The following is a 57,671-nucleotide window of genomic DNA, read 5'->3' as shown; positions in this document are numbered from 1 at the left end:
ATTTTCTAAAGCTGCTAAAGAGGCCGTTTTTAAATACAATCCGTTTTGTTTTTTAAACTCCTGCGGATGCCTTAATTTCCCTTCACCATACAAATACTTACCTTCTCCATAAGAAAACTTTTTAAGGTTAGATTGATTGATTAATGACGGTATTTGAAAGTACCTATTTTTAAATTGTTCAAATTGAAAATCTCTCTCAATAACAGACAAACTATCTATAGTTATTGCTGTTTGAGAAAAACTACTGAACACACTTAATAATAAAGAGAATGTTAAAAACATTCTCTTTATTGCTAAATGGTCTATTTTATTAGTTGTTGTAACCATATTTATCAGGGAAAGCAATTGCTTCAAAATCTACCGTTGAATTATTTGTATCTAGTAAAATAGTTCTACCAAAACGAGCAGTAGCTACTTCATCAATTTTTCTTCTATTACTTAAACCTGTATATGAAATTGCTCCATCAGCAGTTAAATAAGTAAAACCACCATCTATTACAGAAGGCATACGTTTATAATCTGCTGCTCCAGAATTATCTAAAATATCTACTCCATCAACTACGTTTTCAATAGAAATTTTCATTAATTTAGAAGTGGTTGTAGATCCTGGTTTTGTATAATCTACAATAGCAGAAGTATCAAAAGTTGCATCACCACTAACTAAAACAATACTTCCTGGAGTAGACAATCTAAAAAAGTTAGTACCCTCAAATATATAAGTGTTGGTCATGTTTGGTACAGCTGGGTTATCAAATTCAAAGAAAGAATTTCCAGTACGACCTTGTGCTTCTAACCAATCTATAGAATAATGCTCTAAAGTTGCATCTGTATTATCTAACTCTCCATCTGGATTTGCACTTGCTTCCTTATAATTAATAGCATTTAAAGCTATTACAATACTTTTACCAGCAGCTACAGGGTAATCTGTTCCTGTTCCTGGTATTTGACTCATTACATCTGTATACACATAATTTTCATCTGTTAATACAGAATAAACTGAAACACTTCCTGTTGTACCAGAATCTCCAAATAAATTAGCGATATACATACCATCTGCATATAAAGTTTCTGCTGAATTATTAAAGATTTCAATAAACGAATCTTTAAACAAAGTAACATAACCAGATCCAGATGTGTATATTTCTTTAATAACCAAACCTCCGTCTTGGTTCACCGCATTTACTTCTACTGTTGCTGCAACAGTTTCTTGTCTTGCAACTACAATATTATTTGCGGTACCACTTAAAGTATAATCATCTGTAGAGTGTGATATTACTACAGTATAAGTCCCAACAGAAATATCAGAAAAAATTGCCAAACCATTCGCATCAGTATTCATCGTTAAAGTAGAATTATCTATAGTCTGTGTAATTGCAACATCTATATCTGTTAAAGATATATCACTAAGACCACTTGCTAATGTTACTTGAATTTCTAAATTTCCTAAATTAGGAATATCATCATCACTTTCACAGCTAACGATCACTGATATTAAGAGAAATAATGCAATTAACTTTGTTAAACCTAGTTGTTTTAAAATTGTTTTCTTCATGTTATTGATTTATAATTATTGGGATTACTATTTAATTAATAAGGTTAAATTAAAACCTACTGATATTTTATTATTCAATGTTCTTCTACTTCCTAAAAACTCATAAGTTGGGTTGTTCCATGGTGCGTTATTAGCGTAAAAACTAAAAGAATGCCCTTGTTTAGTTTCTTTACGTATTTGTAAATTAAAATTGCTGTAAAAGGGAGTTGCTGTTGTAGTAAATGAACTTGGATCTCTTTTTAAGTCATCAAATTCTGTATCCATTCTGTTTTCTTCAGGAATTTCTATATAAGCACCATCTATATCATAATATGCAAACGGATATAAACTTGTTCTTATGTATTTAGAACTTTCCTTAAAGTTTAATTCCGCTGAAAGTGTTAACACAAACCTTAAAGAAGGTATATGTTGCACTAAAGTTAAAGTACCAAAACTCCTAATCGCTTTTGTTAAACTATTTTCATAAACACCATATCTTACAGAATTGTCGCCAACAACATAACTAGACTTATCAATATCAAAACCTGTATTTGTTACCACACTTTCTAAATAACTATACCTAAAATTAAACTGCGTATTGGTTGCCTTTATTTTCTTTGGACTTATTGTGGCTTCTACTCCATTGGTAGCAACGTAATAATTGTTGTTCATTACACTTACTGTTCTTGGTATATTGTTTACCTCTCCTGTTGGCGCTACCGTTGGCTGCACACCTATCGGCGCATCTACTACTTCATAAACAGCTTTCGGCAATAATAACAACTCGTCTGTTGTTGTAATACCTCTACGCATGTCTTTTTTAAAATAGGTGAAATTAAAATTCATAAAAGAAGGAGACCAATCAAAACCAACTTCCTTTAAATCGGAATAATTAGGTTTTAAATGCTCGTTTGTAGGCTGATAAACATAGGTTGTTACAATTGCTAAACGCTCGTCTGGATTCTCTGCATAATATTGAAAATTGATATAATCTATATAAGATCTTCCTGGATATAATTGTACCATTGCTGGAGCTTTATACGAAACTCCCCAAGCTCCTCTTGCCGTAAAATTATTATGTTTTGATGAAAAAGACATGCGAGGAGATAGCAAGTTATAACGTTCTAACATGTTATCATATCTAAGCCCTAAATTTAATTGTTGATTAGACGCCTCTCCAGATCGTTTTATAATTGTTTGATGATATGCCGAAAAAGTTTTAGAAGCCGGAATTTTCTCAAAAGTTGCAGATCTACTCCCAGCAATATCTTGTGTATGAACAATATTACCAGTTGCAACTCTACCACTACCTGTATTATCATCAAAAGAATACTGCAAACCCGTTTCAAAATTAAAGTCTAAACTCTTAAAACTTGCATTTTGAGAAGCCTCAATTCTTCCATTTAAATTAATGGGCTTTCCTTTAATATCTCTAGTTTGATTAAATGCATTCGGAGAATATGTAGTAGCATCAGTTCCGCTTTCTATAGATTCTATAATTGGGAAAGGTCCGTTAATAACATAAGTATCATAAAAAGAATGTTGATTAACAACACTACCACTAAAATTATAACTTATTTTCCCTAAAAGGGATGAATGAAAATCACCTGAAAGCGTTGCCTGATAAGAAGTACTTTTTACATCTGCTTCATTTTTAAAAACTTCTTCTGGTTCATGGTTGTTTCCATCATCGGAATGCCCTATTCGTAGAGAGGTAAAATGATTCCATTTAACATCTTTAAATACTGGTAATTTCCAACGTAACCCTAAATTAAAACTCTGATAAAATAATTTACGTTCTGTTGGTGCTCCAGAAGAATACGCGTAAGATAAATCTGTATTTAAAACGCCTAATTTATTTAATTCATATCCTTTTGCAACAGATCCCTGATAATTTGTAGATGAGACATTGGCAGAAACAATATAAGGAGATTTACCTACTTTACTTTTTACTAAAATTCCTCCAGAAGATAAATTACCATATTTTGGAGATGCAATACCAGTAATAATTTCTACAGATTCTACATTTGCTAAGGTTATACTTCTTAAATCTACACCGCCACCAACTACAGATTTTCCACCATCTAAAGTAGATGAGTTTTTGGTTTGCATATTTGCATCTGTACTAATTGCTGCACCATCTAAAATAATAGCGGTACCAAAAGAGTTTACATCAGAACTTACTGCACTTCGTAAATTAGCTTGTTTAGTAGCCGTTAAGTTTGTTTGCTCCATTTTATTACCAGGAATTAAACTTAACACATCGCCTAAGTTCATTGCCTGAACTTGTTTCATTGCCTGACTACCTATTTTATAAGTAGACGTACCTTCTCTACTTACCGTTTTTTTTGCAGTAACAACAATTTCATCTAAACCTAATAAATCTTCTTTAAGCGTAATTCTAATAGTAGACAAATCTGATTCTGAGGACAAATCAACCTCTTCTGTTTTATACCCTAAAAGGCTTACATTTAATTTAAAATTTTGATGAGGTAAAGTCATCAAAAACGTACCGTTTTTATTTGTAAAAGTTCCTAAATTTAAGTCTCTAACAATTACATTAACATCAGAAAGAGGTTGGTTATTAATATCTACAATTTTACCTCTAACCTCTATTTTTTTAGAAAAATCTCTTTTCCCGATAACAATGGTATTGTTTTTGAGCAATTCTATGTTATAAAATCTTTTAGGTAATGCTTTTATCAATAAGGTTTTTGCTTTTATTATACCTTCTTTTAAATGCATTGGAGAAACATCTTTAAACATATCTGAACGATAAATAAAAGTGTAATCTGTTTGTGCTTGAATAATGTCAAATATTTGATCTACAGTTACGGTTTTATCTTGACTTATTTTAATTTCCGCATTTTGGGAGACGACATCAATTGGAGTAAAACTAAATACTGTAGAACAAAATAATAAAAATGCTGTCCTCATAATAAAATTTTGAGTTAGCTTTTTGAGCCACTCTTGAGTAAAATTAATTTTCATAAATTTGTAAAGTATTAGTTATGCATTTAATTAATATTTCTTTAGGGATAAAGCGATGTACTTTGAGCGGTATTGACTTTATCCCTTTTTTTTATTTTAATATTATTTTGGTATCGTTTACGAGATAATTTAAATTAGAACTCCTTTTAATAGAATTTAAAGTTTCTTCAAGAGTCATTTTTTTATTTAAGACACCATTAAACTTAATGGTTTCTAATTCCTTATTTTCAAAAACAATATCAATATCATACCACCTAGATAAGACTTTCATAATCTCTTTTAAAGTTTTATTTTTAAAAGAAAAAGCGCCTAACCTCCATGCTGTTTCATTATAAATATTTACCGTTTTTACAGTAATTTTCCCTGTTGATTTACCAATAACAGATTGTTGCCCTACTTTTAAATTCTCTTTAAAAGCAAAATTACTAACAGCTACCTTACCTTCAGCTAATGTGGTATATACACTTGCTTCATCTTTATAAGCCTTTATATTAAATTCTGTTCCAAATACTTCTACTTCTTGCAAATTAGAAATAACTTTAAAAGTTGCTCCATGATGGTTTTTACTTGATGAAACATCAAAATAAGCTTCACCATACACCAATTCTATTTGCCTAGATTCTCCTTTTTTAAATGATGTAGGATATTTTAATTTCGTTTCAGAATTCAACCAAACATGTGTTCCATCTGCTAACGTAATTTGAAATTCTCCTCCTCTTGCAGTTGTTAAATAATTGTAAGCAATTTTAGACTCTGTCTTATTTGCTTCCACTTTATCATCAAGATTAATTATTGTTTCTTGCTCTTTTTGATATATAATTTCTTCACCATTACTAGCTACAGTATTATTATTAAAAACTTTCCCCTCTTCTAAAACAATATTAGAGCCATCATCTAGTGTTAAAGTTGCTTTATCAACACTAGACTCTACAACAGTTACAAAAGAGTTTAAAACCTCTACAGGTTGCTCTTTATTATAAAAAACATATACGTATGAAAACATAAATACAATAACTGCAGCCGCTGCATATCGAGACCAAACAGGTAGAATTCTAAATTTCGATTTCTTTTCAGTATCAATAGAATGCCTTATTTTTTTATAAGCAGTATCTAAATCTGGTTTATTCATTACAGTATCTATATCATAAGAAGCTTTTATGTATTGATCAAATGTTTCTTGATTATTTTCCTTTTTCAGCCACAACCTAAGAGTTTCTAACTCTTGGTCTGTAATTGTATTGGCGATGTATTTTATTATTGTTTTCTTCAACAGAAAGGCTGTTTTATTAAATTTATATTAACAATACGTTGATTTAACACTATACCCTTAGTTAAATTTTAATTATGTTTGTTTTTTTAATAATAACAAACAAAACAATTTGAATTTATATTTAGACGATCTTACACTGGCTACTAATATTAAGGTAGGTGATGAAAAAGCATTTAAAACATTATTTGATCGTTATTATAAAAAACTTGTTGACTATGCATTGTCCTACACAAGTAATCTGCATGAGGCAGAAGACATTGTTCAACAAACGTTTATAACTCTTTGGACTAATCGAAAGAACATTAACACAACAAAATCTATTAAAAGTTATTTATACAGAATTACCCATAACAGTTATATAGACACTTATAGAAAAAAGATACATAAAGAAAGTTTTTTTGATGAAATTAAAGAACGTGCTTTAAGAGATAGAATTAATGATGATGATGAAATAATAGAGCAACGCATTTTAAAATTAAAAATCATAATTGAATCTTTACCAGAAAAGAGCAAAGAAATATTAAAACTTAATAAATTTGATGGACTTAAATACAAAGAGATAGCAAATCTATTAGGCATTTCAATAAAAACAGTAGAAGCACATATGTATACAGCTTTTAAGAAAATACGTAAAGCATTTAAGGGTGATGATTTCTTCTTATTTCTTCTATTTAAAATTATGCGTTAATTCTTAATTTTTTAAAAATATTATTCATCTACTTTTAGCACCTATTTACATTATTATACATATCTAACCATTATTACTATCCCAAAATAAAAGAGTAAATTATAAAAGCATCATTATTTAGCTTTAGTTATTTTCTGCAAATATACTTTATTATTCTTATTTAGACTTAATTTAAATAATAATCTTAAAACGATATAAATAGAAAAGACCTTGAACAAATGTCCAAGGCCTTTTCGTCTAACCAAACTTAGTATAAAAACTAACTACTACTATCTTTAAGGATCTTTCTAGACCCGTATATCAATCCTAAACTTATTAAAAACAAAACACCTATTAAATTATCTATAGGCAATCCCGGAGGAGGTGGCGGACCTGCAGGCATAGGAACAGCTTGACTATATCCTAACGCAGGAACCATAAAAATTATCACTAATAAGAAAGTAAATTTTTTAACCATATATATTGCTTCTTATCTATAAGACTCATATTGTTTATAAAAGTCACTACAAATAAAAAATAAAATAGGTATTTCTAAAAAGTTATTCGGTGAAAGGTACTTTAGTGAAGGTATTGCTTAATCATTATTCGGTGAGCAGGGATGCTCTTATCGTAGTTTTCTACTAATAATTCTAATATTTCTGGGGCATTTACTCCAATATCATTTTTTTGTAGATATCTAGATACATATAAATTATATGTGTCATTATTCTTTTCAAAAATTAAAAAATGAGTTTCGTTTAGTTCTGTGAAACTAATTTCATTTCCAGAAAAACTGTCTGATGCATCTAAAAAGAAAGGTGAAAACTCGTAATATTTAAAAACATTTTCCATAAACTACTTATTTTCAATTATACTAATTCTGCCGATAAACCTAATTGTAATAATTTAGAGCATCTTGGTTCTAAATCTTTAAGTTCTCCAGATTTAACGGTACATTTTCCTTTATAATGCACTAAAGTAGCACACTGCTCTGCTTGCTCAAATGAATGTTCACAAACAGTAACTAAAGATTCTATAACATGATCAAAAGTATTTACATCATCATTATGCAATACTATCTCATGCTGAAAAACCTCTTGTTCTAAGACATCTACCTCTTCTTGTATTTTTTCTTTTGTACTCATTTTACAAAATTACAATTTATTGTATTTTAATGCAACCCAATTATTTCTTTCTATAACAGTTTCTAATTTTAAATTGTATTTAGAAACCTCCGCATCTATAACAGGTATATCATCTTTATAAAAGCCACTTAATAAAAGCACGCCGTTATCGTTTAAACAATTGGTGTATGCTTGCATATCCATCAATAAAATATTTCTATTGATGTTGGCAATAATAACATCATATTTTTTATCAACTAAAAGCGCTGCTTCTCCTTCAAAAACTGAAATATTTTTACAATTATTTCTCTCAACATTTTCTACAGAATTTTCATAACACCAATTATCAATATCGATAGCATCAATAGGATTTGCTCCTTTCATTTCAGCAAAAATTGCTAAAATTCCGGTTCCACATCCCATATCTAACGTTTTTTTACCTTCTAAATCTAATTGCAATAAATGCTGTACCATCATGTGAGTCGTTTCATGATGCCCAGTACCAAAACTCATTTTTGGCTCAATTACAATATCATATTTTAAATTAGGGTTTTCATGAAATGGTGCTCTAATACTTACCACATCTTCCACTTGGATAGGTGAAAAATTCTTTTCCCATTCTGCATTCCAGTTAGTTTGCTCAATCTCCTTTTGGTCATATTCTATAGAAAACTCTTCAGAATTTAAAACAAAAATATCATCTAAAACAGTAGCGCTCCAATCGTCTTTTTGAATGTAAGCTATTACTCCGTTTTCATTTTCAACAAAACTCTCAAAACCAACCTCTCCTAATTCTGCAATTAAAATTTCTGTTGCTGGTTCTTTTGGTGTAACTGTAAAATTGTATTCTATATAAATATTGTCCATAAATGTCTTGTAAAAAAAATGCATCGAGATTTTAAAATCTCGATGCAAATTTATTGTAAATATCTTTAAGTACGATGCTTAAATAGCTTTAATAATTCCTGTAAAATCATCTACATTTAAAGCAGCTCCACCAATTAATCCACCATCTACATCTGGTTTAGAGAAAATTTCTTCTGCATTTGCAGGTTTTACACTTCCTCCGTATAAGATAGAAACAGCATCTGCAACTTCTTGATTGTATTTTTTAGCTACAATACTTCTAATAAAAGCATGCATTTCTTGCGCTTGTTCTGCACTTGCAGTTTCTCCTGTACCAATTGCCCAAACTGGTTCATAAGCTAAAATAATGCTTTTCCAAGCATCTGCTCCTAAATGGAATAATGCATTAGAAATTTGGCTTTCTACTACTGCAAAATGGTTTTCAGATTTTCTGTCTTCTAACAATTCTCCAAAACAAAAAATAGTTTCTAAATCATTTTCTAAAATAGCATCTACTTTTGCTGCTAATGACGCATCTGTTTCATTAAAATAAGTTCTTCTTTCTGAGTGTCCTAAAATAACCGTTTTAATTCCGATTGCTTTTAACATATCTGCAGAAATTTCTCCTGTATAAGCACCATTTTTAGCTTGGTGCATATTCTGAGCAACTACTTCAATTGCAGAACCGTATGCTACTTTTAAAGAAGCCGATAAGTTTACAAAAGTAGGAGCAACAATAACACGAGTATTTTTTAATTTCTCTTTTTTAATTGCTTTTTTTAAATCTTTGATAAGTTTTTTACTCTCTTTCTTATCATTGTTCATTTTCCAGTTACCTGCTACTATTTTTGTTCTCATAATTATTATTTTATAACCTAAAAGGCCCTTGTTAATGTTTCTATTAATTTGGATGTAAATTTAAGAAATGGAAAGACAAAAAACACTTAGAAAAGCAAATAGTTACTATAACGTTTTATATAGTTTTTTTTTAATGTGTTAAAAAGACTTTAAACCGCTATCGCTGATAGAAAAAGGGCTAATAAACATCTATTCTTATAGAAAACGAAAAGGATAAAATTCAATCAAAAATACTTACTCTTTTAAAGCTTCAATTATATCTTTATCGGAAGCATCTATTTCATTAAATAATGTTATTTGACTGTTTTCATCAACCACAACATATCTCGGAATCCAACTAAGATTTAAAAAATCAACCAAATCTCCTGTCTTCATTCCTTGTGGTAAATTGTAATGTTCTCCAATTACATCATAACGCTTTACACCTCTTTTCCACGAGTCCTTCTTTTCATCAACAGATAAAAATAAATACACCACTTCTGGAAACGCTGTTTGCAATTCTTTTACTTTCGGCATTCCGACTAAACAATCTCTACACCAAGAAGCCCAAACATCAATTAAAATCTTTTTTCCTTTATGTTGATCAATTACTTCTTTAAACGTACTTACTTCGTCGTTTAAATCGTACACTTTTTCTTGAAGCGCTTTTTCTGTAAATTCGGTTGGAGTTTCTAAACTACAACTCGCTAAAATAGATACGAGAACTAAGACTATTATTTTTTTGAACATTACTTATTTTTTGTTTTTTGTCACCTAAAGATCTCAATACTTACAATTAGACGCTTTGTTTAAAAACAAAAATACCTATTTTTGCAAAACTTATAGAAAACAAATGACAACACAAGAACTTATTGCCCAGATTAAGAAGAAAAAATCATTTTTATGCATCGGATTGGATGTGGATTTGAATAAAATTCCACAACATCTTTTAAAAGAAGAAGATCCTATTTTTGCATTTAACAAAGCAATTATCGATGCTACGCATCATTTGTGTGTTGCCTATAAACCAAATACCGCTTTTTACGAAGCATACGGAATAAAAGGTTGGCAATCTTTAGAAAAAACAATTCAGTACCTTAATAAAAACTACCCTGAAATTTACACCATTGCAGATGCAAAACGTGGCGATATTGGTAATACCTCAACCATGTATGCAAAAGCTTTTCTAGAAGATTTAGCGTTCGACTCTGTTACTGTTGCTCCTTATATGGGAAAAGATTCTGTAGAGCCGTTTTTAGCCTTTAAAAACAAGCATACTATTATGTTGGCCTTAACGTCTAATGAAGGTGCTTTTGATTTTCAAACAAAAGAAGTGAACGGAAGAGAACTATATAAAGAGGTTTTAGAAACTTCTAAAGGATGGAAAAATTCTGAAAATTTAATGTATGTTGTTGGTGCTACAAAAGCAGAATATTTTACAGAAATCAGAAAAATTGTCCCTAATTCTTTTCTTTTAGTTCCTGGTGTTGGTGCACAAGGCGGAAACTTGCAAGATGTTTGTAAATATGGTTTATCAGAAAATATTGGTTTACTAATCAATTCTTCTAGAGGAATTATTTACGCTTCTAAAGATGAAAATTTTGCACAAAATGCAGCTATAAAAGCCGAAGAATTACAACAAGAAATGGCGACTATTTTAGCACAATAAGTTCATGGAATTTCAAGATCAAATAAGGCGAATTTTAACGTTTGATAAAACACCGAAACGTATTATTTGTCTTGTCCCTAGTTTAACAGAATTATTAGTAGACTTAGGTTTAGAAACTTCAATTATTGGTGTTACTAAGTTTTGTATTCATCCCAATCATTTAAAAGAAACTAAAACGATTGTTGGTGGTACAAAAAGTATTCATATTGATAAAATAAGGGCTTTACAGCCTGATATCATTCTTTGTAATAAAGAAGAGAATACTAAAGAAGTTGTAGAGAACTGTGAAAAAATTGCACCAACGCATGTTTCGGATATTTTTACTATTGATGATAATTTAGAACTGATAAAGCAATACGGAATGTTGTTTTCCGTAGAAAATAAAGCCTCAGAAATTATTCTAAAAATCAATTCTGAATTAGCAATTTTTAATGAATTCATCAAAAATAAGGAACCTAAAAAAGTTGTTTATTTTATATGGAAAACTCCTTGGATGGCTGTTGGAAGTAATACGTTCATCAATTATTTATTAGACCTAAGTAAATTTGATAACATCTATCAGTACAAAGAGCGCTACCCTGAAATCGATTTGGATGAAATGAAACTACAGTCCGAACTAGATTTTATATTCTTATCATCAGAACCCTATCCATTTAAAAAAGAACATTTAGCAGAAGTAGAAAACTACACTAAAAATGCCAAGGCTGTTTTAGTAGATGGAGAAATGTTTTCTTGGTACGGAAGTCGGTTAATAAAAGCGTTCGAGTACTTTAAAACACTTCATTAAAAATAGCCTTTTAGAAAAAAAAATAAATTATTATTAAGCTTTAATCATAAAAAAACCACCTTAAAAAGGTGGTTTTAATATTTAATTAAGTTAAAAATAACTTGTTAATTTTGATCTGCTTCCGTTAAATTTGGATTTGCATCAATTTCTGCTTGTGGAATTTTCCAAATCCAATCATCATTTAAAGAAGGTTTTTCTTGAATGAAACCATCTCTATATAAATTATCATCAGCTCCAGAGTTCGTTAAATCAATTCCTTCATCCCAACGAATGTGATCATGGAAACTAAACCCTTCTCCGTAAAGTTCTACTCTTCTTTGCCATTTAATATGATCCATTAAAGCATCTACAGAAGTAAATACAGAAGAATCATAATCAGTATCTCTTGCTGAACCAAAAGCTTGAAGAGCTGTTTGAGCACCTGAAACATCAGATAACATTGTTTTAGCCTCTGCTTCTATTAAATACATTTCTGAAGAACGCATATAAAGAACATCATCTGGATCAATAGATCCTGGATTTTCCTGCAAAAACTTAACCGCCATATATGGGTGTGTGTTATGCGCAGAAGTCATTCCATATTTGTTTATAATTGAATCTTTAGCAGCAAAAAATTCTTCTTCGGTATCATAATTAGGATCAGTCTCAAAACTACCACCTTCTCCGTTAGATGCAGAAGAATTTGTATTTGGAGCCCAAGCTAATGCCATATTAATTCTAAAGTCTGTAGATGGAATTGCATCATAAACTTCTTTATTCATTAACTTAGGGTTTGATCTATTTTGACTTCCATTAAAAGTTGGACTAATAAAGTAGAAGAGAGATTGATAAAAGTTTGTTTCTGACTCAATAACAGTACCTCCCCAAATTACTTCAGAAAGATCTACTGTATTAAAACCAGATAACCAAGCATCTTCATCTAACAAAGGAAAACCTTCACGTGCAGCTATTGCCGCATCTGATGCATCTTGCCATTTACCTTGCGTTAAATCTATTCTTGCTTTTAAACCTTGCGCTGCATTTATAGATAAATGAGATTTATCAGCTGGACTAGAAGCACCTTCAAAGAAACTAATAGAATTTGCTATATCTGAATTTATTTGATCGTAAACAACTTGAACTGTAGATCTAGGAGCACTTGTATAAGGAGTTCCTGTAATTAACAATAAAGGAACACCTGCATCTGTCGCAGGATCACCAATTAAGTACCCTTTTGCAAATGTTGAAATTAATTGATGATACGCCCAAGCTCTATACGCATAAGCTTGACCAAGAATATTTCTTACATCTTCATCTGCTTCTGGAAAACCATTTGCTTCAATTAAATTAATTAAGTTGTTAGATGATGCTATAATATGGTAACGCATATACCAAAAATTACTTACTGTTGTAAAATTTGCATTTGTATGTGTTAACCATCTTAATTCATTTGTCATCCATCCATTTCCTGGTGATGAGTGAATCATTTGAGCACCCATTGCATCTAATGCTGGCATATAAAAACTCTGCCCACTTCTACTTGAAGTTCCTCCTGATATAGGATTTTGAGCATACATTACCCTATGCAATCCATTTAATACCAAAAACATATTGTCTACACTTGCAAAAGCATCTGCTTCTGCAATAGAATCTGTTGGTGTTGTTTCTAGAAATTCTTCTTCACAACTGGTAACAAATACTACTAATAATCCTAAAATTAATAGATTAATTTTTCGTAACATAATATAATATTTTATTTATAATTTATAATTTAATAATTTCTAGAAAGTTAAATTCAACCCTAAAGTTACTGTTCTAGAAGGGCTATAATCATATCCGCTTGATGTACCAGATAAACTATATTGAGGATTTAAACCTGTTCTTTCTGTGCTAATAAAAATATTTTCACCAGAAAGAGAAATACGTAAATTACTTAAACCTAATTTTTCTGCAACATCGTTATCAAAACTATATCCTAAGTTTACGTTTTTTAAAGAAATGTAAGATGCATCTGTTAAGAAACGAGTAGAACCAGCAATTGTTTGGTTTGGGTTTCCGTTTTCTAAACGAGGTACGTCTGTAATATCTCCTGGAGCTCTCCAAGCATTTTCTGCATCTACATGTAAAGCTCTACCAAAAGTACCTGGGTGCATTAATGAAGAATATCCACTATCTAAAATATCTCCTCCAATACCAAAAGTAAATAAGAAATCTAAAGAAAATTGTTTATATCTAAATGAGTTAGAAACAGATCCTAATAAATCTGGAATACTACTACTATCTGTAAATGCTTCTCCAGCTTCTTGATAATCGTTAGTAGTTGCTTGTGTTCCATCTGCATTTAAAACAGCTGTTCTTCCACCCCCATCTGTATCTTCAAACATGTAGTATAAAGCATCCCCATTTGCTGAATCAACTCCTGCATAATGATAGATGTAGTAATCATAAATAGATCTTCCTTCTTCCCAACGTTTAGTACCGTTATCTGCAGGACTATCAATTTTTGTAATTTCATTTTTAAAAGTACTAGCCTGAACACTTAAATCCCAATTAAAATCTTTTGTTCTTAATAAGTGACCTGTTAAACTAACCTCTATACCTTGGTTGTAAAGATCTCCTAAGTTTGTAGGGAATACATCTAATCCTTCTGAAAGAGGAATACCTAATTCATATAATAAATCTTGAGAAGATTTTTTGTAAAATTCTACAGAACCATCTAATACATTATTAAACATACTAAATTCTAAAGCAACATCCCAACTAACTTGGTTTTCCCACTCTAAATCTACATTTCCTGTATTACTCCAAATAATACCAGGTGCACCTGCGTTTGGAATAATCTCATATAATGCTTGAGAAGCGTAATAAGAACCAACTCTTTCATTACCAATTTCACCGTAAGATGCTCTTAATTTTAATTGATCTATAAAAGAAACGTTATCCATAAATTTTTCTTGATCAATTCTCCAAGAACCACCTACTGAATAAAAAGTTCCCCAACGTGCATCTTTAGCAAATCTAGAAGTACCATCTCTTCTTACAGAAGCACTTAAGTAATATTTACTATCAAAATTATAGTTTAATCTAGCAAAATAACCTTCTATTCTGTGATCTGTACTATTTCCATTTACATTATCACCTGCAGCAAAATTATCAAATTCATAAATACCTGTAGCAGTTTGAGTATTAGCAATACCTCCTAATGTAGAAAAGTTTCTATCAAAACTTTCATGACCTAAAGTAACATCTATATTATGAACATCTTTTAGAGAAGTATTATAAGTTAAAATTTGATTAAAATTCTCTACAACTCTTCTATATCTATCTTCACTATATCTACCTGATGGTGCTCCATCACCTACTGTTTCGTTTTCATAACCTTTAGTAATATTATCTTGAATATCTCTACCATAAGTTACTTTAGCTTTTAATCCTTCTGCAAGCTTAACTTCAAGATAATTTCTAAATCCATATAAGTTTAACTTATCTTGATCTTCATTTAAAATTAACTCAGCAATACCATGTCTTCCTGGATTGTAAGGTCTTGTTTGAATATTACTATCCGGATATCCTTCTCCTAAATCGTATAAAGGGTTACCTGAAGCATCATTTACAATTTTACCACTATTATCTACTAGGTAAACAGGGTAAATAGGACCTAAGTTATTAGCCCAACTAAAAGGATTTGCTGTAGAAGACCCTCCCCCACTAGTTGGTCCATGAGAATCTGTAGCTGTAATATAAACACTACCACCGGCAGAAATATTATCGGTTAGAGTAAAATCTGCATTTAATCTATTAGTTACTCTTTCATAATCACTTTCAATAACATATCCTTCTTCTTTTAAATAAGATGCAGAATAAAATATAGAATGATTTTCGCCACCAGAAGCAACATTTACAGAGTGATTTTTTCTACTACCAGTTCTTTCTAAATAATCGAACCAATCTAAAGACTCATACTTAAGTTCTGCATTAGGATTTAATTTACCGTCAGTACCAACAATTTGATCATTTGCTACATTAAATGGGTTATAACCTAATTGATTAAATATTTTTGCAGAAGCTTCAATTTCTGGATTTGCACCACTAATTGTGTTCTTGTAACCTTCCCACATTAATTCATAATAAGAACCAGCTCCTACTCTATCATAATTAGGTACAGATCTTGTAATAACACTGTATTGTGTTGATGCACTAACAGTTGTTTTATTATTTCTTCCTTTTTTAGTTGTAACAATAACTACACCATTTGCTGCTCTAGAACCATATAATGACGTTGAAGCCGCATCTTTTAAAACTGTCATAGAAGCAATATCATCTTGATTGATAGAACTTAGAGAACCATCAAACTGTATTCCATCTACAATGTATAACGGAGTTGAACTACCATTAAGGGTACCAACACCACGAATTACAATTGATGGAGAAGAACCTGGTTGACCTGATGCTGCAACAAACTGCACACCAGTCGCCTTACCTTCAATAGCTCCAATTGGAGACGTTACAGATCTAAGTGCTAAATCTTTTGCACCAACAACATTTGCAGAACCTGTAAAAGCTTCTTTAGTTGTTGTACCATATGCTACAACAATAACCTCTTCTAAAACACTACTATCTTCTTGTAAAACTACATTAATAACAGCAGAAGCACCAACTTTCTTTTGTGTGGACTTATACCCTAAGTAACTAAACACTAATACGTCACCTCTTTTACTAGCAATTTTGTAGTTTCCATCAAAATCTGTTTCTACTCCTGTATTAGTACCTTTTACTAAAACACTTACACCAGGTAAGCTCCCTGACTCATCTGAGACTGTCCCAGAAATAGTTTTCTTTTGAGCAAAAGTAACTTGCACAATCAACCCCAAAAATAGTATGAGGGATACCTTTAAAAATTTTTTCATTGTAATATCTATTTGAATTAATTATGTTCCAAAAATCTTAAAATTTTCTTAATATAAAAAATAAAGATTAACATTTATTTATTTTTTAAATAACAAACATTAATTTTATTGAATAATATTTATCATTTTCAACAAACCACTGAACATTCTTTAATAAACTATAGTGTTTTTTATTTAACAATAAGTTAATATATATGACAATATTTCTACACAAAAAGAACACAAACAACAATTTTAAAGTTAATTATTTAATAAATTAACTAATTAGATGTTATTTATATCAAAACTTTCAACTTCATTTTCCTTAATTAAAGTAACAATCAAATTAACATGTTTTTTTTTCATTTTGTTAATTTCTTCTTAAAACATCAAAAAAAGACTAACTACGTTAACACCCACAACTAAAAACCTAAAGAACAGTAACTTATAAGACAAAACTTTTTGTAAAGTTCAATTTTATAAAAATTACACAAAAAAATTACCCTCATTTTGTTTCACAAAAAAACAGACGAAATCACCTAAAAAAACCGTTTTAACACTTTTTTAGTTTTATTTTTAACATCAATTAAAACTATCTTATTTCTTATAATCATTTATTTATGTTATTTAAGAATACTTATAATTATTAATTTAACCTTTTTTAAAGAAGCAATGTATTTATAAATAAAATAATTACATTGCTATATGATAAAGCTCAAAAAAACTCCTAAAATTGCAGAACAATTAATTATTGCTTTCATTTTACTTCTAAGTACCTTAGTAATGTTAGGATGGTTTTTAAATTATCCGAAAATTTTAAGCATTATCCCTGGAAGTGCTACTATGAAATTTAACTCGGCATTGTTATTTTTTCTATCAAGTTTTTGTGTTATTAAAAGTAAAAAGAAAAAACACCCGCTTATTTTATTATTTTTTACGCTTTTAGTACTAATAATTAGCTTCTTAACATTAATTGAAAATCTATTTGACATCAATTTATTTATTGATAATCTTTTTGTAGAAGATATTTACTCCTCTAAGAACCCTGGAAGAATGTCCACTGCAACAGCTTTGTGTTTCTTTTTATTTAGTTTAAGTCTATTAGGGTTAAGGTCTGATAAAACAAAAAAAGGTAGTCAGAACATTGTTTATTTTATAATAATTATTGCATTTATTAGTACAGTCACTTTTATTCTAGACATTCCCGCAGAATATAAAACTGATTTTTACAAAACAATGGCTATTCACACTTCAATCTTGTTTTTATTAATATCTAGTTTACTTGCCTCAAAAACACCTAATTTGGGCTTCACAAGGGTTCTTATAGGAAAACAATCTGGGAGTAATTTACTACGAAAACTATTACCTTTTGTTATTTTAATTCCATTTTTATTAAGTTATTTTCTTTTAAGTCTTTTAAATAAAAATGCTATTGAAATCAATTTTGGTATTGTTTTATATACTGTAATACTAATCTCAATAAGCGTAACTTACACATCAATTATATCTATAGGGCTAAACAAGTCTGATACAGAAAGAAAGAAATTAGAAAATAATATAATTCTTAGAAATCAAGAATTAATGCAATTTAAAGAAGCTTTAGATAGAATTGCAATTGTATCTATATCTGACAATAAAGGAATCATTAAATATGTTAATAATAAATTTTGTGAAATTTCTAAATGGAGTAGAGAAGAAATCATTGGAAACACCTATGAAATAACTAGTTCTAATCACCATTCTAAAGATTTTATAGAAAAAATATCGGAAATTAATGATTCTAATAATACTTGGATTGGTGAAATAAAAAACAAGACAAAAGATGGCAAATTATATTGGACAGAAACTGCCGTTATTCCCTTAAAAGACAAGCTGGGCAATAACTTTGAATATATGGCTATCAAACAAGACATTACCGAAAGAAAAGAAAACGAAGAGTTATTAGCATCTAAATATGTTAAACAATTAGAAACAAAGAATAAAGAGTTAGAACAATTTGCTTATATAGCCTCGCACGATTTACAAGAACCATTAAGAACTATTACCAGTTTTTGTAATATTCTATATACAGAATACAATGAAAAATTAGATGAGCAGGCCAAAATTAGTTTTAGGTTTATAAGACAAGCAACTGGTAGGATGAGTTCATTAATAAAAGCTTTATTAGATTATTCTAGATTAGGTTATGAAGAAGAATTGATACTAATTGATTGTAACATAGTAATAAAAGATATTATAGAAGATTTAAACACTACCATAAAACAAACCAATACTAAAATAGAGTTTAAAAAATTACCAAAAATTAGCGGGTATAAAACAGGAGTTAGATTGTTGTTGCAAAATTTAATAACGAATGCTATAAAATTCAGAAAAAAAGATACAGATTGTATCATTAAAATTAATGCAATAAAAAAAGAAAATTTTATAGAATTCTCTGTTGAAGATAATGGTATTGGTATTGCTAAAGAATATCAAAAAAAGATTTTTGCTATTTTTCAGCGTTTACATTTAAAAAACGAATATGAAGGAACAGGGATTGGTCTTGCACATTGCCAAAAAATTGTTAATCTACACGGTGGAGAAATTTGGGTAGAATCATCTCTAAATAATGGAAGTAAATTTTATTTCACGATATTAAACGAAAAAGAAAAAAAATGAAGAAAAAATTAAAATGCATCTTATTAATTGATGATGACGAAGCAACAAACTACATTCATAAATTTGTTATCGAAAAAGCAAACTGTACTGAAAACATTGTTTGTAAACAAAGTGGCCAGCTTGCATTAGATTATTTATTATCTATAGAAAGCGAAAAACATCCTCATCCTGATATTATTTTTTTAGATATTAATATGCCCGGAATGAATGGTTGGGAATTTTTAGAACATTACAAGAAGCTAGAAAAGAACCAGCAAGCAGAAATGGTTGTTATAATGTTGACCACTTCTTTAGACCCTATTGATAGAGAAAAGGCTAAAGAAATAGGAGAAATAAGCGAATTTAAACCAAAACCGTTAACAATTGAGATGCTTAATAACGTTCTAAAAGATAATTTTCCAAATTTATTTTAATCTAGATCACCTAAATAAAGGCTTTGTAATTTTATACAAAGCCTTTAATATTTATTTTATCTATTTATTATCTTGTAGCGCAAACACTTGCTTTAATAAAGCAGAAGTACGTAAGCTTGCTTTTTCTCTAATTCCTTTTTCTTCAACTTCAATCATTGTAAACACTCCTTTTAAAGCTTGGTTTGTTACATATTTAGTTAAATCTGGATCCACCTTATTCACAAAAGGAATAGAATTATATCTACCAATTAAATTACTCCAAATTTTATCTGCTCCTACTTTAGAAAAAGAATTTTCAATTACTGGACTAAAACTAGTAGTTAAATTATCAGTAGTTTTTACTTGCAGGTAAGAAGTTGCCGCATTTTGGTCACCTAAAAGAATATTCTTTGCATCTGCAAACGTCATATCTTTTACTGCATCTACAAAAATTGGAGTCGCTGTTTTAACAGCATCTTCTGCAGCTCTGTTTAAGGCTTTAATACCTTCATCTGCCAAGTTACCTAAACCAATTTTACGCAAACCATTATCTACAGCTTGTAATTCTGCAGGCAACATAATTTTTACCAAATCATTTTTATAAAACCCGTCTGTTGCAGTTAATTTAGAAACTTGATTTTTTATTCCGTTGTCTAAAGCTGCACGCAGCCCGTTACCTATTTGCTCTTCACTTAAACCTGTATTTTGACTTACCTGATTCACTACATTTTGTAACTCTGCACACCCTGCAAACTGAAGGGCAACAACTAAAATTAAAATTTTTTTCATCATTTTTATTATATTTTATCTACTATTTAGAAACTCTTTCTACTTAAAAGTCACTTTCTTATTTAAAACTATCTGTTTTCTTATCGTACCCATAAGGACAATGTTTACAACCGCTTTTACAGCAATGACCTCTTTTTAGATGAAATTTTTCTGTAAACACCTTATAACCTTGTTCGTTTACATAAAAATCACCTTCCTCTAATGCTACTCTTTTATTATACACTTTGCAAAAATAGTTTATAATCCATAAAAAAAGCGCTCCTAAGAACGCTTTTTAATTTTTATTTATCTTTTCCTGGAGGAAATCTAGAGATAATCTCTTTTACAAACTCTTTAATTCTAGCTTCTTTTTTCTCTCTATTTTGAAGCTTTAAAGCTCCAGTTCCAATTCCTTGCCAAATCAATTCTTTTTTCTGTTTATCAATAAAATCTACAAACAATGTACCTTCTGTATATTGAGAAACACTTATGTTATTTCTACCTCCCATCATCCAAGGACTCCATCCCCAACCGTAACCATAGCCAAAATTGTTATTTTGATTTACATCTACTTTTTCTCTAGATTTTGTAAAAATACTCACCAACATATCTGGATTTTCAGATTTTGTAAATCCTTGTGCTGATAATTCTGACTCAATAGCACGTAAAATTCTTTTTTTATCTAAATCAGAAATTTCTGCTTTATCTATTCCTGGTTTGTAAAAAGCAAACGTTTTATATTGAGTAAAATCTACTTTATTATCATAATCGGTTGTAACCTTTATAGCACTACAAGATGCTAAAAGTACAGTACTAAACAAAAGTAAAAATGTTTTTTTCATGAGATTTGTTTTATATTATTAATTCGATTAAAGCACTATTAAAAGCATGACAAATAAGTATTTTCACACACTCACTATCTTTTAAATAACTTACAAGACTACCTTATTTTTTGTCTTACATCTTCTTAAAACCACATTGTTTCCTTTCAAAAAAATGCAATTTCTAAATGCTTGTACATTACTTACAATCAGCAATAAACATGCCAAAAGAATCGTAAAACTCTTATTAACAACCAAAATGAATCTTATAACAAATAGAAATACATTCATTGTAAAAAAAAATCTGCTTCTATGTTTGATTGATAATTGTAAAATCAGATTTAAAAAACTCCTTACTTCATCATATTTTGTGAAGAAGTTTACCCAAATATATTTATTTTGTAATGAATATTGTTTAATTTTAAGAAATGATTTTAATTACTAAATATTTAATTCCGAAAGGTTTTGTAGGCATCACCTTATTTCCTTTTATTCTCCTAAAAAAGAAAGATTTAAAAGATGATCAAGTTTTAATAAACCATGAAAAAATACATTTAAAACAGCAAGCTGAATTACTACTGATATTCTTCTACATTTTTTATAGTTTAGAGTGGATTTTAAAATTTTTAAGACATAAAAACGGATATCTAGCTTATAAAAACTTAAGTTTCGAACGTGAAGCATATCAAAATGAAAATAATTTTAACTACATAAAAAATCGAAAATTTTGGGCATTTATAAAATACTTTTAAAACTAATTGTAATTCTTTTTTTCTTCGGATGTTTTAATGGTTGCAAGCCAGCACCAAAGAAAATTGCAATACAAACTACTGAAGTTTCTAAGGAAAAAGATTCCACTTTGTCATTTCCAAAATATCTAAACACAAATTATGTTTTAGGGAAATTTGATTATACAGAAAACTCAGATTTTACAGTTGTTCCTAAAGAAAATTCATCAAAAAAAATATACTTAAGAAAAGAGGTTTTAGAAGCCTTTTTAGAAATGAATGCAGCAGCTTTAAAAGAAGATATTTCATTTACAATACTATCTGGAACCAGAAATTTTGATCATCAAAAACGTATTTGGGATTACAAATGGAATGATAAATATAAAAACCTACCGTCTGTTGAAAGGGCTAAAAAGATTTTAGAATTTAGTTCTATGCCTTCTACTTCTCGTCATCATTGGGGAACAGATATGGACATTAATAGTCTTACTAATTCTTATTTTACACAAGGAAAAGGACTAAAAGAATACAATTGGTTGTTACAAAATGCACATACATTTGGTTTTTATCAAGTGTACACTTCCAAAGAAAATGGAAGAACAGGTTATAGTGAAGAAAAATGGCATTGGACTTATTTACCACTCTCAGCACTCTATTTAAAATATTATAACACAACAATTGGTTTAGAAAACATCAAAGGATTTGAAGGTTTTTCTTACGCAAAAGACCTAAACGTTGTTGAAGAGTACGTAAATGGAATTAACCCTAAAATCCTTAAAAATCAATAATAAACCAAAAAAATGTATATTATTTTAATAATTCACTAAATTGCAATGCTAATTTTACATAAATTTTACGAATGAAACAAATCACACCTTACAAACCAAAACACAAAGTACGTATTATAACTGCTACTGCTCTTTTTGATGGACATGATGCTTCTATAAATATTATGCGTAGAATTATTCAAGCTACAGGCGTAGAAGTAATTCATTTAGGTCATGATAGATCTGTGGAAGAGGTGGTAAATTGTGCCATTCAAGAAGATGTAAATGCCATTGCAATCACTTCTTACCAAGGAGGTCATACTGAGTATTTTAAATACATGTTTGATTTATTGAAAGAAAAAGGAGCTGAACATATCAAAATTTTTGGTGGTGGTGGTGGTGTAATCCTTCCTAAAGAAATAAAGGAATTGATGGATTATGGTGTTACAAAAATTTATTCTCCAGATGATGGTAGAGCATTAGGTTTACAAGGAATGATTAATGAATTGGTGCAAAAAGCCGAGGCCCATCCTAACCTTCCCGAAGGGAAGGAACTCCAATCTGACTCAAATAATGCTCTTAAAGTTTGTAATGAAGATGGAGGTTGGCTATTGGAATTAGAAAGTAAAAAAGTTTTAGAAAACTTAAAAAGCAAAGACGTAAATACAATTGCAAGATTAATTTCATTAGCAGAAAATAACCATACTGATTTTACAAAGATATTTTCACCTTTAGATAAACTAATAGAAACTTCTACCCCAGTTTTAGGAATTACAGGAACTGGTGGTGCAGGAAAATCTAGTTTAGTTGACGAATTGGTACGTCGATTTTTAATTGATTTTCCAGAAAAAACAATCGGAATAATTTCTGTAGATCCATCAAAAAGAAAAACAGGCGGAGCACTTTTAGGAGACAGAATTAGAATGAACTCCATAAACAATTCTCGCGTGTACATGCGTTCTTTAGCGACTCGTCAATCTAACTTAGCTTTATCTAAAAATGTGAATGAAGCTATTGATATTTTAAAAGCAGCTGAATTCGATTTAATTATTTTAGAAACTTCCGGAATCGGGCAATCGGATACCGAAATTACAGAACATTCTGACACTTCTTTATATGTAATGACTCCCGAATTTGGTGCTGCAACACAATTAGAAAAAATTGACATGTTAGATTATGCCGATTTAGTAGCTATCAATAAATTTGATAAACGTGGCGCTTTAGATGCTGTTAGAGATGTGAAGAAACAATACATGCGTAACAATAATTTATGGCATATACACCAAGATGATTTACCTGTTTATGGTACCATTGCATCTCAATTTAACGATCCAGGAATGAATACTTTGTACAAAAGTATTATGGACAAGTTGGTTGAAAAAACAGGTGTAGATTTAAAATCGAACATGGAAATTACCACAGAAATGTCTGAAAAAATATTTGTAATTCCGCCTGCAAGAGTTCGGTATTTATCTGAAATAGCAGAAAGCAATAGAACGTATGATCAAAATGTTGATGATCAGGTAGTGGTTGCTCAGAAATTGTACGGAATTTATCAGACAATACTTTCTATTACAGAAAATAATAAGTCATTGCAAAGAACAAAGCAATCTGTTCTTACTAAAACAGGACTTGATGAAGATGAGATTCTGAAACAAGTTCAGAATGACAAGTCGAATGTCATTCCGACAGAAAGAGGGACGAGTGACGAGGAATCTGAAACCTACTTCTTAAAATTACTACTTGCCCAATTCGAAAAAGTAAAACTAAACCTCCATCCTTTAAATTGGGAAATTATCTTGAACTGGGATGAGAAAGTTCAAAAATATAAAAACCCAATTTATACGTTTAAAGTACGTGATAAAGAGATCAATATAGAAACACATTCAGAGTCTTTATCACACACACAAATTCCTAAAATAGCTTTACCAAAGTACCAAGCTTGGGGAGATTTATTACGTTGGAATTTACAAGAAAATGTTCCTGGAGAATTCCCTTACACCGCAGGATTATATCCGTTTAAAAGAACAGGAGAAGATCCAACTAGAATGTTTGCAGGTGAAGGTGGTCCAGAAAGAACAAATCGCAGATTTCATTACGTAAGCTTAGGAATGGATGCAAAACGCCTTTCTACTGCTTTTGATTCGGTTACTTTATACGGAAACGACCCTGGAAAAAGACCGGATATTTACGGAAAAATTGGTAATGCAGGTGTTTCAATTTGTTGTTTAGACGATGCTAAAAAACTATATTCTGGTTTCGATTTAAGTCACGCAATGACTTCCGTTTCGATGACCATAAATGGACCAGCACCTATGTTGTTAGGCTTTTTTATGAATGCCGCTATTGATCAAAATTGTGAGAAATATATTATAGAAAATAAATTAGAAGCACAAGTTGAAGCTACTTTTATAGAGTTTTATGATTTAAAAGGCTTAGAGAGACCAAAATATCAAGGTGAATTACCTGAAGGAAACAATGGTTTAGGTTTACTATTATTAGGTTTAACGGGAGATTTGGTTTTACCGTCTGAGGTTTATCAACAAGTAAAAAAAGACACACTAGCTCAAGTTAGAGGAACCGTACAAGCAGATATTTTAAAAGAAGATCAGGCGCAAAATACCTGTATTTTTTCTACAGAATTTGCGTTGCGCTTAATGGGTGATGTGCAAGAGTATTTTATAGAAAAACAAGTCAGAAATTTCTATTCCGTTTCTATTTCTGGATATCATATTGCAGAAGCCGGCGCAAACCCAATTACGCAATTAGCCCTGACCTTGTCTAACGGGTTTACCTATGTAGAATACTATTTAAGCAGAGGAATGGACATTAACAAATTCGGACCCAACTTATCTTTCTTTTTCTCTAACGGAATAGATCCTGAATATTCTGTAATTGGAAGAGTTGCTCGTAAAATTTGGGCAAAAGCGATGAAGAATAAATACGGCGCAAACCCAAGGGCTCAAATGTTAAAGTATCATATTCAGACTTCTGGTCGCTCTTTGCACGCTCAGGAAATTGATTTTAATGATATTAGGACAACACTGCAAGCATTGTACGCTATTAATGATAATTGTAATTCTTTACACACAAATGCATATGATGAAGCGATTACCACTCCAACTGAAGAATCCGTAAGAAGAGCCATGGCAATTCAGTTAATTATCAACAAAGAATTAGGATTAACTAAAAATGAAAACCCAATACAAGGAGCATTTATTATTGAAGAATTAACCGATTTAGTAGAAGCTGCCGTTTTAGAAGAGTTTGACAGAATTACAGAACGTGGTGGTGTTTTAGGTGCTATGGAAACGATGTATCAGCGTTCTAAAATACAGGAAGAAAGTTTATATTATGAGACTTTAAAGCATAATGGAGCATTCCCAATTATTGGTGTAAATACATTTTTAAGTTCTAAAGGATCTCCAACGGTTCAACCTGCAGAAGTTATTAGAGCCACTGAAGGGGAAAAGCAACATCAAATTAAAACAAAAGAAAACCTCAACAAAGCAAATCCGAAGAAAGTTGAACAGCAAATTGCAATTTTACAAGAAGCAGCTATACAAAATGAAAACTTGTTTGATATATTAATGGAAGCTACAAAAGTTTGTACTTTAGGTCAGGTTACGGAAGCGTTATTTAAAGTTGGCGGACAGTATAGGAGGAATATGTAATAAAAAGCTATATTTAGCACTAAAATAAAAATTATGATTATGATTATGAAAAAACATATTATTATTCTATTAAGTACTATATTTTTTAGCCTTGGCATGAGTTCTCAAGCAAATAAATTAACAATTAGAGTAAAAGATGTTAACAACAAACCTGTTTCAGGAGCTATTATACTGTTAGATGACGTTAAACAAAGTGCGTGGACAAATTCTAGTGGTGTTTTTAAAACAAAATTAAAATTTGTCCCAAAAGAAATTAGTGCTTTTCATCCAAAAATTGGTATAAAAAAAATAGCTTATAACGGAAAAGAAAACATCATTATAAAAATTGAAAAAGGAAATGATATACCAATAACCAGCAATACTAAAAATCAAAAACAAACAAATTCCGGTCAGTTCAATTCTATTTACGATTATTTAAGAGGACAAATTCCTGGCGTAAATGTATCATCAAACGAAGTAATATCCATTAGAGGATACAATTCATTAAATGGAAATATGACTCCTTTATTTATATTAAATGAAACTAATGTATCACAAGAGATTTTTGGTGCAATTATACCTTTAGATATCAAATCTGTAACGGTTTTAAAAGGTCCAGAAACAGCTAGATATGGTGTGAGAGGTGCTAATGGTGTTATAATTGTTAAAACAAAATAGAAAGTTTCAAACAAAATAATTTTAAACATACTGTATTATTAAAAATCCGTTCTTAATGAGCGGATTTTAGCTTTTATAAACTTCTTAAACCACCTTATTTCCCATTTATTTATTTCCTTTTTCTACATAAAAACAACATAAATTAAATTTCAAAAGAGGAATATTTTATTGTGCCATAAGATTAAACTCAACATTTTTTTAATACATAAACTAAAAACAAGGAATTTATTACCAAATTAACAACCAAAAAAGAACATACACTGGTTTAGATAAAAAAGACAACTATTCGGGGTATGGAATTCAATATCAATTAAAAAATAACAGTTACATTTTTATCAACTGGAAAAACACAAGACCTAATAGAATGACATTGTCTCAAAAGCCTTGATTATAGTTTTATAGGGGTCTGTGATAATGAAGTTAAAAATAGAATTTGGAGTAAACTTGGCTTCATCTAATTTTGAGATTGCACCTATAAACCTTCCATTTTTGTTGATAGTATATTCAGTAGAAGATTACCAAAACAAGAAGTTTCAGTAGCTTTAGAGTTTAAAAAAAGGCAGTAATATAAAATTACCACCTTTCGAACTAACTGTAATAAGGATCCCCCAACCCTTAGACAGTATTTATTAATTATATATTAAACTCATTATGCATCAACAATAATAAGGTATATAACAACCAAAATTAAATATCTTAGAAGCATAAAAGTCTTTAAAAAAGGCAGTATTATAAAAAACTGCCTTTCTAATTAACTGTAATAAAAGTCCCCCAACTCTTAAACAGTATCTACTTATTTTTTATTAAACTCCTTGTGCATCACCAATAACACGATCTATAAAATCTGTATTAATATATAAAAGCCTTGCTAAATTGTACAAAACATTTACTTCGCTATCATCTATTTCTCCATCAGCATAAGATATAATAGATAAATCTCTTAAAATGTTTAACTTTTGCATCACGGATAACACAACATCTAAGTCTTTAGTAAGCTGTTGTACTTCGCTAATCATTTCATCTTCTGTAAGCCCTTTTATGGTCATCATACAATTGGCAAAAACTTTAGGAGCCACAATACTACTTAAAGCTTGTATTTCAGAATCGTCTACTACACCATCTGCATTCGAAATTAAATATCCTCCTAAAAACATTAAACGTTGTATTTTCTCAGAATGTTCACCTTCATCCTCTAAATTTTCAGGTTCCATTAAAGACATAATTCGCTTAATTTCTACCTCCATTGCTTCCTCTGTAATTTCACCTGAAATAGAATCATTAAAAGCTGCATACGTTTCACTTTTATTAAAAAGCTCTAACGCTTTAATTCTTAACGGACTAAACGGATGAGTACTATACCAATCTGAAGGATCTAAATTAGAATCGTTTAAAACCTCTTCTAAATCTACAAACTGTTCTATGTAAGCATTTAATTGAAAATCTAAAGAATCTGTAGTTACACCAGATGATAATTTAAAGAAAGTACGACCTACAGCTTCAAAATTCTGACAACATAACAATCCTGCTCTATCTGCACTTATTTCTGCATTTCTGTTCCAAGCATACAATTTCATTGCGTGAATTGGAGCTAAATCATTTTCTCCAGTATCTAAAATTTGTCTTACAGGATAATCAAAATGTTCAAAAAGTACATGTCCTATTTCATGACCAACAACAAAAGTTAATTCCTCTTTAGAGAAACGCTCTAAAATTCCGGATGATAAAATAATGTATAATTTATTGTCGTCTGGCGGATAACAAGAAGCGTTAAAAGTATCTCCTTGATATACAAAAAACTCAATATCTGCTTTAAGCTTTAATGTTTTTTTACAATGTTCTCCTATTTCATGAAGCATTGGCGCTAAGGTTTTTGTCAACCTTAAACTAGATTTTAATAAATGCTTTCTAGACTTAAATTTACCACTATTCTTATTTACTTTTTCTAACGTTTTTTGTATTAAATCGTCTTGTTGAAAAGCAATAACATAATCTCTATCACCATCATAAACTAATAGGTTTAGGTCGATATCAGCTCTATTATTTGTATAGATTCCTTCTACGGTTTCTACTTCTGCCTTATGATTTAAAGCATTTATCTCTTCTATACGTTTGGTATATTCTGCCGCTAGTTCTGTTGTTAAATTTTGAAAAACAATACTAGCTTCTTGTATTTTATCGAAATTTCCTGACGCTTGTGCATCATTTAAATCGGTTAACATTTTTTCTTGCGCCGTATTTAAAGCCGCTTGATGTTCTTTTTCTAATTCTGAAAGTGTTTCTGCTATATATGACATACTTTTTAGGCTTGAACTGTTATTTTTGAATTAGAAACTTTCATCAATCGTCCTTTTAAATCAAATATTCCTAAAATTTGATCTTCTCCTTTTTTCGCTACAAGATTATTACCTGGAAACGCTACATCGTAACCTTTAGCTGTTAGATAAAAGTACAGGCTAAACTTCTGCGGAAAAGTATATTCAGATGTTACTTTTAAAATATGAGAACATATGGAGTCTGCTGTATTTTTAGCTTTACTATCTGCTTCTTCAGATTTTATGGTTACATAAACTATTACACCTTTAAAAGCTAAGGGTACATAGCAGCTTTCACCTATAGACGCAGTTGCGATGGTAGCGAAAAAAGCACCGGGATCACTTTCCACCTCAAACTTAGGAGTAGTAAAATCAGTTATATTTAATGCTTTACCAAATGCTTTTACTGCTAATGAGGTCTGTAAAAATGTTTCAGATATTCCGCTTTGGGTATTTGCCCATGCCCACATCCAACTTTTTTCATTCTCAGAATACGTACCAAATATTTGAATATCAAACACCTTATCTTCACCGAAAGTCAGTTTACCTTCAGCCATATCACAGCTCCAGTCCAACCCTGATACCATTTCGTTAAAAATCTCTTGTTTCTCCATTGATGTTACAAAAGATCGGTTGTACATTTCATTAATGTCGATTGTTTTCTTTTGAGAACTTTCAGTGGTTTTATTTTCTGAGCTCTCGGCAGATTCCGAAGTAGTATTTGTACTTCCATTCTCAGAAAATTCCTCTAACTTATCTTCTAATAATGAAATAATACGAGCAGATCTACGATCTACTTGATCTGCATTAACAATAGGACTATGGTCAATTTTTAAAACACCATCTTCAAAAGTAATTGCACGTTCTAAATTATGTTCGTCGTTTTCATTAATGATAATAACTTCTTTTAATCCGGCTTTTAAAAGTTCAATTCCCATATCATCTACACAAATTGCTTTAAAACCTTCTATTAATGGCTGAAAATAGATTTTAGGAAACGTATCATTATATAAATGAGAAAATCGATCTTCCATTAAAGTGTTCCAAGAAATATTTAAAGGAACCGTAAAACCGGCTGCCGTATTAATTTCTGTTTCTAATGCTGGAAATAATTCTTTTTGAAATGCTTGGATAATTCTTTTTTCTTTAAGTCCCATAATTCTGTTGTTTTAATTTTATTAATTTTGTATTTATTTTATAATATTTGAAGTAGTTTTTCTTCAAAAATAGTAGCTAATTTTTCTGGTAATGCTTTTTCAATACTAATTGCTATGGTTAGTATTTCTCCCTGATATTTAAGATCTAATTTATCTGCTTGTTGTAGAATAATAGTTTCTACACCTTGCCAAGCTTCTTTACCTAATTCGTCTGTTATAACTTGATGTATCGCACTTTTTAATGCTGTAAAAACATCCTGAATATTCAGTCTCGTATTTATTTCACTTAGAGAAATATCATTGATATCGAATTCTTTTATATGACTTCCAAGTAAACTTTTTTCACTTTGCAACCAACGTTTTAGTTGCAAAACAGTTAAATCTTCGTTTTCTGATGATAAAGGCCTACTAATAGCTCCTTTAGATAATTCTACAACCATTTTTTCAGGTTGTTTTACAGTAATCATTGCAATACTATGTAGGTTTAAAAAAGTTACTTCTTCATGCTGAGAAAGCATACAAACCGATTTATTATGGTTATTGTCTTCTTTTAAATCTAGAATTATGCCTTCTACATAACCTCCATTGTTTAATGAAATAGCAATTAAAATGTCTTCTTCTTTCTTAAAAACAGATCGTAAGATTTCCTCTGGCGTTTGGGCTACAAACGCTTTATAATAATGTGTGTTTTTCATGATAAAAAATAGTGTTATAAATCTGCTATGAGATATTGGTAATCTTGTGGCAACTGTGTAAATAAATAAAGAAAAATATCATCTTTATCTGTAGTTTTATAATCGTAGTAGGTTAAATTTTTCTTTTTTAAATTCGGATAATTCATTTCAACTAAATACATCCCTACTACTTCGGTTAAAGACTGATCTTTTTCTAGTCTTTTTCTTGGTTCATGTTTTTCAAAAGCGATATAAAATGAATTTAAATCTTTTTGATTGACCCAAATATTACTTAAAAAAACAGGAGAATTTGGCTTAGAAAATTCTTTTCTTATTATGTAATCTATATTTTCTGCCTTTACAGATCCATAATTATTTGCAACAATAGCATTTTGCTTATATCTATATAATTCTGTGCTATCATTATATGCAGTGGGTTTTACTATCAATTCATAAAAACCCTTTTCTTCCTTTTCTATTTTAAAATCTACATGAGCTTCTCTTGTCCAGGTATCTGGATATTTATCTAAAACGTTACCAATTTTATTTGAAAAATAATGAAACTTATTAAATGTAGGTTCAGAGTTTAAACTAATACTAATAGAATGATTAAAGACATTTACATCAACACTTAAAACATCTTCATCTAACACTTCGTACAGTTCCTCTCTCAATACAATTTCTTGTTTTTGATACTCTGTTAACGCCTTAATACTCCTATCTTCAGTATCATGAGACGAAACACAAAGCGCTTTATCTTTAGCATCCCATTCAAAATTTATAACAACTTTAAGGTTTTCTTTAAGCGCTAATTCTACCCAGTATAAATTAGGGTCCATATTGGCAGCATTAAAATTTCTTTCAAAAGTTAGAATTTCATATTTGTTATTATGGTGCTCTTTTAAATACGCTACAAACCCTTTTTTTGCGTTCGTATTAGAAACTCCACAACCAACAAACAAGAATGAAATTCCGATTAAAACACTATATAAAATGATTTTATGCATACCAATATCTTTTACCAATTACACTAAATATAAAATGCTTCTTATAAATTATTTTCCAATAAGTTAACAAGCACTTTAATTCTACTATTAACGTCTGGTGCATTTGAAATAGGACTATGATCTATCGTTAAAACTCCATCTGAAAATGTAAATCCATTAGCAGGATTGTGATGATCTTTGGTATTTAATATGTGTATTTCTTTTAAGCTTTCTGCTAATGCTTCTTTTCCCATATCGTCACTAGCAATAGATTTAAAAGCTTCTATAATTGGTAAGAAATATATTTTTGGGTATGAATCTGAATAAAGATGTAAAAAACGATCTTCAAATAAAGTGCTCCATTCAATGTTTAGAGTAACATCAAAACCTGCAGCTTCATTTATTTGTGCTTTCAATTCTGGAAATTGTTCTTCTTGAAATGTCTTTGTAAATCTGTTTTCTTTTAATCCCATGATATTTTAATTTAAAGGTTATTTGTTTATTTACCTCAAAACTAAGATTTGATTAGGATGTTTTTGAAACCGTTTTACATTTGTCGTTCTTCGTTTTATAATTGCTTTTATAACGTATCTAAAATCTGTTTTAAGTACGATTTTTTACGTGTAGCAACAGGTATTTTTTCACCGTTTGTTAAGTAAACAGTGTTGTTGGCGTTAATGGTTTTTATGTATTTTATATTTACTAAATGTGATTGATGTATGCGCACAAAGGTGTGTTCACTTAAAATATTCTCGTAATATTTTAGATTACGAGCACTCATTATTTTTTTATCAACAGTATGAAAAATAGTATACGCACCATCAGACTGACAGCGAACAATGTCTTTTGTTTGAAGAAAATATTGTGCATCCGCTGTTTTTATTAATAAGGTTTTATCAATTTCTTTTTTATTAATTTCAGAAACTTGGTTTAATGCATTTTTATAAACTTGTTCTTTTTTAAAACCAACCCTAAATCGATCTATACACTCTGATAGTTCTTCTGAATCGATCGGTTTCAACAAATAATCTATCGTATCAAACTTTATTGCTTTTATAGCAAACTCATCATAAGCAGTAGTAAAAATTATTTTAAAAGCAATACTATCTAAAGCTTCCAAAATCTGAAAAGCATTACCACCAATCAACTCTATATCTAAGAAAACTAAATCTGGAGTTTCTTCTTTTAAAAATGAAATAGCTTCTTCAACATTGTCTATTTTAGCCACAACCTCAATGTCTTTTTGAGTATAGGTCATCAATTTATCTAATGTATTTAATGCATTAAATTCGTCTTCTATTATAACTGCTTTTATCATTAAAGTTTTAATTTAAAAAATACTTTTGTTCCTGAGGGATTATTGTTTTTATCAAATAAATCTTGAAGTATAAACGATTTTTCTTCTCCCTTTTTCCTCATTTTTAACCGCTCCTTAAAAATAGTTGTTGCATGTAGGTCTTCCGTTACTTCTTCTTCTTTTGCTTTTGCAGATCTCCCTACTCCATTATCTAAAATAACAAATAACAGCTCATCTCCTTTTTTTTCTATTTGAAGCAATAATTTACCATCCTCTTTTTTCTCTTTTAAACCATACTCTATAGCATTTTCTAAAAAAGGTTGTAACAACATTGGCGGCACTTGTATCTTAGAAACATCCATCAATTGATCTATTTCTATTGTATACGAAAAAACATTATTAAAGCGCAATTGTTGTGTTTCTATATAATTAGAAATCATGGCAATTTCTTTATCTAAAGAGATTGATTCTTTTCTAACATAATCGAAGTTTTGCCTAATCAACTTAGAAAACTTAGCAATATAATTAGATGATTTTATAGCATTTCCTTCTAAAGTTATATTCTGAATAGCAGCCAATGTATTGAATATAAAATGTGGATTCATTTGTACACGCAACAAACTTTGCTCTAACTTTGATGCTTTATTAGCTGCTCTTAACTTGGTATTATACACATAAAAAGCCGTTGCAATCGCAAGAAATATAAACAACAAAATAGTACTTATTAAAAGCCACTGATTTCTGGTATTTATTTCTTTTTGATGATTTATTTCAGTTTCTTTTTGTTTAACTTCATAATTAACATTTGCAAAATTTAATAGTCTATCTTTTTCTAAAGCACTCACATTCAACTGCAAGCTATCTCTAATTATTTGGTTATCTAAAGCCTTAGCATAATCTCCTGTCAGAATAGATATTGCAACCAATTTATCCCTTACCTCTATTTCTTCTTTAACATTTTTATTAGCAACATAAATATCTAATGCTTTGTAATAATTAACCTGTGCAGAATCATTCTTAGATCTTAATAAAAACAAATTCCCCAAGCCTTTATAAGGCGCAGCATTTACAGCTTTTATATTGTTATTTAAAGTAGCAGCACCTCTTAAAAACTTCTCTGCATTTTCATATTTATTAGCTTCTATATAAGTAAAGCCAATATTATTTAGAATACTCGCTAATATTTTAGGGCTTTTTTTAGATTGACTTAAAGACATCGCTTCAGCATAACTATTTAAAGCTTTGTTATATTCCTTTAATTGTAAATAAACACTTGCTTTGTTATTCTTTATAGAGATAATAGAAGCAGTATCAATACCCTTAGAAAATAAGCTGTCTGTTACATTTATGTAAGACAATGCTTTGCTATAATCTTTTAATTTATAATGAAGATTAAATAGTTGATTATAAGCTTTACCCTCTATTCTTTTATCCTCTATTAACTTTGCCAAATGCAATGCTTTAAGCGCATATATTTGCGATGTTTCTACATCTCCCATATGTAGTGAAGCTCCACTTAATGTTATCAAACTACGCCCTTGGTTATAAATATCATTTAATTCAACAAATAATTTATAACACTTTAAATGCGTATTAAATGCTTCTTGATATTTAAAGTTTATATATAAAAATTCTCCTTTTTTAAACAGCAACATTGCACGTTCTAAAGATGTTAAATCTTTACTATTTTGTAATAAACTATCTAATTCTAAAAAAAAATCTTCTGTTTGTGTTTGCGTAATACTATCTAAGCTAGCTAGTTTATTTTTTATATTCGGGCGAATAACATCTTGTTTGGAACAAGCTAAAAACAATAGTAATAAAGACATCGCAAAACTTAATTGCCATAATCTTTTCTTTTTTAAAATCATAAAAACTAAAATAGAAAATGTTTGAATAAGCTAAAATAAGCAATCATCAATACTCTAATAAAAAAAATACTTTTATTTTTGTTAAACCAAACATTTTATTGGAGCAAAATGGTAATTGATAACAATATTTTTTTTAGATTTTCTGCATCTTTATAGATAGCGCTTTGTCTATTAGAAAAAATATGAGCAATCAAAAATTGAAATCAGAATTCAAGAACCAATTAAATATCGTAAAAGTAGCACTAGCCAAAAAGCAGTATAAAACGGCTTTTTATCATTTAGAAAACGCACATATCTTAGGACAAAATAACTTGTACAGACATACTTTAAGTCATTATTACATGTTGATATTGGGTTGTAAAACAAAAAACAGTAAAGAAATTATTGGGCAAGTCTTAAGAATTTTTGCATCTATTTTGTTTACATTAATTTGGGTTCCTATAGGCAATACAGGCGGTACCAACATATCTCCAGTAAAAAAGAATCATATTAGAAAAGAATTAAAAAAATATTTCTTAAATTAATGCATCTTTTTAAATGATACTCCGTCTATTAGGTGAACATTAAAATAGAATATCATGAAAAATACAAACTGTAACTGTAATTGTGAAGGTTGTAAAACCGGAGATTGTAAAAATTGTACTTGTACAAACTGTACTTGTAACAATTGTAATTGTTAAATAACTGCCATTCCGAATTAAGTTTTGATAAAAATTTTGATTCTTTAATTCGGAATGACATTTTAGAATAAAAAATACTGTATGAAAACAAAACAAGTTTGGACTTTATATTCTGAAGATTTAAAACGATTTATTATCAGCAAAGTAAAAGTCACCACTATTGCAGATGATATTTTGCAGGATACTTTTATTAAAATCCATACAAAACTACATACCTTAAAGGATATTAAAAAGCTAAAACCTTGGTGTTTTACGGTTGCTAGAAATTCTATTTTAGATTACTGGAGAACTAACAATAAAACTTTTGAAATTGCCAATTTTGAAGCTGAAACTAGTATTTTAAAAGAAGAACATACAGAACAAGACTGTTTAATAGGCATTTTAAATCATTTACCAAAAAAGTACAGAGACCCATTATTTCTTTCGGATATAAAAGGGATGAAACAGCAAGAGGTTGCAGATCAATTAAAACAGTCTTTACCAACTACAAAATCTCAAATACAACGTGCTCGAAAATTAATTGCAGAGGGCTTTATGGATTGTTGCGGTTTTGTTTTAAATGATGATGGTAATTTGGTTGGAGAAATTAAGGAAAAAGAAGATTGTAAAGTTTGTAAATAAATTAACCATAAACATCATCTTATTATTTATCTTAGTTTAAATTTAACAAAAATTAAAATACCCCAACTATGGCAGCACTTAAAAAAGAAGACATTAGTCAAGAAGTATTTGACTTATATGACGACTATGCACATAACAAAATAGACAGAAAGCAATTTCTAAAAAAACTATCCTTATATGCTGTTGGTGCAATTACATTGCCAGCTTTATTGAGCTTTATTTCTCCTAATTATGTAGATTCTATTTTGGTAGAACCTAACGATCCTAGATTAAAATCTGAAACCATAAATTATGCCTCTCCTAAAGGTGGAAAAAAAATGACAGGCTTACTCTCCATTCCTAAAGATCCAAAAGGTAAACTACCCGGAATTATAGTTGTCCACGAAAACCGAGGATTAAACCCGTATATAAAAGATGTTGGCAGAAGAGCTGCCTTAGAAGATTTTATAACCTTAGCGCCAGATGCACTTTCTCCAATGGGAGGTTACCCTGGTAATGATGATGATGGTAGAGATATGCAAAAAAAGAGAGACCAAGGCGAAATGCTAGAAGACTTTATTGCTGGCTACAACTACCTAAAATCTCACAAAGAATGTAACGGAAAAGTAGCAGTCGTTGGTTTCTGCTTTGGTGGTTGGATTTCTAATATGATGGCAGTAAGAATACCTGAATTAGCAGCTGCCGTTCCATATTACGGAAGGCAACCAGAAACAGAAGATGCTAAAAAAATTAAGGCTCCTTTACTATTGCAATATGCCGGTTTAGACAAAAGGGTTAATGATGGTTGGCCTGCTTTTGAAAAAACTTTAAAAGAAAATAATATTGAACACGAAGCACATTTTTACCCTGAGGTAAACCATGGGTTTCATAACAATACAACACCTAGATATGATGAGGCAGCAGCTGATTTATCTTGGAAAAGAACCATCGATTTTTTTAACAAGCATTTAAAAGAATAATTTTATCGTTGCAAGGAAGAATAGTATAAAATGTATTTATTTACAATCGTTTCTCAATTTATAATGAGAAACGATTGATAAATCTATTCTTTAAATAGATTTTGCCTCATTCTTTCTTCGGAATGACAATTTAATGTTTATAATTATTTACTTTTATCTTTTAAACATTTAAGGTGAAAAATAAAACTCTTATCAGTAAAGAATTAGACAATTTTTACAACAAAGCTTCAGAAGAAACCAGACTAGAAAAAGGAATGGGAATTTTTGAATTTGAACGTATTAAAGATCTCATACAATTACATATTTCCAACCCAAAATCTAGAATTATTGATGTTGGTGGTGGAACCGGTAAATATTCTGAATGGTTGGCAAAAAATAATCATACTGTTCATTTAATAGAACCTGTTTTAAAACATATAAAATTGGCTGAAAAAAGAGCCAAAAAACTAAAAAACCCTTTTTCTGTTGCTATAGGTGAAGCTAAAAATTTACCTTTTGAAGACAATGTTGCCGATTTGGTAATTTTACACGGACCTTTATATCATTTACAAAAAAGAGAAGATAGAGTTGCGGCCATTCTTGAAGCTAAAAGAGTATTAAAAAAAGGCGGAATTATTTTAGGTTTTGCTATTAACGCAACTGCCTCTACCGTTGTTGGTTTAATGAATGGAATGATTCATGCAAACTCTTTCTTTAATATGTGCAAGGAAGAACTTACTACAGGAATTCATGATGCGCCTAAAGATTTTCCTTTTCTATTAGCAGATGCTTTTTACCACAAACCAGCAGGATTAAAAGCGGAGTTTCTAGAGCAAAACCTCAACTTTATAAACCTCTTTGCCGTAGAAGGAATGATTTGGTTAGACAATGAATATTTTGCAAATATGTTAGATAAGAAAAAATCGAAAACATTAAAAGCATTGCAAAATCTCACTCAAAATGATGAGTATTTATTACCTTTTAGTCCGCATATGATGATTGCTGTAAAGAAATAACTTCGTTTCTATTTTAAAAATTATATAAAATAAATCTGCCTCAGAGATAATTAGAAATAGTCTTTAGAAAAATCTATAAACTGATAAAAATAACTAAAGTGACAGATAAAGAAGTCTATTGGGGAGTTTGCAAAACTTGTAAAGGCACGGGAAAAAAAAGGAAAAGTCTTCCTAAAAAAACACGAATCCATTACAAAAAAACATTAGAACAATTTGAAAAGTCTAATGGAGAAATTACCGCTCCGGTTTTACCTAAAGGACAACTAGACACCTGTGTTAAATGTAAAGGAACTGGACTTATTGAATCTAATACCTTACCGACTGTAGACAAAGAGAACTACCCACATATTGCAATTATTGGTGGCGGAATTGGAGGTGTTGCACTCGCTATTGCCTGTTTGCATCGCGGAATCCCTTTTACACTTTATGAACGAGATGTTAGTTTTAATACTCGCTCTCAAGGCTACGGACTTACCCTTCAACAAGCAAGCAAAGCAATGGCTGGTTTAGGTATTGTAAATTTAAAAGACGGAATTACATCTACCAGACATGTAGTTCATACTACCGAAGGAGAAATAATTGGCGAATGGGGAGTTAGAAAATGGGGAAGATCAGAAACAAAAACATCGCCAAAACGGACAAATATTCACATTGCAAGACAATCTTTACGTTTGGCTTTGCTAGAGCAGTTGGGCAATACTGATAGCATAAAGTGGGGACATCAATTATTAAATTACAAAGAGTCTGAAGATGAAAGTATTGATCTCAGCTTTAAAGTAAACCACAAAGTTAGAACAGAAAAAGCAGATCTAATTGTTGGTGCAGACGGAATTAGAAGTACTGTAAGAAAACAGTTAATTGGCAATCATGTTTCTCCTTTACGCTACTTAAACTGTATCGTTATTTTAGGTATTTGCCCTCTAAAGAATCTAGAAGGAATTGTAAGCCCATTATTAGATTCCGCTACCGTTTTTCAAACTGCTAATGGTAATGAACGCATCTATATGATGCCTTTCGATTCGGATACCATCATGTGGCAACTTAGTTTTCCTTTATCAGAAAAAAAAGCAAAAGAACTTAATAGTAAAGGAGCTAAATATCTTAAAGAAGAAGCCTGTAAAAGAACGCAATGGCACAGTCCTATTCCACAAATTGTTACTGCGACCAATGAAGCTCAAATATCAGGTTATCCTGTTTATGACCGAGAATTACTAAAACCCGAATTATTAGAAAAAGGTTCTAAAGTAACACTAATTGGAGATGCAGCTCACCCAATGAGTCCATTTAAAGGACAAGGAGCAAACCAAGCTTTGTTAGATGCTTTATCGCTTGCACGAAGCATTACTAAAAACTGCAAACAACTATCTAAATGGAGAGAAATTGGACTACGAAAAAGTGTGCTCACTAAATTTGAAGCTGAAATGATAGCTCGCAGTGCTTCCAAAGTAAAAGATTCCGAAGAGGCTGCAAAGTTATTACATTCAGAAATTGTACTTTATAAAGGAGATGGACCGAGAGGCAAACATCGAAAGAAAAAAGGATAATAATTTTTAACCTTAAAACGCGAAAACATACTTAAAAAAAACACTGACAATCAGAACACTAAGATGTTTATTGTAAAACTTATCATTCTTTATTTTATTGATTAGATGAAATTCCCGTTGCTCACATTCAAATTACCGCTTATCATATTATCAAATTAAAAAGTAGTTTACTCACTTACATTTACCAAACCATTCTAAAAACAATAAATTATGATTGTAATTGTAAAAGCAGTAATAGAAATAGTTGAAAAAACAATTGAATTTGTTTTTCAAGTATTCTTGTGATAAATTCATTCAATAATTGATAAAAAAAAATTAAAATTAGATTTAATTTGTAAGTTAGACAATTAGAATACTTAATACATGAATTTATCTTTAAAAAGATTTTATATACTATTCAATCTCATTGGGTGGGTCCTTTTATTTACAGCAACATTGGCTGGACCAAAACTATTTCTTTCTGGAACTATCTTAGCTCCTGAACAGATATTATATTATTGGCTAGAAACTATTACATGTGCACTGCTTGCTTTTACGCTAACATTTTTAATCTCTTTTTATGTTGATAAAAAAATTAATTTTAACAGCGACTGGAAGCCTATTACTTGGAAAATTCTTCTAATTTTTACAATTGTACAAGCATTATACTCCTTATTTATCTGGCCTATGTTAGATTTTGTTCAAGAGTACACCAATTACGAATCTGCTCAGATAATGACTTTTGTAGGTAAAATATATAATGTTTTTTATTTTTCTACCTTATTTGTAATCTGGCTTTTTGTTTTTTTAACCATTAAAATTTACCATCAATTAAAAACGGTTCAGATAAAACAGTTAGAATTAAAAGCTACCCTAAAAGAATCTCAATTAAACACTTTAAAAGGACAAATCAATCCACATTTTATGTTTAACAGCTTAAATAATATACGTGGGCTGATGCTAGAAGATGTTGATAAAGCAAGAAATATGCTTACTAGCTTATCAGAAACTTTACGCTATTCTCTTACAAAAAGTGTTCTAAATTCAATTTCTCTAGAAGATGAATTAGAAATGGTAGAAAATTACATAGAAATTTCTAAAATTCAATTTGAAGATCGTTTGCACTTCGAAACTCATATTGATAAAAATTCTTTAAGCAAACAAATTCCACCAATGATCATTCAAATGTTAATTGAGAATGCATTGAAACACGGAATTTCTAATTTAAAACAAGGAGGTAAAATAACCCTATCGACCGCTATAGAAAGTAATCATTTGCAAATCGAAGTTATAAATTCAGGTACATTACAAAATACTAAAAAAGGTACTCAATTAGGAATAAAAAATATTAAAAAGAGGTTAAAACTACTCTATGGAGAAACTGCTAATTTTAGATTAGTAGAAATAGAAAATCACGTAATTGCCTCTATTAAAATTCCACTAATATGATAAAGTTAAAAGCAGTTATTGTAGAAGATTCTCGTCTAGCTCGTAATGAGTTAAAAGAACTTATTAAGGTACACAAGGAAATAGAAATAATAGGAGAAGCTGAAAATGTAGATGATGCTTTTAAATTGATTAATAACACAAAGCCCGATCTCCTTTTTTTAGACATCAATATGCCAGAAAAAGATGGTTTTGAACTCTTAGAAATGTTAGATGACGTACCTATTACAATTTTTACCACTGCGTTTGATGAATATGCAATTAAATCTTTTGAATACAATGCTTTTGACTACCTATTAAAACCAATTAATCAAAAACGATTTTCTAAAAGTATTGAGAAAGTAATTGAAAGTATTAGTAAAAATGAAACAACTACTATTACTAAAAATGAGAATGCTTTAAGTTTAGAGAAACAAATTTTTATTAAAGACGGAGAAAATTGTTGGTTGGTAAAATTAAAGGATATTTCGCTATTTGAAATTGTAGGCAATTACACGCGGGTTTACTTTGATGGGAAAAAACCATTAATTTACAAATCATTAGCACAAGTAGAAGAAAAACTACCAACAGAAGTGTTTTTTAGAGCTAACAGACAACAGATTATCAACATTAACCATGTTAAAAAAGTGGTTTCTTGGTTTAACGGAAAGTTAAAAATAGAAATGAATTCTGGCGAAGAAATAGAAATTTCTAGAAGACAATCTTACTTATTTAAAGAACAATTGAGTTTCTAATTCAGTTATTTTAAAGCAAAAAAAAAGTTTTTCATCCTTTAAAAAAAGGATAAAAAACTTTAATTGTATTTCGTATAAAAACTATAAAGCTTCTTTTCTTCTTACTTTAATTTTCATTGCACCTTCAATAGGTTTGTCAGAAACTAAAATTAAATATCCTGCTCCTCCAGCTCCTGCTAGTTTCCAAGCAAGTGACTTTTCTTTATATTTTTCTATTTCTTTAAGAATTCTATCATTTACCATTGCTGGGAACATTTTTACTTGTGCATCAAATGACTTTAAAAATGCTGCAGAAAACTTTTCTAAATCTTTATTTTGAATCGCATCCCAAACTTCCTCAGAAGCATTTGCTAAAGACTTTACATTATCTTCCGTAATATAGGTTTCACCTAATAAGTCTAAACCTTGTTCTCTAGGCCATAATAATACCATCTGAATATGATCTTCTAACCAACCTAAAATAGATTCATCATGTACAGATTCAAATTGAGTTGGCCAATAACCATCATTATAATAATGTCTAACAAGACCTGGCATACAAATACCTATTGCATCTTGAGCTCCAGAAACCATGGTAGAACCTGGTGTATTTTCAAACTTAAAAAGTATTTCTGCTAATTTTTGTGGTTTTTCTAACGGTAAATAATGAGGCCATATTTTTTTTGCAGCATTTCTAGTAGAAGTAGACATTCCGCAACGTTCATTATACTCAATAATTGGTTCTAAAGAAAGTGTAATTGCCCAACCTGGGTGAAATTTAGATACATAAGGTTGATCGATCCATGTACCTCCAAGATCTATTCTGTAAGGCAAACTACAATTACCTCCGGTTCTTAAAGAAGTGGTAGATCTTTCTGGTAAACCTGCATCCGGAATTCTTTTCAAGTTTTTTAACTCAATATTTAATTCGTCACACAATTCTTCTTTTGCAGGCGAAAAACCATCTTCATTTACAATAAAGTAATCTGGTTTTAATGCTTCTAGATCTTCTTTAAAATCTAGCATTCCAGAACCAGAGTTCACAAAAGCATTTTTTACATATTTAATTGCATTAATCATATAAATTCTTTCTTGTTCAGAATTTATAGTATGACGCCCTTTTAATTCAGACACAGTAGCATCGGAACCAATACCTACATATAAATCTCCATATGTAGAAGCTTCCTTAAAAAATGCAATATGCCCACTATGTAGCATATCAAAACAACCTGATACAAATACTTTCTTTTTCATCAATTATAACTATTTTTTGTAATTCACTCTATTTGAACAGTAAAAATACTGCATTTATTTTAAAAGGTAACTTTCTTGAACTAATTTTCATTAAAATCAGAAAACCCATTATAAACATTTACATTATCTTTATATTCTATGTTACTTTTTATAATTTTACGTGTCTAATAAGTAACAGACATAAAATACAATCATGAAAAAAATACAATCCCTATTAGTTTTAATATTTCTTTTTTTAGCAGCAACTTCTTACGCACAAGAAGTAGTCTATAAAGACACAACATATACTGTTAAAAGGAAATCAATTTATTTAGCAAAAGTAGATGTAACAAAAACCTTAAAACCTGAAAAAGTAAATGAAATTTTTGCTATTCATAAAATAAATGAAGACAGAATAGAAGCTGCAAAAAAAGCAGAGAAAGAAAAAAAAGCAACCCAAAAGAAACTAAAAAAAGCTGAAAAGGCGTTAAAGAGTAAAATAAAAGCTCAGAAAAAATTAAGCAAAGCAAACGACAAACTAGAGAGTGGTATTAAAAAATACAATAAGCTTAAAAAGAAAGGCGACTTATCTCCTAATGACGACCAAAAATGGTTAGATAAAATAAAAAAGCTAAAAAAGAACGTTACAAAAGCAGAAAAGAATTTTAAAAAATCATAACTGATTATTTAAAAATTTCTTATTCGTAAAAAAGGTCTGGTTTATAATAAACCAGACCTTTTTTTGCTATATAATTTTATAAATATTACCTCCTTCTTTTTGGAGCTCTACTTACTTTTTTCTTTCGCTTATTAAAAGGAACAGGAACTGCATCATCAAAAGTATTTTTTACTTCTTTTGCATTTTTATTCTTTTTCCAAGAATTATTTTCTGGTAATAATTTTTGTAATAAATCTTGTCTTCCTACTTTATTTAACGTGTTTTTAATCCAATCTTTATTCTCTTTCTTGTACCAAAAGAAAAATTTATGTTGATCTTCACGCTCTTTTTTAGATTTCGGAGTTTTCGTTGGTTTTAAAGTATACGGATGATATCCTGAATAATAAATTACCGTTGCAACCGTCATTGGTGTTGGTGTAAAACCTTGCACCTGTTCTAACTGAAAGCCCATATCCTTGGTTTCTGCAGCTAAATTTGCCATATCTTCCACCTCACTTGCTGGGTGACTAGAAATAAAATAAGGAATCAACTGAAGATTCAATTTCTTCTTAATATTTATCTTATCGAAACGCTCTTTAAACATATGAAAATATTTAAAAGACGGCTTACGCATCAATTTTAAAACAGGATCAGAAGTATGTTCTGGCGCAACTTTTAATCGACCAGAAACGTGCTTTGTCATTACCTCTTCAGTATATGCATCTAACTCCTTTGGATCTGCATTTTTATTAAATTCAGGCACCAACATATCATGCCTAATTCCACTTCCAATAAAAGATTTTTTAATCTTTGGATGCTTATCAACTGCTTGATATAATTCTGTTAAAGGTTTGTGAGACGTATCTAAATTAGAACAAATCACAGGCGATATACAACTAGGCGCAACACATTTGTCGCAAATAGACTGTACCTTTCCTTTCATCTGATACATATTAGCAGAAGGTCCACCAATATCAGATAAATACCCTTTAAAGTCCGGCATATTTGCCACTTTATCAATTTCTCTTAAAACAGACTCCTGACTTCTACTTGCAATAAACTTTCCTTGATGCGCAGAAATTGTACAAAAACTACAACCACCAAAACATCCTCTGTGAATGTTGATAGAAAATTTTATCATTTCAAACGCAGGTATTGGCCCACGTTTGTTATATTTTGGATGTGGTAAACGTGTAAAAGGCAAATCGAAAGAACCATCAATTTCCTTTTCTGTCATTGTTGGGTAAGGCGGATTAATCACCAACGTATTTTCTCCTACTTTTTGTAAAACTCTACGTGCTTTTAACTTATTAGATTCTTGCTCTATCACTTTAAAGTTAGAAGCAAATGTCTTTTTATCCTTTAAACAAGCTTCATGAGAATTAATTGTAACATCTTCCCAATCATTTACAACGGGTAATTTTTCAACCTTCTCATTAACGTAAATAGCTGTTTGTTTAATATTTTTTAAACTAGAAAAAGGAACTCCTTTTTGCAATAATTCTACAATTTCTCGCAAAGGCTGCTCCCCCATTCCGTACACCAACATATCTGCTTTAGAAGTCTCTAAAATACCAGGCAATAACTTATCAGACCAGTAATCATAATGTGTTACACGTCTTAAAGAAGCTTCAATTCCACCAATTAAAACTGGCACATCCGGAAACTTATCTTTTAATATTTTAGAATATACAGATGTTGCATAATCGGGTCTAAAACCTTTATCTCCATTTGGCGTATACGCATCTTTATCCCTACTTCGTTTACTTGCGGTGTAATTAGAAACCATCGGATCCATACAACCACCAGTAACTCCAAAAAATAAACGAGGCTTCCCTAATTTCTCAAAATCCTGTAAATTATCGTTTACACTTGGTTGCGGCACAATAGCCACTCGCAATCCATAACTCTCTAAAATACGCCCAATTACTGCAGGCCCAAACGATGGATGATCTACATAAGCGTCTCCGCTAAATAAAATAACGTCTAACTCTTCCCAACCACGAATTTTAACTTCCTTGTTTGTTGTTGGTAACCAGTCGGTTAATTGATGTTTTTTTGGTTCTTGCATAGTTTGCAAAAATACAAGAAATTTTATTGAATAAACACTTATTTTTCAAATCTCTCTTAGAATAGTATTTGAAGCTATTTCCTGCTTTACACACTCGCTTTTTTTATTCAGATAAAGAATAAAAAAGAGCTCAAACAAATGCTTCAATCAGGGCTAGACTTGTTTGTCGACAAATAGAAAAACTAAGAATAAAATCTATTTTTTTTTTAGAAAAACACAAAAACTCGCAAACTTGTCATTTCGACGAAAGGAGAAATGACAATTGTATAAAAAAATATACTTTCTTATAAGAGACAAATGAATTACTCCACAATTAAATGCGGAACATTATCTACATTCCAGTCAATAACCAAACCACCAGCTAAAGATTTTGCCACTTCTTTTCCGTATAAAAATTCACATAAATACAAAGCAGCTTCAAAAGATTTTGCGCCACCGGCAGAAGTTATATATTTTCCATCATGAACAAATAAAACTTCTTTTCTAATATCTAAATCAGGAAAGGTTGCTCGCATTTTATCAATATCACTCGGAAAAGTTGTAGACACTTTTCCATTTAAAACTCCTGCTTTTGCTAAAACAAAAGCGCCATCGCAATGAGAAGTAATATAAGTTGCATCCTTATCTACTCGCTTTACAAAGTCTATCATTGCCGTATCGTCTAAATCGGAATCCAAATGATGTTCTGCAGACGGAACTACTAAAATATCAATTTTTGGCAACGAGTCTTTTAAGTAATTAAAATCGGGTAAAATTCTCATTCCTTCGAAAGTAGTTATTACATTGTCTGTATTTGCAACGGTAAACACATTCATTGCCTTAATATTTTCTCTAAAAATAGTATGCTGAAAAATATCAAAAGGTGCTGTTAGTTCTGTATTAAAAGTTCCGTCCATAATTAAAAAAGCAACATTATACCTGCCTTTTTCTAATTTTGGAAATACTTTTTTAGGTTGAATTTCTTTTACGTTTTCAGTGTTCTTTTCTACTTCTTTAGGTTGACAACTTATTATTAAAATTACTGACAATAACAAAAATACTTTTTTCATCTTTTGGCTTTTAGTAAAGTTTAAAAATAGGCAAAAACTCATAGCCCTGATTGAAACGGCATCCTTTTTATGCTAAAATCGTTTCATTGTCATTAGGTTTATAGAAATGCTATTTGATAAAAAAGAGTAAATGCTGAACTAAATTCAACATAAAAAGATATAGTGTAAAGCAGGAAATAGCTTCTAAAAAAAAACAATTTTCATTTTAACAAAAGAATTTTTACCAACTCTTTTTTGTTTTGTAGTTTTAGCAAAAACTAATTTATCTTTATATGAAGAAACTTTTACTCTTAACATTTTTCAGTCTTTTTTTACTAAGTTCTTGTAATTCTACAATAGAAAAAGAACAAAAAAAAGACACTTTTGTAGCAGATAATTACACCAAAAAGGAAGTAGATATTGTTATGCGAGATGGCACAAAATTGCATACAACTATTTATTCCCCAAAAGATACGAGCAAAGAATATCCTATTTTAATGCAAAGAACGCCTTATAGTTCTGCTCCTTACGGAGAAGGAAAAATGAAGGCAAAAATTAGTCCGAATGTTCATTTAATGAAAGAATTGAATATTGTGGTATATCAAGATGTTCGTGGTCGATGGATGAGCGAAGGCGTCTATGATAATATGCGTGCGTATATTCCGAATAAAACAGCGAAACAATCTGATGAAGTTTCTGATACTTATGACACCATTGATTGGTTGGTGAAAAACGTAGAAAACAACAACGGAAATGTTGGTACTTGGGGAATTTCATACCCTGGGCATTACGCAACCGTTTCTACTATAGATGCTCATCCGGCATTAAAAGCAGCTTCTCCACAGGCTTCAATTGGAGATTTTTTCTTTGATGATTTTCATCATAATGGTGCTTTTTTATTAAGTTATTTTAGAGCCATTTCTTTATTTGGAACTTATAAAGATGCTCCAACAGATTCGGCTTGGTATTCGTTTCCTAAAATGAATTCTCAAGATCAATACCAATTTTTCTTAGACAAAGGTCCTTTAAAAAACTTGAATGAATATTTTCAGTATGATAAATTAGATGTCGCAAATACCGAAAAAGATAAAAATAGAATAGATGATTTTTTCTGGAAAGAAATTGTAGAACATCCTAATTACGATTCTATCTGGCAAAGTAAAGGCATTATTCAGCATTTAGACAAAGTACCTTCTACCGTTGCAACGATGGTTGTTGCAGGAGAGTTTGATGCAGAAGATTTATACGGACCTTTAGAAACCTATAAAAGCATAGAAAAACACGGAAAAGACAATTACAATACCTTAGTTTTTGGTCCTTGGGATCATGGAAAATGGGCTAGAAATACTGTAGAAAATTATGTTGGTAATTATTATTTTGGAGATTCTATTTCTTTAAAATATCAATCTCATGTAGAAACAAAGTTCTTTAATCACTTCTTAAAAGGAAAAGGTGATAAAAACTCTGGATTGCCAGAAGCCTATGTTTTTGATACTGGTAAAAAAGAATGGAAATCTTATGACGCTTGGCCTCCTAAAAATGTAGTAAAGGAAGATTGGTTTTTGTCTGAAGACCAGGAATTAAGTTCAGAAAAAAAATCTACAGAAAAAATAAATTTCATTAGCGATATTAAACGTCCGGTTCCATATTCTGAAGATATTAAAACGGTTTTTACACCTCGTAAATACATGACAGACGACCAACGTTTTGCTGCTAGAAGACCTGATGTTTTGGTTTTTGAAACGGATATTTTAACAGATGACTTTACTTTAGCCGGAGATATTCTAGCAAAACTAAAAGTTGCAACTACTGGTTCTGCAGCAGATTGGATTGTAAAAGTGATAGACGTTCATCCTGCGGATGCAGAAGAAGACAACAAGAAACTACAAAATCATTTAAAAATGAGCAATTATCATTTAATGGTTAGAAGTGAAGTTTTAAGAGGTAGATTCAGAAATAGTTTTGAGCATCCAGAACCTTTTATCCCAAATAAAAAAACGGATGTAAATATAAAATTACAAGATGTTTTTCATACGTTTAAAAAAGGGCATAAAGTACAAATTCAAGTGCAAAGTACCTGGTTTCCTTTAATCGATTTAAACCCGCAAACGTATGTAGACAATATTTACAAAGCGAACGAAAAAGATTTTAAAACACAAACACATACTATTTTTACAGATTCTAGTATTGAATTTTCTGTATTGAAATAAAATAGTAAACATTTAATTTTAAAAAATCCATCAAGAAAACTTGATGGATTTTTATATCAACTCTTTCCTTAAAACTCGTAAAAGATAAAATAGAATTAAAACGCCAACAAATGCGAATGCTGTAACTAGTATCCAAGTGGTTTCAAAACCAAATTTAGCCACCAATTGCATACCAACATTGTGACTAAAAATATGTGATAAAGAGAACGCAATACTATACAAAGCCATGTATTCTCCTTTATTTCCTTTTTCTGCTCTATCTATAGCAAAAGCATTCGAAAACGGAAAAGCAATCATTTCTCCTACAGACATTAATAAAATTCCGATAATTAAAACACCCACCCAACCTGTTAAGTTTAGAATGATAAAACTAAAACCGACTAGAAAAAGTCCTAAAGCAATTAATTTCACTTTAGATTTCTTTAAATCTTCTAACCATTTTATCAAAGGCATTTCTAACAGAAAAATAAACAAACCACTTAAGCCCATTAATAGTCCTATTTCAAATTCTGATAAAAAACGCTTATCACTATAATACAAAGGTATTGTAGAAAAATATTGCATAAATACAAATCCGAAAATAAACATAGCTATAAAAAAGACCCAAAAAGCTTTGTCTTTATATACAGAAATTGGGTTTTTTACTTTTACCTCATCTTGTACTTTTGCTTTCTTAGGATGCAATACTTTCAGTAATAAAAAGGCTGCCGAGACACAAGTAATTCCATCCATCCAAAATAAGCCTTCATACCCAATTCCAGTAATTATTAAACCTCCAATTGCAGGACCTGCAGAAAAACCTAAGTTAATAGCCAAGCGAATTAAAGTTACAGAACGTGTTTTATTTTCTGGCTTACTGTACGCGCTTAAAGCTACAAACATTGCGGGTCTAAAAGCATCTGCTACTAGCATAACCATAAAAATACCAAAACAGAATTCGTTAAAAGTGCTTGCAAATTGCAAAAAAACAAATAGAATTCCTGTACCAAATAAACTTACTAACATTACTTTGTAATAGCCAATTATGTCGGTTAATTTTCCTCCAATCCAAGTACCAACAACAGAACCTAAACCAAAGAAAGACATAATCCAACCAACATCTGACAATGAAAAGTGAAGACTTTTTGTAAGATATAAAGACAAAAAAGGTATAACCATTGTACCAGATCTGTTAATAAAAGTGATTAATGCTAGCCACCAAACTTCTGTAGAGAGCCCTCTAAAAGTGTTTATGTAATTGTTATAAAGTTTTTTCATTTTGGTTTAGTTGATGTATATAAAGCAAAAAAGTCCGACGGTGAAGTCGGACTTTTATAATTGTTTGTTATTATATTGAACTCATCAAAACATATAAATATACCGATTACTGTAGTTTCCCCACGATAACTTGGCAATATAAAATGTTAAGACTCTTTTCATTATTTGTTTATTATTGTGCCAAAGCTACATAAATTATTTGAATGTTGTATTTTTGATTTGTAAATAAATTGTAATGAAAAAAATAGTAATTCTACTCTCTGTCACTTTTCTATTGATATCTTGTAATTCACAAAGCAAAAGACCTTTAATGGGAAAAACTGTTTATCAACAAGAACTAAATGCTAGTTTTAAAGACGCATCCATATCACCTTTAAAAAAGAAAGATTTAAGACACTTTAAAGGATTAGATTTTTTTGATATTGATTCTACTTTTATTGTAACTTCAAAATTAGTTAGAACAGAAAATGCACCAACATTTGAGATGGCAACCACCACAGATAGAAAGCCTTTGTACAAAGAATACGGGAAGTTGCATTTTACTTTGCAAGGAAAAAATCACGAATTAACCATTTACCAAAGTCAAGATGATTTAGACGACGAAAAATATAAAGACTATTTATTTTTACCATTTACAGATGATACTTCTGGAGAAGCATCTTATGGTGGCGGGCGTTATATGGATGTAATGACCACAGATATTACGGCAGAAAACACGGTAATATTAAACTTTAACAATACTTATAACCCTTATTGTGCCTATAACGACAAATATTCTTGTCCATTAACTCCTAGAAAAAATCATTTAGATTTAGAAATAAAAGCCGGAATTAAGGTTTATAAAAAATAAGTATTTTAAAATTCTGTTATAACTTACTATTAACAAGAGCAGAAACAACAATTTAATTAAAATCCCCAAGCTGAAACCTTGGGGATTTCTTTTCACTTACACCATTTTTTTATTGGTCATATACAAACCATAAGCCGCACTAAAAACAACTTTAAATCCAAAGAAGTTTTTCCATTTTCCATCTGCAAAATTGGTTTCTATAACTTTCGCAAAGTCTGCAGAGAATAAATCGCTAAAACTAGCCATTAACAAAGAAACTACCGTTACAATTACAAAGAAAGGAATAGCTACTCTAGCAAAATTACTCCAAAACAGCGGTTGTTTTATTTTTTCTAAAAATGTCATTATTTTAATTTTTGATTATTGTGATGACGATCGTGATCACGTTTTGTTTTAATATCTAATTTCTTTTCAAAAGCGTCTTGTAAATTGATTCCTGTTTGGTTGGCCAAACATAAAACTACGAACATTACATCTGCTAGCTCCTCTCCTAAATCTTTATTTTTATCAGATTCTTTTTCACTTTGCTCTCCATAACGTCTTGCAATAATACGTGCAACTTCCCCTACTTCTTCAGTAAGTTGTGCCATGTTTGTTAATTCGTTAAAATAACGAACTCCATGAGCTTTAATCCAATCGTCTACTTGTTTCTGTGCGTTTTCTATATTCATTTTTCTTTATTAAAAGATTGAAAAATTGTAAGATTCAAAGATATTGATTCTAAAATTATTTAGTTTGTTTCTGAAGGTAAAAAAACAAACTTCAATTACCTCTAAAATTAATGATTTAAACAGACGTTATATTATTTCAATTGTCAGCAATACGAAAAAAATTGCAAATACCATTTTTTGTACATATATTTGTACATTATAAAATACAATATTATGCAAATAGCAACTGTTTCTGACTTTAGAAAAGATATTAAAAGTTACTTGGACAGAGTAACAAAGAACTTTGAAACTTTATTTATAAATAGAGGAAAAGATTCTGGAATTGTAGTAATGTCATTACAAGAATATAATTCTTTAATGGCTACAAATCACGAACTTTCTTCTAGAAAAAATGAATTACGATTAGATGCTGCAATTGACAAACTAAAAAACGGAACGACTTTAAGTAAAGAGCTAATCGAAAATTAAAATGAAGTATATATTCGTTGATGAGTCTTGGGAAGATTATTTATATTGGCAAAAAACCGACAAGAAAAAACTAAAGAAGATTAATGAACTTCTGAAAGAAATATCACGAAATCCATTTGACGAAATAGGTAAACCAGAACCGTTAAAACATAAATATGCTGGATTTTGGTCTAGGCGAATTGATAGTGAGCATAGACTGATTTACCAATATAACGAAAGCGAAATATTAATTGCGAAATGCAGGTTTCATTACGATTAAAAAAATACTGCTGGCAATACTCTATAAAAAACTGAGGTCTATTTCCGAACTTAATATAGTTGCATTTTTACTTCTTTCTCTTTTACTTCAAAAACTCAGAAACCTCTGAATAAAAATCCTTCGGATTTTCGGCATGCAGCCAATGCCCTGCATTTTTAATTTCTACAATTTTAGAATTCGGAAAATGTGCTTCAATAATTGGTTCTTCGTCTTGTGTAATATAGTCCGATTTTGATCCTTTTAAAAACAACGTTTCTTTTTCGAAAACTGTAAACGAAGGCAAAGCTTCTCCCACAGCAGGATTATTTTCTGTTAAAGACTCTAAATTAAATCGAAACGCCAATTGTCCTTTTTCTTTCCAATACACGTTTTTCAACAAAAACTGACGCACACCAAAATCTGGAATTAAAGCTGATAATTTTTTATCAACCAAAGTTCTAGTGTTCTCTACAGAAAAATCAATAGAATTTAATCCAGCTAAAATAGCATTATGGTGTGGTTGGTACATTCTTGGAGAAATATCAACAATAATTAATTTATCAACTAAATCTAGATACGTAACAGCAAACAACATCGCGGTTTTGCCGCCCATAGAATGTCCAATAATATTTACTTCTTCTAGCTGGTAATGCTGAATATAAGTATGTAAATCTTCTACTAAAACCTCATAATTAAATTCATCTTCATGAAAACTACGTCCGTGATTTCTTTGGTCTATTAAATGGACTTGATAATCTTCTGAAAACTGATTTCCTATTGTTTTCCAGTTATCAGACATTCCAAAATAACCATGTAAAATTAACAATGGTTTTCCTTCTCCTTTTATGGTTGAATGTAATATTTTATTAGACATTTAAGATTTCTCGATTATTAGATTAATAGATTTCTCAATCGCTTAAAAAAGCATATTTAGAAATGACATTTTTACTGTTAACTGAATACTGAGACTGCAAACTTACTTTAAACGATGTAAATACATATTTACAACATTCTCTAAACCTAAATAAAGGCTTTCTGCAATAAGTGCGTGACCGATAGAAACTTCTGCCAAATTAGGAATATTCTCTTTAAAGAATTTAATATTATCTAAGCTTAAATCGTGCCCAGCATTAATACCTAAACCTAATTTATGAGATAGAATTGCAGCTTCTGTATATAGTTTTATAGCATCAAAATTACCAAAATCATATTGCGTTGCAAAATCTTCTGTGTACAATTCTATTCTGTCTGCTCCTGTTTTAGCCGCTGCTTCAATCAATTTTGCATCTGTATCAATAAAAATTGAAGTTCTAATTCCGTTTTGTTGAAACTCTTTAATTACTTCTTGTAAAAAAGACTGATGTGTTATGGTATCCCAACCTGCATTAGAGGTAATAGCATCTAAAGCATCTGGCACCAAAGTAACCTGTGTTGGCTTTACTTCTAAAACCAAATCCATAAAAGACTTTATAGGGTTTCCTTCAATATTATACTCAGTAGTAACAATATTTTTTAAATCTCTTGCATCTTGATAACGAATATGTCTTTCATCTGGTCTTGGGTGAATTGTTATTCCCTGAGCTCCAAAACTTTCAATATCGCTGGCAACATTTAACAAATTAGGGACATTTCCTCCACGAGAATTTCTTAAAGTTGCTATTTTATTAATATTTACACTTAACTTTGTCATTGTCTAAAATTAGGCTGCAAATATAATTTATTAAATCATTTTATCCTATATTCGTAAAGCATGAATATGAACGACTATTTATTAGATCAAATAAAACCACTTCGCTTAAAAGACACTATTAAAAGTGCTCAAAAAGTGTTAAGAAAAAATCATATAACACATTTTCCTATTATTGAAAACAATAAGTTATTAGGTTCTTTTGCTGAAGATGATATACAAACCATAGAAAATAATGACGAAGAGTTAGTTGAACATGCACATTTACTAAATTCTTTTTTTGCTGATGAAAAAGCAACTGTTTTAGAACTGTTAAAGATTTTTGCAGACAATGATACCAATCTTATACCTGTTTTAAATGAAGCCAAAGATTATATTGGTTATTTTGATTTGCGTGATGTTTTAGATGTTTTTTCTACAAGTCCGTTTATGGTTGAAGAAAGTGAAACTTTAATTATAGAGAAATTAAGGAACGACTACTCTATGAGTCAGGTTGTACAAATTATAGAAGCCAGTGGAGGTCAATTACTAGGCTTGTATATCTCCGAAAAGAACTTAGATCATGTACAAGTTACCATCAAAGTAATATCTGAAGAAATAAATGAAATTATGCAAACTTTTAGAAGGTATGATTATAAAATTATATCTATGCATGAAAATGACATTTATTTAGAAGATTTAAAAAGTAGGTCTGAATATTTACAGAAATATTTAGAAATGTAAACCTTTAAGAATACATTTACAAAAAAAATAAAAAAACGTATTGAAAAAAGCAGCAATTTACGGTCAATCATACGCGATTACATCAGAAAAAGAAGTTAAAACATTAATACACGTTTTACAAAAAAATAAGATTGATTTTTATATTGAATATGAGTTTTACAATCTTTTAATAGAACACAAAGTATTAGAAGACATCTACAAATCATTTGATAATTTTAATGATTTAGACAATACTTTTGATATCATGCTAACGCTTGGTGGAGACGGTACATTTTTACGTTCTGCAACCCATATTAGAGATTTAGACATTCCTATATTAGGTATAAATACAGGTAGATTAGGTTTTTTAGCCATCGTTGCCAAAGATGTTATTGAAGAAAGTATAAATCTGGTTTTAAAAGGTGAATACACGATACAAGAAAGAACCCTTTTATCTGTTAGGACAGAACCTAAAACAAAAGATTTTGAAGAGTTAAATTTTGCTTTAAATGAAGTAACTGTTGCTAAAAAGAATACTACTTCTATGATTGGAGTAAAAACCTATTTAAACGGAGAGTATCTTACAAACTACTGGGCAGACGGCTTAATAATATCTACACCAACAGGTTCTACAGGCTATTCATTAAGTTGTAACGGACCTGTAATTTTACCAGATTCTAAGAACATTGTAATTACACCAATTGCACCGCACAACTTAAATGCAAGACCTATAGTAATCTCCGATGAAACTAAAGTAGAACTAGAAGTAGATTCTAGAGAAAAAAGCTACTTAGTATCTTTAGATTCTAGAGTTACTACGGTAGCGAACCACACAAAAATTTTAATAGAAAAAACAGATTTTACCATTAAAAGTATCTTACCTAAAAACCAATCTTTTTTAAAGACATTAAGAAGTAAACTTTTGTGGGGAGAAGACATTAGAAACAAAACAAATGTTTAACGGAGTACTTACAATATTTCTTTAAAAATGTTGTTATTCAAAAAAGACTATATATTAACTTTATAAAGCAATTTGAAATTTCTATATTTGCCCACTATTTTATAATGAAAAAAAGAATATTATTTTTTGTATTTGTAAGTTTTACCTCCATTTTCATGGGGCAACTTCATGAGGTAGGCCTTACTATTGGAGGTACTAACTATGTTGGTGACATTGGTAAAAACTACTACTTTTACCCGAATGAACTCGCTGGTGGCATTACATACAAGTATAATTGGAATCCTAGAATTGCTTTAAGAGCAACTTACAGCCTTCTACCTATTTCAGGAAATGATGCAGATGCAGACACGGGGTATAGAAGAGATCGATTAGACGCTAGTGGAAAAACATACAAGTTTTCTAACAATATAAATGAATTAGCTGTTGGTATCGAATATAATTTCTATGAGTATGATTTATCATCTTATGATAAAACTTGGACTCCTTACCTAATCTTAGAATTGGCTATTTTTAATCATACAAACGTAAGTTCATACTTACCAACAGGAGGAATAGAAAAATTAGGAAAGAAAACGTCTTTGGCTATTCCTTTCGGTTTTGGTTATAAGTCTAAATTATATGGTACTTTAGCTTTTGCAATTGAAGCAAAATTTAGATATACTTTTGAAGATGATTTAGATTACCTTTCTAACGATACACCAAATGTAAATTTAGACGGCACAGGTAATGACTGGTATATGTTTACTGGGGTTTCTTTAATCTACACCTTTGGTAGACCTGCTTGTTATACAAACGGATTATAAAAAACTATGGATAAAAAATTACTAATCGACCTACAAAGAACACCAAAACATGTTGCCATTATAATGGATGGTAATGGCCGTTGGGCTAAAGGTAAAGGAATGAATAGAATTTTCGGCCATAGAAACGCCTTAACTGCTGTTAGAGAATCTGTTAGTGCAGCTTCTCAAGTAAACATAGAGGCAATTACTTTATACGCTTTTTCTACAGAAAACTGGAACCGCCCTAAATTAGAAGTTGATGCTTTAATGAGTTTATTAATTAATTCTTTAAAAAAGGAATTACCTGGCTTCATGAAAAATGGCGTAAAAGTAAACGCAATTGGAGCTATAGAAAGCTTACCAAAAAAAGCACAAAAAGTATTAGGAGATGTAATTTCTCAAACAAAAGACAACACAGATATTGTATTAACCTTTGCTCTTAGCTATGGTTCTAGAGAAGAAATTGTTAATACTATTAAAAACATATCCAAAAAAGTTGTTAATAATGAGATAAATATCGAAGAAATTGATGAAAATACTATAAATAACCATTTATATACGTTTAATTT

General features: G+C 30.1%; 55 protein-coding genes (2 of these 55 only partly in view). 25 read left to right on the top strand and 30 right to left on the bottom strand.

From position 1 onward, the window contains the following. From GQS57_RS08355 to GQS57_RS08340, 4 genes are all read right to left on the bottom strand, one after another. Nucleotides 1–327, bottom strand: partial view of a DUF6850 family outer membrane beta-barrel protein gene (locus tag GQS57_RS08355; protein WP_165732359.1) — the start only. Its footprint begins 1,257 nt before the window's first position; 327 of the gene's 1,584 nt are visible here — the first part of the coding sequence; its start codon is at nucleotides 325–327; its stop codon lies beyond the left edge, outside the window. Continuing rightward, nucleotides 311–1,552 (bottom strand): DUF4876 domain-containing protein, encoded by a 1,242-nt coding sequence (locus GQS57_RS08350; protein ID WP_165732358.1) that lies wholly within the window; start codon nucleotides 1,550–1,552, stop codon nucleotides 311–313. The genes GQS57_RS08355 and GQS57_RS08350 overlap by 17 nt, the downstream gene beginning before the upstream one ends. A gap of 27 nt (nucleotides 1,553–1,579) precedes the next feature. Next, nucleotides 1,580–4,468: a TonB-dependent receptor gene (locus GQS57_RS08345; protein WP_165732356.1), complete on the bottom strand. Its 2,889-nt coding sequence runs from the start codon at nucleotides 4,466–4,468 to the stop codon at nucleotides 1,580–1,582. Nucleotides 4,469–4,613: 145 nt separating this feature from the next. Next, on the bottom strand, nucleotides 4,614–5,792 hold the full coding sequence (locus tag GQS57_RS08340) for a FecR family protein (protein ID WP_165732354.1): 1,179 nt from the start codon (nucleotides 5,790–5,792) through the stop codon (nucleotides 4,614–4,616). A 109-nt stretch (nucleotides 5,793–5,901) separates the two neighbouring features. Between GQS57_RS08340 and GQS57_RS08335 the strand changes: the two genes are divergently transcribed. Continuing rightward, complete coding sequence (locus tag GQS57_RS08335; RefSeq protein ID WP_165732352.1) at nucleotides 5,902–6,480, top strand: RNA polymerase sigma factor; 579 nt, start codon at nucleotides 5,902–5,904, stop codon at nucleotides 6,478–6,480. A 259-nt stretch (nucleotides 6,481–6,739) separates the two neighbouring features. On the opposite strand, the gene GQS57_RS08330 is transcribed toward GQS57_RS08335, so the two are convergent. From GQS57_RS08330 to GQS57_RS08305, 6 genes are all read right to left on the bottom strand, one after another. Continuing rightward, nucleotides 6,740–6,937: a hypothetical protein gene (locus GQS57_RS08330; RefSeq protein ID WP_165732350.1), complete on the bottom strand. Its 198-nt coding sequence runs from the start codon at nucleotides 6,935–6,937 to the stop codon at nucleotides 6,740–6,742. A 101-nt stretch (nucleotides 6,938–7,038) separates the two neighbouring features. Continuing rightward, a complete protein-coding gene (locus GQS57_RS08325; protein ID WP_165732348.1) occupies nucleotides 7,039–7,311 on the bottom strand; it encodes a hypothetical protein in 273 nt (90 codons plus the stop codon). A gap of 17 nt (nucleotides 7,312–7,328) precedes the next feature. After that, nucleotides 7,329–7,604, bottom strand: coding sequence for an ATP-dependent Clp protease adaptor ClpS (locus tag GQS57_RS08320; protein WP_165732346.1), 276 nt, complete (start codon nucleotides 7,602–7,604; stop codon nucleotides 7,329–7,331). Nucleotides 7,605–7,613: 9 nt separating this feature from the next. Then, on the bottom strand, nucleotides 7,614–8,450 hold the full coding sequence (prmA, locus tag GQS57_RS08315; RefSeq protein ID WP_165732344.1) for a 50S ribosomal protein L11 methyltransferase: 837 nt from the start codon (nucleotides 8,448–8,450) through the stop codon (nucleotides 7,614–7,616). A 78-nt stretch (nucleotides 8,451–8,528) separates the two neighbouring features. Beyond that, on the bottom strand, nucleotides 8,529–9,287 hold the full coding sequence (gene tpiA / locus GQS57_RS08310) for a triose-phosphate isomerase (RefSeq protein ID WP_165732342.1): 759 nt from the start codon (nucleotides 9,285–9,287) through the stop codon (nucleotides 8,529–8,531). A 234-nt stretch (nucleotides 9,288–9,521) separates the two neighbouring features. After that, on the bottom strand, nucleotides 9,522–10,016 hold the full coding sequence (locus GQS57_RS08305; protein ID WP_165732340.1) for a TlpA disulfide reductase family protein: 495 nt from the start codon (nucleotides 10,014–10,016) through the stop codon (nucleotides 9,522–9,524). 103 nt (nucleotides 10,017–10,119) lie between these two features. Here GQS57_RS08305 and pyrF point away from each other — a divergent pair, with 103 nt between their 5' ends. Next, on the top strand, nucleotides 10,120–10,935 hold the full coding sequence (gene pyrF, locus GQS57_RS08300; RefSeq protein ID WP_165732338.1) for an orotidine-5'-phosphate decarboxylase: 816 nt from the start codon (nucleotides 10,120–10,122) through the stop codon (nucleotides 10,933–10,935). Between the two features lie 4 nt (nucleotides 10,936–10,939). Next, complete coding sequence (locus GQS57_RS08295; protein WP_165732336.1) at nucleotides 10,940–11,722, top strand: ABC transporter substrate-binding protein; 783 nt, start codon at nucleotides 10,940–10,942, stop codon at nucleotides 11,720–11,722. A gap of 104 nt (nucleotides 11,723–11,826) precedes the next feature. Here the strand turns inward: GQS57_RS08295 and GQS57_RS08290 are convergent, their stop codons facing one another. Further along, nucleotides 11,827–13,443, bottom strand: a complete 1,617-nt coding sequence (locus tag GQS57_RS08290; RefSeq protein ID WP_165732334.1) for a RagB/SusD family nutrient uptake outer membrane protein — start codon at nucleotides 13,441–13,443, stop codon at nucleotides 11,827–11,829. Between the two features lie 39 nt (nucleotides 13,444–13,482). After that, nucleotides 13,483–16,608: a TonB-dependent receptor gene (locus GQS57_RS08285; protein ID WP_165732332.1), complete on the bottom strand. Its 3,126-nt coding sequence runs from the start codon at nucleotides 16,606–16,608 to the stop codon at nucleotides 13,483–13,485. A 684-nt stretch (nucleotides 16,609–17,292) separates the two neighbouring features. Between GQS57_RS08285 and GQS57_RS08280 the strand changes: the two genes are divergently transcribed. Continuing rightward, entirely contained in the window at nucleotides 17,293–19,245 is a 1,953-nt protein-coding gene (locus tag GQS57_RS08280; RefSeq protein ID WP_165732331.1) for an ATP-binding protein, read from the top strand. Further along, nucleotides 19,242–19,658, top strand: a complete 417-nt coding sequence (locus tag GQS57_RS08275; protein WP_165732329.1) for a response regulator — start codon at nucleotides 19,242–19,244, stop codon at nucleotides 19,656–19,658. Before GQS57_RS08280 ends, GQS57_RS08275 begins: the two co-directional genes overlap by 4 nt. Nucleotides 19,659–19,718: 60 nt before the next feature. On the opposite strand, the gene GQS57_RS08270 is transcribed toward GQS57_RS08275, so the two are convergent. The 3 genes from GQS57_RS08270 to GQS57_RS08260 are packed head-to-tail and all read right to left on the bottom strand — an operon-like array spanning nucleotide 19,719 to nucleotide 21,247. Next, nucleotides 19,719–20,429: a DUF4197 domain-containing protein gene (locus tag GQS57_RS08270; protein ID WP_165732327.1), complete on the bottom strand. Its 711-nt coding sequence runs from the start codon at nucleotides 20,427–20,429 to the stop codon at nucleotides 19,719–19,721. Nucleotides 20,430–20,484: 55 nt separating this feature from the next. After that, nucleotides 20,485–20,649, bottom strand: coding sequence for a DUF5522 domain-containing protein (locus GQS57_RS08265; protein WP_165732325.1), 165 nt, complete (start codon nucleotides 20,647–20,649; stop codon nucleotides 20,485–20,487). Between the two features lie 58 nt (nucleotides 20,650–20,707). Continuing rightward, the gene (locus GQS57_RS08260; RefSeq protein WP_165732323.1) at nucleotides 20,708–21,247 is read right to left on the bottom strand and encodes a DUF4136 domain-containing protein; all 540 of its coding nucleotides are present in this window, start codon (nucleotides 21,245–21,247) and stop codon (nucleotides 20,708–20,710) included. A gap of 407 nt (nucleotides 21,248–21,654) precedes the next feature. Here GQS57_RS08260 and GQS57_RS08255 point away from each other — a divergent pair, with 407 nt between their 5' ends. From GQS57_RS08255 to GQS57_RS08240, 4 genes are all read left to right on the top strand, one after another. Next, nucleotides 21,655–21,978 carry a hypothetical protein gene (locus GQS57_RS08255; protein ID WP_165732321.1) on the top strand — a complete coding sequence of 108 codons (324 nt, stop codon included), beginning with the start codon at nucleotides 21,655–21,657 and terminating at the stop codon, nucleotides 21,976–21,978. Beyond that, nucleotides 21,954–22,742, top strand: a complete 789-nt coding sequence (locus GQS57_RS08250) for a M15 family metallopeptidase (protein WP_165732318.1) — start codon at nucleotides 21,954–21,956, stop codon at nucleotides 22,740–22,742. The genes GQS57_RS08255 and GQS57_RS08250 overlap by 25 nt, the downstream gene beginning before the upstream one ends. A 71-nt stretch (nucleotides 22,743–22,813) precedes the next feature. After that, nucleotides 22,814–26,395: a methylmalonyl-CoA mutase family protein gene (locus GQS57_RS08245; RefSeq protein WP_165732316.1), complete on the top strand. Its 3,582-nt coding sequence runs from the start codon at nucleotides 22,814–22,816 to the stop codon at nucleotides 26,393–26,395. Between the two features lie 45 nt (nucleotides 26,396–26,440). Further along, nucleotides 26,441–27,052, top strand: coding sequence for a TonB-dependent receptor plug domain-containing protein (locus GQS57_RS08240; protein ID WP_165732314.1), 612 nt, complete (start codon nucleotides 26,441–26,443; stop codon nucleotides 27,050–27,052). 803 nt (nucleotides 27,053–27,855) lie between these two features. On the opposite strand, the gene GQS57_RS08235 is transcribed toward GQS57_RS08240, so the two are convergent. From GQS57_RS08235 to GQS57_RS08205, 7 genes are all read right to left on the bottom strand, one after another. After that, a complete protein-coding gene (locus tag GQS57_RS08235; RefSeq protein ID WP_165732312.1) occupies nucleotides 27,856–29,346 on the bottom strand; it encodes a M48 family metallopeptidase in 1,491 nt (496 codons plus the stop codon). Nucleotides 29,347–29,351: 5 nt separating this feature from the next. Continuing rightward, nucleotides 29,352–30,521, bottom strand: a complete 1,170-nt coding sequence (locus GQS57_RS18845) for a DUF6882 domain-containing protein (protein ID WP_205860239.1) — start codon at nucleotides 30,519–30,521, stop codon at nucleotides 29,352–29,354. A 38-nt stretch (nucleotides 30,522–30,559) separates the two neighbouring features. Further along, complete coding sequence (locus GQS57_RS08225) at nucleotides 30,560–31,216, bottom strand: hypothetical protein (protein WP_165732310.1); 657 nt, start codon at nucleotides 31,214–31,216, stop codon at nucleotides 30,560–30,562. 14 nt (nucleotides 31,217–31,230) lie between these two features. Continuing rightward, nucleotides 31,231–32,202 carry a hypothetical protein gene (locus GQS57_RS08220; protein WP_165732308.1) on the bottom strand — a complete coding sequence of 324 codons (972 nt, stop codon included), beginning with the start codon at nucleotides 32,200–32,202 and terminating at the stop codon, nucleotides 31,231–31,233. Nucleotides 32,203–32,243: 41 nt separating this feature from the next. After that, nucleotides 32,244–32,654, bottom strand: a complete 411-nt coding sequence (locus tag GQS57_RS08215; protein WP_165732306.1) for a hypothetical protein — start codon at nucleotides 32,652–32,654, stop codon at nucleotides 32,244–32,246. Nucleotides 32,655–32,761: 107 nt separating this feature from the next. Beyond that, nucleotides 32,762–33,499: a LytTR family DNA-binding domain-containing protein gene (locus GQS57_RS08210; protein WP_165732304.1), complete on the bottom strand. Its 738-nt coding sequence runs from the start codon at nucleotides 33,497–33,499 to the stop codon at nucleotides 32,762–32,764. Continuing rightward, nucleotides 33,499–35,349, bottom strand: a complete 1,851-nt coding sequence (locus GQS57_RS08205; protein WP_165732302.1) for a histidine kinase — start codon at nucleotides 35,347–35,349, stop codon at nucleotides 33,499–33,501. The genes GQS57_RS08210 and GQS57_RS08205 overlap by 1 nt, the downstream gene beginning before the upstream one ends. 182 nt (nucleotides 35,350–35,531) lie before the next feature. Here GQS57_RS08205 and GQS57_RS08200 point away from each other — a divergent pair, with 182 nt between their 5' ends. From GQS57_RS08200 to GQS57_RS08170, 7 genes are all read left to right on the top strand, one after another. After that, nucleotides 35,532–35,873: a DUF3703 domain-containing protein gene (locus GQS57_RS08200; RefSeq protein WP_165732300.1), complete on the top strand. Its 342-nt coding sequence runs from the start codon at nucleotides 35,532–35,534 to the stop codon at nucleotides 35,871–35,873. Nucleotides 35,874–36,110: 237 nt separating this feature from the next. Further along, nucleotides 36,111–36,650 (top strand): sigma-70 family RNA polymerase sigma factor, encoded by a 540-nt coding sequence (locus tag GQS57_RS08195; RefSeq protein ID WP_165732298.1) that lies wholly within the window; start codon nucleotides 36,111–36,113, stop codon nucleotides 36,648–36,650. A 68-nt stretch (nucleotides 36,651–36,718) separates the two neighbouring features. After that, complete coding sequence (locus GQS57_RS08190) at nucleotides 36,719–37,609, top strand: dienelactone hydrolase family protein (RefSeq protein WP_165732296.1); 891 nt, start codon at nucleotides 36,719–36,721, stop codon at nucleotides 37,607–37,609. Nucleotides 37,610–37,782: 173 nt separating this feature from the next. Beyond that, on the top strand, nucleotides 37,783–38,604 hold the full coding sequence (locus tag GQS57_RS08185) for a class I SAM-dependent methyltransferase (RefSeq protein ID WP_165732294.1): 822 nt from the start codon (nucleotides 37,783–37,785) through the stop codon (nucleotides 38,602–38,604). Nucleotides 38,605–38,693: 89 nt separating this feature from the next. Continuing rightward, entirely contained in the window at nucleotides 38,694–40,148 is a 1,455-nt protein-coding gene (locus GQS57_RS08180) for an NAD(P)/FAD-dependent oxidoreductase (RefSeq protein ID WP_165732720.1), read from the top strand. 363 nt (nucleotides 40,149–40,511) lie between these two features. Next, nucleotides 40,512–41,576, top strand: coding sequence for a sensor histidine kinase (locus GQS57_RS08175; RefSeq protein ID WP_165732292.1), 1,065 nt, complete (start codon nucleotides 40,512–40,514; stop codon nucleotides 41,574–41,576). After that, a complete protein-coding gene (locus GQS57_RS08170; protein WP_165732290.1) occupies nucleotides 41,573–42,307 on the top strand; it encodes a LytTR family DNA-binding domain-containing protein in 735 nt (244 codons plus the stop codon). Before GQS57_RS08175 ends, GQS57_RS08170 begins: the two co-directional genes overlap by 4 nt. An 81-nt stretch (nucleotides 42,308–42,388) precedes the next feature. Here the strand turns inward: GQS57_RS08170 and GQS57_RS08165 are convergent, their stop codons facing one another. Beyond that, a complete protein-coding gene (locus GQS57_RS08165) occupies nucleotides 42,389–43,540 on the bottom strand; it encodes an adenylyltransferase/cytidyltransferase family protein (RefSeq protein ID WP_165732288.1) in 1,152 nt (383 codons plus the stop codon). Nucleotides 43,541–43,733: 193 nt separating this feature from the next. Here GQS57_RS08165 and GQS57_RS08160 point away from each other — a divergent pair, with 193 nt between their 5' ends. Next, nucleotides 43,734–44,198: a glycine--tRNA ligase subunit alpha gene (locus GQS57_RS08160; protein ID WP_165732285.1), complete on the top strand. Its 465-nt coding sequence runs from the start codon at nucleotides 43,734–43,736 to the stop codon at nucleotides 44,196–44,198. Between the two features lie 85 nt (nucleotides 44,199–44,283). Here GQS57_RS08160 and GQS57_RS08155 read toward each other — a convergent pair whose 3' ends face one another. Together GQS57_RS08155 and GQS57_RS08150 are read right to left on the bottom strand one after the other, a co-directional pair. Beyond that, complete coding sequence (locus GQS57_RS08155) at nucleotides 44,284–46,248, bottom strand: YgiQ family radical SAM protein (protein WP_165732283.1); 1,965 nt, start codon at nucleotides 46,246–46,248, stop codon at nucleotides 44,284–44,286. 302 nt (nucleotides 46,249–46,550) lie between these two features. Then, on the bottom strand, nucleotides 46,551–47,297 hold the full coding sequence (locus GQS57_RS08150; protein WP_165732281.1) for a DJ-1/PfpI family protein: 747 nt from the start codon (nucleotides 47,295–47,297) through the stop codon (nucleotides 46,551–46,553). A 272-nt stretch (nucleotides 47,298–47,569) separates the two neighbouring features. Between GQS57_RS08150 and GQS57_RS08145 the strand changes: the two genes are divergently transcribed. Next, entirely contained in the window at nucleotides 47,570–49,486 is a 1,917-nt protein-coding gene (locus tag GQS57_RS08145) for a CocE/NonD family hydrolase (RefSeq protein WP_165732279.1), read from the top strand. Between the two features lie 51 nt (nucleotides 49,487–49,537). Here the strand turns inward: GQS57_RS08145 and GQS57_RS08140 are convergent, their stop codons facing one another. Next, complete coding sequence (locus GQS57_RS08140; RefSeq protein WP_165732277.1) at nucleotides 49,538–50,743, bottom strand: MFS transporter; 1,206 nt, start codon at nucleotides 50,741–50,743, stop codon at nucleotides 49,538–49,540. 235 nt (nucleotides 50,744–50,978) lie between these two features. On the opposite strand from GQS57_RS08140, the gene GQS57_RS08135 reads away from it, so the two are divergent. Continuing rightward, entirely contained in the window at nucleotides 50,979–51,593 is a 615-nt protein-coding gene (locus tag GQS57_RS08135; RefSeq protein ID WP_165732275.1) for a DUF1684 domain-containing protein, read from the top strand. A gap of 96 nt (nucleotides 51,594–51,689) precedes the next feature. Here the strand turns inward: GQS57_RS08135 and GQS57_RS08130 are convergent, their stop codons facing one another. Further along, nucleotides 51,690–51,938, bottom strand: a complete 249-nt coding sequence (locus tag GQS57_RS08130; protein ID WP_165732273.1) for a hypothetical protein — start codon at nucleotides 51,936–51,938, stop codon at nucleotides 51,690–51,692. Further along, entirely contained in the window at nucleotides 51,938–52,264 is a 327-nt protein-coding gene (locus GQS57_RS08125) for a nucleotide pyrophosphohydrolase (RefSeq protein ID WP_165732271.1), read from the bottom strand. The genes GQS57_RS08130 and GQS57_RS08125 overlap by 1 nt, the downstream gene beginning before the upstream one ends. 213 nt (nucleotides 52,265–52,477) lie before the next feature. On the opposite strand from GQS57_RS08125, the gene GQS57_RS08120 reads away from it, so the two are divergent. Together GQS57_RS08120 and GQS57_RS08115 are read left to right on the top strand one after the other, a co-directional pair. Continuing rightward, the gene (locus GQS57_RS08120) at nucleotides 52,478–52,732 is read left to right on the top strand and encodes a type II toxin-antitoxin system Phd/YefM family antitoxin (protein WP_165732269.1); all 255 of its coding nucleotides are present in this window, start codon (nucleotides 52,478–52,480) and stop codon (nucleotides 52,730–52,732) included. A gap of 1 nt (nucleotide 52,733) precedes the next feature. Then, complete coding sequence (locus tag GQS57_RS08115; RefSeq protein ID WP_165732268.1) at nucleotides 52,734–52,991, top strand: Txe/YoeB family addiction module toxin; 258 nt, start codon at nucleotides 52,734–52,736, stop codon at nucleotides 52,989–52,991. Nucleotides 52,992–53,073: 82 nt separating this feature from the next. On the opposite strand, the gene GQS57_RS08110 is transcribed toward GQS57_RS08115, so the two are convergent. Both GQS57_RS08110 and GQS57_RS08105 read right to left on the bottom strand, forming a co-directional pair. Beyond that, entirely contained in the window at nucleotides 53,074–53,844 is a 771-nt protein-coding gene (locus GQS57_RS08110; protein ID WP_165732266.1) for an alpha/beta fold hydrolase, read from the bottom strand. Between the two features lie 102 nt (nucleotides 53,845–53,946). Further along, the gene (locus tag GQS57_RS08105) at nucleotides 53,947–54,660 is read right to left on the bottom strand and encodes a pyridoxine 5'-phosphate synthase (RefSeq protein ID WP_165732264.1); all 714 of its coding nucleotides are present in this window, start codon (nucleotides 54,658–54,660) and stop codon (nucleotides 53,947–53,949) included. A 66-nt stretch (nucleotides 54,661–54,726) separates the two neighbouring features. On the opposite strand from GQS57_RS08105, the gene GQS57_RS08100 reads away from it, so the two are divergent. The 4 genes from GQS57_RS08100 to GQS57_RS08085 form a co-directional block, all read left to right on the top strand. Continuing rightward, complete coding sequence (locus GQS57_RS08100; protein WP_240915454.1) at nucleotides 54,727–55,380, top strand: CBS domain-containing protein; 654 nt, start codon at nucleotides 54,727–54,729, stop codon at nucleotides 55,378–55,380. A 40-nt stretch (nucleotides 55,381–55,420) separates the two neighbouring features. Next, a complete protein-coding gene (locus tag GQS57_RS08095; RefSeq protein ID WP_165732260.1) occupies nucleotides 55,421–56,320 on the top strand; it encodes an NAD kinase in 900 nt (299 codons plus the stop codon). A gap of 104 nt (nucleotides 56,321–56,424) precedes the next feature. Beyond that, the gene (locus GQS57_RS08090; RefSeq protein WP_205860238.1) at nucleotides 56,425–57,123 is read left to right on the top strand and encodes a DUF6089 family protein; all 699 of its coding nucleotides are present in this window, start codon (nucleotides 56,425–56,427) and stop codon (nucleotides 57,121–57,123) included. 6 nt (nucleotides 57,124–57,129) lie between these two features. Then, on the top strand, nucleotides 57,130–57,671 hold the 5' portion of the coding sequence (locus tag GQS57_RS08085) for an isoprenyl transferase (RefSeq protein WP_165732258.1). It continues 202 nt past the right edge of the window; only the first 542 of its 744 coding nucleotides appear in the window; its start codon is at nucleotides 57,130–57,132; its stop codon lies off the right edge, out of view.

Source organism: Polaribacter sp. 20A6 (assembly GCF_011378915.1).
GTDB lineage: Bacteria > Bacteroidota > Bacteroidia > Flavobacteriales > Flavobacteriaceae > Polaribacter > Polaribacter sejongensis.
Note: the sequence above shows the minus strand (reverse complement) of the source record. Positions and strands in the feature narration are given on the sequence as shown.

What these genes read in the sequence shown, in the direction of transcription:
- GQS57_RS08350 (WP_165732358.1), bottom strand. Translation starts at nt 1,552, where the DNA reads ATGAAGAAAACAATTTTAAAACAACTAGGTTTAACAAAGTTAATTGCA.
- GQS57_RS08345 (WP_165732356.1), bottom strand. Translation starts at nt 4,468, where the DNA reads ATGAGGACAGCATTTTTATTATTTTGTTCTACAGTATTTAGTTTTACT.
- GQS57_RS08330 (WP_165732350.1), bottom strand. Translation starts at nt 6,937, where the DNA reads ATGGTTAAAAAATTTACTTTCTTATTAGTGATAATTTTTATGGTTCCT.
- GQS57_RS08325 (WP_165732348.1), bottom strand. Translation starts at nt 7,311, where the DNA reads ATGGAAAATGTTTTTAAATATTACGAGTTTTCACCTTTCTTTTTAGAT.
- GQS57_RS08320 (WP_165732346.1), bottom strand. Translation starts at nt 7,604, where the DNA reads ATGAGTACAAAAGAAAAAATACAAGAAGAGGTAGATGTCTTAGAACAA.
- prmA (WP_165732344.1), bottom strand. Translation starts at nt 8,450, where the DNA reads ATGGACAATATTTATATAGAATACAATTTTACAGTTACACCAAAAGAA.
- tpiA (WP_165732342.1), bottom strand. Translation starts at nt 9,287, where the DNA reads ATGAGAACAAAAATAGTAGCAGGTAACTGGAAAATGAACAATGATAAG.
- GQS57_RS08305 (WP_165732340.1), bottom strand. Translation starts at nt 10,016, where the DNA reads ATGTTCAAAAAAATAATAGTCTTAGTTCTCGTATCTATTTTAGCGAGT.
- pyrF (WP_165732338.1), top strand. Translation starts at nt 10,120, where the DNA reads ATGACAACACAAGAACTTATTGCCCAGATTAAGAAGAAAAAATCATTT.
- GQS57_RS08295 (WP_165732336.1), top strand. Translation starts at nt 10,940, where the DNA reads ATGGAATTTCAAGATCAAATAAGGCGAATTTTAACGTTTGATAAAACA.
- GQS57_RS08290 (WP_165732334.1), bottom strand. Translation starts at nt 13,443, where the DNA reads ATGTTACGAAAAATTAATCTATTAATTTTAGGATTATTAGTAGTATTT.
- GQS57_RS08285 (WP_165732332.1), bottom strand. Translation starts at nt 16,608, where the DNA reads ATGAAAAAATTTTTAAAGGTATCCCTCATACTATTTTTGGGGTTGATT.
- GQS57_RS08280 (WP_165732331.1), top strand. Translation starts at nt 17,293, where the DNA reads ATGATAAAGCTCAAAAAAACTCCTAAAATTGCAGAACAATTAATTATT.
- GQS57_RS08275 (WP_165732329.1), top strand. Translation starts at nt 19,242, where the DNA reads ATGAAGAAAAAATTAAAATGCATCTTATTAATTGATGATGACGAAGCA.
- GQS57_RS08270 (WP_165732327.1), bottom strand. Translation starts at nt 20,429, where the DNA reads ATGATGAAAAAAATTTTAATTTTAGTTGTTGCCCTTCAGTTTGCAGGG.
- GQS57_RS08260 (WP_165732323.1), bottom strand. Translation starts at nt 21,247, where the DNA reads ATGAAAAAAACATTTTTACTTTTGTTTAGTACTGTACTTTTAGCATCT.
- GQS57_RS08255 (WP_165732321.1), top strand. Translation starts at nt 21,655, where the DNA reads ATGATTTTAATTACTAAATATTTAATTCCGAAAGGTTTTGTAGGCATC.
- GQS57_RS08245 (WP_165732316.1), top strand. Translation starts at nt 22,814, where the DNA reads ATGAAACAAATCACACCTTACAAACCAAAACACAAAGTACGTATTATA.
- GQS57_RS08240 (WP_165732314.1), top strand. Translation starts at nt 26,441, where the DNA reads ATGAAAAAACATATTATTATTCTATTAAGTACTATATTTTTTAGCCTT.
- GQS57_RS08235 (WP_165732312.1), bottom strand. Translation starts at nt 29,346, where the DNA reads ATGTCATATATAGCAGAAACACTTTCAGAATTAGAAAAAGAACATCAA.
- GQS57_RS18845 (WP_205860239.1), bottom strand. Translation starts at nt 30,521, where the DNA reads ATGGGACTTAAAGAAAAAAGAATTATCCAAGCATTTCAAAAAGAATTA.
- GQS57_RS08225 (WP_165732310.1), bottom strand. Translation starts at nt 31,216, where the DNA reads ATGAAAAACACACATTATTATAAAGCGTTTGTAGCCCAAACGCCAGAG.
- GQS57_RS08220 (WP_165732308.1), bottom strand. Translation starts at nt 32,202, where the DNA reads ATGCATAAAATCATTTTATATAGTGTTTTAATCGGAATTTCATTCTTG.
- GQS57_RS08215 (WP_165732306.1), bottom strand. Translation starts at nt 32,654, where the DNA reads ATGGGATTAAAAGAAAACAGATTTACAAAGACATTTCAAGAAGAACAA.
- GQS57_RS08210 (WP_165732304.1), bottom strand. Translation starts at nt 33,499, where the DNA reads ATGATAAAAGCAGTTATAATAGAAGACGAATTTAATGCATTAAATACA.
- GQS57_RS08205 (WP_165732302.1), bottom strand. Translation starts at nt 35,349, where the DNA reads ATGATTTTAAAAAAGAAAAGATTATGGCAATTAAGTTTTGCGATGTCT.
- GQS57_RS08200 (WP_165732300.1), top strand. Translation starts at nt 35,532, where the DNA reads ATGAGCAATCAAAAATTGAAATCAGAATTCAAGAACCAATTAAATATC.
- GQS57_RS08195 (WP_165732298.1), top strand. Translation starts at nt 36,111, where the DNA reads ATGAAAACAAAACAAGTTTGGACTTTATATTCTGAAGATTTAAAACGA.
- GQS57_RS08190 (WP_165732296.1), top strand. Translation starts at nt 36,719, where the DNA reads ATGGCAGCACTTAAAAAAGAAGACATTAGTCAAGAAGTATTTGACTTA.
- GQS57_RS08175 (WP_165732292.1), top strand. Translation starts at nt 40,512, where the DNA reads ATGAATTTATCTTTAAAAAGATTTTATATACTATTCAATCTCATTGGG.
- GQS57_RS08170 (WP_165732290.1), top strand. Translation starts at nt 41,573, where the DNA reads ATGATAAAGTTAAAAGCAGTTATTGTAGAAGATTCTCGTCTAGCTCGT.
- GQS57_RS08165 (WP_165732288.1), bottom strand. Translation starts at nt 43,540, where the DNA reads ATGAAAAAGAAAGTATTTGTATCAGGTTGTTTTGATATGCTACATAGT.
- GQS57_RS08160 (WP_165732285.1), top strand. Translation starts at nt 43,734, where the DNA reads ATGAAAAAAATACAATCCCTATTAGTTTTAATATTTCTTTTTTTAGCA.
- GQS57_RS08155 (WP_165732283.1), bottom strand. Translation starts at nt 46,248, where the DNA reads ATGCAAGAACCAAAAAAACATCAATTAACCGACTGGTTACCAACAACA.
- GQS57_RS08150 (WP_165732281.1), bottom strand. Translation starts at nt 47,297, where the DNA reads ATGAAAAAAGTATTTTTGTTATTGTCAGTAATTTTAATAATAAGTTGT.
- GQS57_RS08145 (WP_165732279.1), top strand. Translation starts at nt 47,570, where the DNA reads ATGAAGAAACTTTTACTCTTAACATTTTTCAGTCTTTTTTTACTAAGT.
- GQS57_RS08140 (WP_165732277.1), bottom strand. Translation starts at nt 50,743, where the DNA reads ATGAAAAAACTTTATAACAATTACATAAACACTTTTAGAGGGCTCTCT.
- GQS57_RS08135 (WP_165732275.1), top strand. Translation starts at nt 50,979, where the DNA reads ATGAAAAAAATAGTAATTCTACTCTCTGTCACTTTTCTATTGATATCT.
- GQS57_RS08130 (WP_165732273.1), bottom strand. Translation starts at nt 51,938, where the DNA reads ATGACATTTTTAGAAAAAATAAAACAACCGCTGTTTTGGAGTAATTTT.
- GQS57_RS08125 (WP_165732271.1), bottom strand. Translation starts at nt 52,264, where the DNA reads ATGAATATAGAAAACGCACAGAAACAAGTAGACGATTGGATTAAAGCT.
- GQS57_RS08120 (WP_165732269.1), top strand. Translation starts at nt 52,478, where the DNA reads ATGCAAATAGCAACTGTTTCTGACTTTAGAAAAGATATTAAAAGTTAC.
- GQS57_RS08115 (WP_165732268.1), top strand. Translation starts at nt 52,734, where the DNA reads ATGAAGTATATATTCGTTGATGAGTCTTGGGAAGATTATTTATATTGG.
- GQS57_RS08110 (WP_165732266.1), bottom strand. Translation starts at nt 53,844, where the DNA reads ATGTCTAATAAAATATTACATTCAACCATAAAAGGAGAAGGAAAACCA.
- GQS57_RS08105 (WP_165732264.1), bottom strand. Translation starts at nt 54,660, where the DNA reads ATGACAAAGTTAAGTGTAAATATTAATAAAATAGCAACTTTAAGAAAT.
- GQS57_RS08100 (WP_240915454.1), top strand. Translation starts at nt 54,727, where the DNA reads ATGAACGACTATTTATTAGATCAAATAAAACCACTTCGCTTAAAAGAC.
- GQS57_RS08090 (WP_205860238.1), top strand. Translation starts at nt 56,425, where the DNA reads ATGAAAAAAAGAATATTATTTTTTGTATTTGTAAGTTTTACCTCCATT.